The sequence below is a fragment of the Lactobacillus helveticus DSM 20075 = CGMCC 1.1877 genome, from assembly GCF_000160855.1.
Classification (GTDB): Bacteria; Bacillota; Bacilli; order Lactobacillales; family Lactobacillaceae; genus Lactobacillus; species Lactobacillus helveticus.
Genome location: NZ_GG700757.1, coordinates 10,357 through 63,342 on the forward strand (window position 1 = coordinate 10,357; position 52,986 = coordinate 63,342).

At 34.5% G+C, this 52,986-nt stretch carries 47 protein-coding genes, 1 other RNA gene and 3 pseudogenes; 14 read left to right on the plus strand and 37 right to left on the minus strand.

Annotated features, from left to right (window positions below; genetic code table 11):
• The 7 genes and pseudogenes from HMPREF0518_RS06970 to HMPREF0518_RS06995 all read right to left on the minus strand — a co-directional run.
• Positions 1–1,649, minus strand: a 1,649-nt coding sequence (locus tag HMPREF0518_RS06970) for a formate--tetrahydrofolate ligase (RefSeq protein WP_003627409.1), incomplete at its 3' end; no start/stop codon positions are given.
• The gene (locus tag HMPREF0518_RS06975) at positions 1,646–1,915 is read right to left on the minus strand and encodes a hypothetical protein (protein WP_230478117.1); all 270 of its coding nucleotides are present in this window, start codon (positions 1,913–1,915) and stop codon (positions 1,646–1,648) included. The genes HMPREF0518_RS06975 and HMPREF0518_RS06970, both read right to left, overlap by 4 nt.
• Before the next feature lie 188 nt (positions 1,916–2,103).
• A pseudogene (locus tag HMPREF0518_RS06980) lies at positions 2,104–3,228 on the minus strand (metallophosphoesterase family protein).
• 3 nt (positions 3,229–3,231) lie between these two features.
• Positions 3,232–4,356, minus strand: coding sequence for a THUMP domain-containing class I SAM-dependent RNA methyltransferase (locus HMPREF0518_RS06985; protein ID WP_003627413.1), 1,125 nt, complete (start codon positions 4,354–4,356; stop codon positions 3,232–3,234).
• A gap of 65 nt (positions 4,357–4,421) precedes the next feature.
• Positions 4,422–4,791, minus strand: an RNA gene (gene rnpB, locus HMPREF0518_RS09835) — RNase P RNA component class B.
• A 26-nt stretch (positions 4,792–4,817) separates the two neighbouring features.
• On the minus strand, positions 4,818–5,234 hold the full coding sequence (locus HMPREF0518_RS06990) for a DivIVA domain-containing protein (RefSeq protein ID WP_003627414.1): 417 nt from the start codon (positions 5,232–5,234) through the stop codon (positions 4,818–4,820).
• Between the two features lie 90 nt (positions 5,235–5,324).
• Positions 5,325–5,894: an SLOG family protein gene (locus HMPREF0518_RS06995; protein WP_003627415.1), complete on the minus strand. Its 570-nt coding sequence runs from the start codon at positions 5,892–5,894 to the stop codon at positions 5,325–5,327.
• Positions 5,895–5,957: 63 nt separating this feature from the next.
• On the opposite strand from HMPREF0518_RS06995, the gene recU reads away from it, so the two are divergent.
• Positions 5,958–6,590: a Holliday junction resolvase RecU gene (gene recU, locus HMPREF0518_RS07000; RefSeq protein WP_003628860.1), complete on the plus strand. Its 633-nt coding sequence runs from the start codon at positions 5,958–5,960 to the stop codon at positions 6,588–6,590.
• A complete protein-coding gene (locus HMPREF0518_RS07005) occupies positions 6,587–8,866 on the plus strand; it encodes a PBP1A family penicillin-binding protein (RefSeq protein ID WP_003627419.1) in 2,280 nt (759 codons plus the stop codon). The genes recU and HMPREF0518_RS07005 overlap by 4 nt, the downstream gene beginning before the upstream one ends.
• Before the next feature lie 211 nt (positions 8,867–9,077).
• On the opposite strand, the gene nth is transcribed toward HMPREF0518_RS07005, so the two are convergent.
• The 7 genes from nth to HMPREF0518_RS07040 form a co-directional block, all read right to left on the minus strand.
• Complete coding sequence (gene nth, locus HMPREF0518_RS07010; RefSeq protein ID WP_003627420.1) at positions 9,078–9,698, minus strand: endonuclease III; 621 nt, start codon at positions 9,696–9,698, stop codon at positions 9,078–9,080.
• 1 nt (position 9,699) lies between these two features.
• Complete coding sequence (locus HMPREF0518_RS07015; protein WP_003627421.1) at positions 9,700–10,344, minus strand: DnaD domain protein; 645 nt, start codon at positions 10,342–10,344, stop codon at positions 9,700–9,702.
• An 85-nt stretch (positions 10,345–10,429) separates the two neighbouring features.
• On the minus strand, positions 10,430–11,728 hold the full coding sequence (gene asnS, locus HMPREF0518_RS07020; protein WP_003627422.1) for an asparagine--tRNA ligase: 1,299 nt from the start codon (positions 11,726–11,728) through the stop codon (positions 10,430–10,432).
• A gap of 54 nt (positions 11,729–11,782) precedes the next feature.
• On the minus strand, positions 11,783–12,280 hold the full coding sequence (locus HMPREF0518_RS07025; RefSeq protein ID WP_012211951.1) for a hypothetical protein: 498 nt from the start codon (positions 12,278–12,280) through the stop codon (positions 11,783–11,785).
• On the minus strand, positions 12,280–15,069 hold the full coding sequence (locus tag HMPREF0518_RS07030) for a helicase C-terminal domain-containing protein (protein WP_003627424.1): 2,790 nt from the start codon (positions 15,067–15,069) through the stop codon (positions 12,280–12,282). Before HMPREF0518_RS07030 ends, HMPREF0518_RS07025 begins: the two co-directional genes overlap by 1 nt.
• A 17-nt stretch (positions 15,070–15,086) precedes the next feature.
• Complete coding sequence (gene addA / locus HMPREF0518_RS07035) at positions 15,087–18,701, minus strand: helicase-exonuclease AddAB subunit AddA (RefSeq protein ID WP_003627425.1); 3,615 nt, start codon at positions 18,699–18,701, stop codon at positions 15,087–15,089.
• Positions 18,702–18,703: 2 nt separating this feature from the next.
• Complete coding sequence (locus HMPREF0518_RS07040; protein ID WP_003627426.1) at positions 18,704–22,186, minus strand: PD-(D/E)XK nuclease family protein; 3,483 nt, start codon at positions 22,184–22,186, stop codon at positions 18,704–18,706.
• 80 nt (positions 22,187–22,266) lie between these two features.
• On the opposite strand from HMPREF0518_RS07040, the gene mvk reads away from it, so the two are divergent.
• From mvk to fni, 4 genes are read left to right on the plus strand one after another with little or no spacing between them, the layout of a single operon-like run.
• Complete coding sequence (mvk, locus tag HMPREF0518_RS07045; protein ID WP_003627427.1) at positions 22,267–23,175, plus strand: mevalonate kinase; 909 nt, start codon at positions 22,267–22,269, stop codon at positions 23,173–23,175.
• The gene (gene mvaD, locus HMPREF0518_RS07050) at positions 23,175–24,137 is read left to right on the plus strand and encodes a diphosphomevalonate decarboxylase (protein WP_003627429.1); all 963 of its coding nucleotides are present in this window, start codon (positions 23,175–23,177) and stop codon (positions 24,135–24,137) included. Before mvk ends, mvaD begins: the two co-directional genes overlap by 1 nt.
• A 43-nt stretch (positions 24,138–24,180) precedes the next feature.
• On the plus strand, positions 24,181–25,263 hold the full coding sequence (locus HMPREF0518_RS07055) for a phosphomevalonate kinase (protein ID WP_023192756.1): 1,083 nt from the start codon (positions 24,181–24,183) through the stop codon (positions 25,261–25,263).
• 12 nt (positions 25,264–25,275) lie between these two features.
• A complete protein-coding gene (gene fni, locus HMPREF0518_RS07060) occupies positions 25,276–26,292 on the plus strand; it encodes a type 2 isopentenyl-diphosphate Delta-isomerase (RefSeq protein WP_003627433.1) in 1,017 nt (338 codons plus the stop codon).
• A gap of 51 nt (positions 26,293–26,343) precedes the next feature.
• On the opposite strand, the gene HMPREF0518_RS07065 is transcribed toward fni, so the two are convergent.
• Genes HMPREF0518_RS07065 through HMPREF0518_RS07075 form a run of 3 tightly spaced genes read right to left on the minus strand, consistent with a single transcriptional unit; the run spans position 26,344 to position 29,426 of the window.
• Positions 26,344–27,726: an RsmB/NOP family class I SAM-dependent RNA methyltransferase gene (locus HMPREF0518_RS07065; protein WP_003627434.1), complete on the minus strand. Its 1,383-nt coding sequence runs from the start codon at positions 27,724–27,726 to the stop codon at positions 26,344–26,346.
• Positions 27,701–28,684 (minus strand): hypothetical protein, encoded by a 984-nt coding sequence (locus HMPREF0518_RS07070; RefSeq protein ID WP_003627436.1) that lies wholly within the window; start codon positions 28,682–28,684, stop codon positions 27,701–27,703. The genes HMPREF0518_RS07065 and HMPREF0518_RS07070 overlap by 26 nt, the downstream gene beginning before the upstream one ends.
• Positions 28,674–29,426 carry a hypothetical protein gene (locus HMPREF0518_RS07075; RefSeq protein WP_003627437.1) on the minus strand — a complete coding sequence of 251 codons (753 nt, stop codon included), beginning with the start codon at positions 29,424–29,426 and terminating at the stop codon, positions 28,674–28,676. Before HMPREF0518_RS07075 ends, HMPREF0518_RS07070 begins: the two co-directional genes overlap by 11 nt.
• Positions 29,427–29,511: 85 nt before the next feature.
• On the opposite strand from HMPREF0518_RS07075, the gene lepB reads away from it, so the two are divergent.
• Entirely contained in the window at positions 29,512–30,081 is a 570-nt protein-coding gene (gene lepB, locus HMPREF0518_RS07080) for a signal peptidase I (RefSeq protein WP_003627438.1), read from the plus strand.
• Between the two features lie 62 nt (positions 30,082–30,143).
• Complete coding sequence (locus HMPREF0518_RS07085; RefSeq protein ID WP_003627439.1) at positions 30,144–30,335, plus strand: LBP_cg2779 family protein; 192 nt, start codon at positions 30,144–30,146, stop codon at positions 30,333–30,335.
• Here the strand turns inward: HMPREF0518_RS07085 and HMPREF0518_RS10980 are convergent.
• From HMPREF0518_RS10980 to HMPREF0518_RS07130, 10 genes are all read right to left on the minus strand, one after another.
• On the minus strand, positions 30,332–30,991 hold the full coding sequence (locus HMPREF0518_RS10980; RefSeq protein ID WP_003627440.1) for an AAA family ATPase: 660 nt from the start codon (positions 30,989–30,991) through the stop codon (positions 30,332–30,334). The two genes, HMPREF0518_RS07085 and HMPREF0518_RS10980, sit on opposite strands and share 4 nt — an antisense overlap.
• A 153-nt stretch (positions 30,992–31,144) precedes the next feature.
• Positions 31,145–31,414 (minus strand): AAA family ATPase, encoded by a 270-nt coding sequence (locus HMPREF0518_RS10985; protein ID WP_003627441.1) that lies wholly within the window; start codon positions 31,412–31,414, stop codon positions 31,145–31,147.
• 185 nt (positions 31,415–31,599) lie between these two features.
• Complete coding sequence (locus HMPREF0518_RS07095) at positions 31,600–32,388, minus strand: hypothetical protein (RefSeq protein WP_035504737.1); 789 nt, start codon at positions 32,386–32,388, stop codon at positions 31,600–31,602.
• A 13-nt stretch (positions 32,389–32,401) separates the two neighbouring features.
• A complete protein-coding gene (locus HMPREF0518_RS07100; RefSeq protein WP_020829215.1) occupies positions 32,402–33,232 on the minus strand; it encodes a hypothetical protein in 831 nt (276 codons plus the stop codon).
• 10 nt (positions 33,233–33,242) lie between these two features.
• Entirely contained in the window at positions 33,243–34,088 is an 846-nt protein-coding gene (locus HMPREF0518_RS07105; protein ID WP_003627444.1) for a hypothetical protein, read from the minus strand.
• Positions 34,088–34,795 carry an ABC transporter ATP-binding protein gene (locus HMPREF0518_RS07110; RefSeq protein ID WP_003627445.1) on the minus strand — a complete coding sequence of 236 codons (708 nt, stop codon included), beginning with the start codon at positions 34,793–34,795 and terminating at the stop codon, positions 34,088–34,090. The genes HMPREF0518_RS07105 and HMPREF0518_RS07110 overlap by 1 nt, the downstream gene beginning before the upstream one ends.
• 1 nt (position 34,796) lies before the next feature.
• Positions 34,797–35,162, minus strand: a complete 366-nt coding sequence (locus HMPREF0518_RS07115; protein WP_003627446.1) for a GntR family transcriptional regulator — start codon at positions 35,160–35,162, stop codon at positions 34,797–34,799.
• A gap of 274 nt (positions 35,163–35,436) precedes the next feature.
• Positions 35,437–36,678 carry a peptidase T gene (pepT, locus tag HMPREF0518_RS07120; protein ID WP_003627448.1) on the minus strand — a complete coding sequence of 414 codons (1,242 nt, stop codon included), beginning with the start codon at positions 36,676–36,678 and terminating at the stop codon, positions 35,437–35,439.
• A gap of 19 nt (positions 36,679–36,697) precedes the next feature.
• Positions 36,698–37,495, minus strand: coding sequence for a Nif3-like dinuclear metal center hexameric protein (locus HMPREF0518_RS07125; protein WP_003627451.1), 798 nt, complete (start codon positions 37,493–37,495; stop codon positions 36,698–36,700).
• On the minus strand, positions 37,488–38,174 hold the full coding sequence (locus HMPREF0518_RS07130) for a tRNA (adenine(22)-N(1))-methyltransferase (RefSeq protein ID WP_023191497.1): 687 nt from the start codon (positions 38,172–38,174) through the stop codon (positions 37,488–37,490). The genes HMPREF0518_RS07125 and HMPREF0518_RS07130 overlap by 8 nt, the downstream gene beginning before the upstream one ends.
• Positions 38,175–38,273: 99 nt before the next feature.
• On the opposite strand from HMPREF0518_RS07130, the pseudogene HMPREF0518_RS07135 reads away from it, so the two are divergent.
• Together HMPREF0518_RS07135 and HMPREF0518_RS07140 are read left to right on the plus strand one after the other, a co-directional pair.
• Positions 38,274–38,674: pseudogene (locus HMPREF0518_RS07135) on the plus strand (NUDIX domain-containing protein).
• Complete coding sequence (locus HMPREF0518_RS07140) at positions 38,674–39,330, plus strand: M23 family metallopeptidase (RefSeq protein ID WP_003627455.1); 657 nt, start codon at positions 38,674–38,676, stop codon at positions 39,328–39,330. Before HMPREF0518_RS07135 ends, HMPREF0518_RS07140 begins: the two are co-directional and overlap by 1 nt.
• A 49-nt stretch (positions 39,331–39,379) precedes the next feature.
• Here the strand turns inward: HMPREF0518_RS07140 and rpoD are convergent, their stop codons facing one another.
• The 10 genes from rpoD to rpsU all read right to left on the minus strand — a co-directional run bounded on the left by rpoD (position 39,380) and on the right by rpsU (position 49,498).
• Complete coding sequence (gene rpoD / locus HMPREF0518_RS07145; RefSeq protein ID WP_003627456.1) at positions 39,380–40,492, minus strand: RNA polymerase sigma factor RpoD; 1,113 nt, start codon at positions 40,490–40,492, stop codon at positions 39,380–39,382.
• A gap of 16 nt (positions 40,493–40,508) precedes the next feature.
• Positions 40,509–42,344 (minus strand): DNA primase, encoded by a 1,836-nt coding sequence (gene dnaG, locus HMPREF0518_RS07150; protein WP_003627457.1) that lies wholly within the window; start codon positions 42,342–42,344, stop codon positions 40,509–40,511.
• Positions 42,345–42,370: 26 nt separating this feature from the next.
• On the minus strand, positions 42,371–44,434 hold the full coding sequence (gene glyS, locus HMPREF0518_RS07155; protein ID WP_003627458.1) for a glycine--tRNA ligase subunit beta: 2,064 nt from the start codon (positions 44,432–44,434) through the stop codon (positions 42,371–42,373).
• Positions 44,427–45,344, minus strand: coding sequence for a glycine--tRNA ligase subunit alpha (gene glyQ / locus HMPREF0518_RS07160; protein WP_003627460.1), 918 nt, complete (start codon positions 45,342–45,344; stop codon positions 44,427–44,429). The genes glyS and glyQ overlap by 8 nt, the downstream gene beginning before the upstream one ends.
• A gap of 253 nt (positions 45,345–45,597) precedes the next feature.
• On the minus strand, positions 45,598–46,350 hold the full coding sequence (recO, locus tag HMPREF0518_RS07165; protein ID WP_003627462.1) for a DNA repair protein RecO: 753 nt from the start codon (positions 46,348–46,350) through the stop codon (positions 45,598–45,600).
• On the minus strand, positions 46,351–47,256 hold the full coding sequence (era, locus tag HMPREF0518_RS07170) for a GTPase Era (protein ID WP_003627464.1): 906 nt from the start codon (positions 47,254–47,256) through the stop codon (positions 46,351–46,353).
• On the minus strand, positions 47,256–47,780 hold the full coding sequence (gene ybeY / locus HMPREF0518_RS07175) for an rRNA maturation RNase YbeY (RefSeq protein WP_003627466.1): 525 nt from the start codon (positions 47,778–47,780) through the stop codon (positions 47,256–47,258). The genes era and ybeY overlap by 1 nt, the downstream gene beginning before the upstream one ends.
• 2 nt (positions 47,781–47,782) lie before the next feature.
• Positions 47,783–48,742 (minus strand): PhoH family protein, encoded by a 960-nt coding sequence (locus HMPREF0518_RS07180; RefSeq protein ID WP_003627467.1) that lies wholly within the window; start codon positions 48,740–48,742, stop codon positions 47,783–47,785.
• A gap of 25 nt (positions 48,743–48,767) precedes the next feature.
• On the minus strand, positions 48,768–49,211 hold the full coding sequence (locus HMPREF0518_RS07185) for a GatB/YqeY domain-containing protein (RefSeq protein WP_023192761.1): 444 nt from the start codon (positions 49,209–49,211) through the stop codon (positions 48,768–48,770).
• Positions 49,212–49,321: 110 nt separating this feature from the next.
• Positions 49,322–49,498 (minus strand): 30S ribosomal protein S21, encoded by a 177-nt coding sequence (gene rpsU / locus HMPREF0518_RS07190; protein WP_003627469.1) that lies wholly within the window; start codon positions 49,496–49,498, stop codon positions 49,322–49,324.
• 255 nt (positions 49,499–49,753) lie between these two features.
• On the opposite strand from rpsU, the gene HMPREF0518_RS07195 reads away from it, so the two are divergent.
• The 4 genes and pseudogenes from HMPREF0518_RS07195 to HMPREF0518_RS10815 form a co-directional block, all read left to right on the plus strand.
• Positions 49,754–50,590 (plus strand): pyruvate, water dikinase regulatory protein, encoded by an 837-nt coding sequence (locus HMPREF0518_RS07195; protein ID WP_003627470.1) that lies wholly within the window; start codon positions 49,754–49,756, stop codon positions 50,588–50,590.
• Positions 50,591–50,943: 353 nt separating this feature from the next.
• Entirely contained in the window at positions 50,944–51,393 is a 450-nt protein-coding gene (locus HMPREF0518_RS07200; RefSeq protein WP_003627471.1) for a M23 family metallopeptidase, read from the plus strand.
• 200 nt (positions 51,394–51,593) lie between these two features.
• A complete protein-coding gene (locus tag HMPREF0518_RS07205) occupies positions 51,594–52,472 on the plus strand; it encodes a YitT family protein (protein WP_003627473.1) in 879 nt (292 codons plus the stop codon).
• Positions 52,473–52,621: 149 nt separating this feature from the next.
• A pseudogene (locus HMPREF0518_RS10815) lies at positions 52,622–52,986 on the plus strand (temperature-sensitive replication protein); the annotation flags it as partial.

A 52,986-nucleotide genomic window follows, 5' to 3' on the forward strand; every position in this document is an offset into this window, starting at 1 on the left:
TTATCAACATCAATATCCAAGGCTGCGGGATGCTTGGGCAAACCTGGCATATCTAATACGTGCCCTGTAGTTACAACAATAAAACGCGCACCATTTTTCAAACTAACACCCCTTACATGTAACTTAAAGTCGGTTGGAGCACCTAATTGTTTTTTGTCATCACTAAATGAATATTGGGTTTTGGCAATGATTACAGGCAGCTTTTCTTTTCCTAATTTAATTAATTCATCAATTTGTTTATTAGCTTTTTCTGTATATTTTACTCCGCTAGCATGATAAATTTTAGTAGCTACTTTTTCAATCTTGTTTTTTACATCATCATCTTCATCATATGTTGATACTATGTTGGCTTTATTTGAATTTGCTAAATCAATAACTGTTTGTGCAGCCTCGATTCCACCTTTGGAACCTTCATCATGATAAGCAACAACTTCAGCTGGAATATTTTGTTCTTCAATTAACTTTTTAAGCAAGTCAAGTTCTGCTTCAGTATCTGATGCAAATTGGTTAATTAACACAACTACTGGTACATTGTATGAACGCATATTATTCATATGACGTTCTAGATTCTTAAAACCAGCTTTTAAAGCAGTAAGATTTTCTTCATCTAAGTGTTTGGTATCTCTTAAAGCCTGATATTTAAGAGCACGAACAGTAGCTACAACAACAGCTGCATCTGGTTGTTTATCCAAATGTTTAGATACAAAGTCCATAAACTTTTGTCCGCCAAGATCACTACCAAAACCAGCTTCAGTTAAAACATAATCACTTAAATGCAATGCTAAATTAGTAGCCATAACTGAGTTGGCGCCGTGAGCAATATTTGCAAATGGACCACCATGAACTAAAGCTGGCGTATGCTCAAGTGTTTGAACCAAATTTGGTTTCAATGCATTAGAAAGTAGTGCCGCAATTGCTCCTTGGAAGCCTAATTGCTTAACGTATACTGGTTGATCATCCTTGGTATAACCTACAAGCATATCCCCAATCCGAGCTTTTAAGTCATCGATATCTGTTGCTAAACATAAAATTGCCATTAATTCATTGGCTACAGTTATAGCAAAACTCGACTTGTGTTCAATACCATTAAATTTAGAACCTTGACCAACTGTAATATTTCTCAAGGCACGATCATTAACGTCTAAACCACGCTTTAAGAGGATTCGTTCTGGATCAATGTTTAAGCTATTATCTTGATAAATATAGTTATCAACTAAAGCAGCTAACGTATCAATTGCAGCAGTTAGAGCATGCATATCACCGGTAAAGTGCAAATTAATATCTTCCATTGGGATGATTTGTGCCATACCACCACCAGTAGCACCACCTTTAAGTCCAAAGACAGGGCCCATTGATGGTTCACGCAAGGCAATCATCGTATTTTTGTGCAATTGATTATTAATAGCATCACCTAAGCCAATAGTAATAGTAGACTTGCCTTCACCAGCAGGTGTTGGTGAAATAGAAGTTACTAAAATTAATTTTCCTAATTTTTTACTTTTGGAAATACGATTGATAGCCTGCCAATTAATTTTAGCTTTATCATATCCATATGGTTCTAAATCCTCTTCTTTAAGATTAACCTTTGCGGCAATTTCTTTAATTGGTAATTCTTTAGTCTCTTGTGCAATTTCAATATCTGATTTCATCTATATTTATTCTTCTTTCTTGAAAAAACTAAAACAGAATAGCTTTGAAACTCACTCTTTAATTGATAAATTTCAAACATATGCCATTTTGCAATTAAAATTGGTTTGTTTACCTCCATTTGAGTTCGATATGGTAATTTAAGCAAGTATTTATTTTGGCTTTTTTCAAAAAATGAATACAGTAATGTATATGCTAATAAAACAATAAAAATGCATCCAACTACTATACCAGGAATACTAATTGCTTTATCTCCTTCATAACCCAAAATGAAAGCTATCAAAAGAACGATTAAAAGCCATGAGTAATAAATTACTCCAATCGTTCCTAAAAATATAAAATGCCGTTTAGATTTTAGAATTTAGATCACACCCTACATATCAATTATTCCTTTTCTTATTGTATCAAAAACCACCAAAATAAGAGAGTATGAAATAGCTCATACTCTCTTATTTATCAGTATCTTATCTTTACTTGTAAATTACTATGTGAAGTGGTGTCATACAAAATCTCTAAATACAATCTATATTCAGGATGATGCTTGATTAACACTTGGTGGGCCTGAGAAGAATGAATTTTATTCAATTCACTTTGCATCATATCTGCAGAGATACTCCCTAATTGTAAATCCTTTAAATACTTATGGAAGTGTTCTAAAGTATAATTTTCTTTTTCTTGATCAGTCAAGTATCTTGTCATATCAAAATTGCGTCTTACATATGTAATATGTCGTGAATGAACACGGACAACCCCATATCCTTGATCATTTGAACAAAAACTTGAAGTAACAACTTCAGTAGTAGGAGTTGTTTCTTGTGGGTCCATAATGTTTTGCGCATTGATATGACGAGTAAAAGCTAATTTAACATTATATCTGCTACAAAGTCTTCGCAACTCAACTGCATCATCAACTACATACCCTTTATTCACAGCAGGATTATGAGCATACAAATTATGATGCATAAATAAAATCGGACGAAGTTGATTTTTTCAGCATACTGCAATTGTTTTTCAATCCATTTAAGTTGAGATTTACCAATCATACCTCGCGTATGTGGGGCTGCAGTTGTTTCTTCTGTGCCATATATGTTGGAATCTGCCAATATTAAAAAATATTGCGGATTTAATTGCACACTATATGCTAATGAACTGTCATCCGTATTAAAAGCCTGACGATAGGATTTAGCAAAAATTGAGCGCCAAAACATTGGACTAATTTCACCAGCATAGAACTGCTTTTTACCGCGAAATTCTCTAGCCCAGCCATCAAAAATATCATGATTTCCCGGTAAGACTAAGACTTGAGTATGCTTCAAAGGCTTGAAAATTTCCGCAAACTTTTCAGCTGAAACTCTTTCTCCATTAAAAGTAATATCTCCCGTAACAATAATTGCTGCAGGCTTTTTTCTTTGTGCCATTCGCATAAACGCTGTCAAAGCAGTCTCTTGATAATACAGATCTTTACCCTGACTAGTTTTTTTGCATTTGCGAAAAAGCTTGCCCTTCATCGTGCAGGCTTTTAGCAATTAAATGTGTATCAGAAATCACCCAAAATTCAGTATTTAGATCTTCTGTAATCATTTTTTATCTTCTATTTGCCCAATATTGATAGAAATCTACTCTCAAATTACCATTAAATAATTTACGCTTTTTAGTTGCTTTAGCCCCGAAACATTTTTCAAAATTAGGATCAGCTGTTAAATAATATTGACTAAATGAATCTAATGGACGCAAAACTTCGCCCATTTGCTTATATAATTCTTCAGCGGATTCACGATCTTTGAGTCGTTTACCGTAAGGTGGATTGGCAATAATGATGCCGTTTTCCAAATCAGTGGTAAAGTCTTTAACAGCAACTTGTTTAAAGCGAATATCTTGTAAAACACCAGCATTATGAGCGTTTAATTTAGCAATTTCAAGTACCGATTGATCAATATCGCTAGCCCAAATAGGTGCATCTAATGGTTTAACTTCTGCTTTTGCTTTTTCTAATGCAATTTTATGCAAGTCGTGATTAAACCAATCAAAATTGTCAAAAGCAAATTCTCTCCATGTCCCTGGCGCAATATTTTTAGCAATCAAAGCCGCTTCAATTGCTAAAGTCCCAGAACCTGTCATTGGATCAATTAAGGGATGCGTACCATTATATGGAGTTAATTTTAATAATCCTGCCGCAAAGTTTTCCTTAAGTGGGGCGCCACCATGTTCTACTCTATAGCCTCGTTTAAAAAGACTGGCTCCAGTAGTATCCAAAGAAATTTGAGCCACATTTTTATAAATATGAACATCTAATGGATATTCACTACCAGTTTCTGGTAAGAAGCCTCGTCTATGGTATTGATCAATCATCTTATTGACAATGGCCTTTTTCACAATTGATTGAACATCGGGCTCAGAATGAAGCTTTGACTTAACTGCACGACCTTGAACGGGAAATTTAGCATCTACTGGTAATAAATCCGCCCAATTATAGTCGTAAACTTCATTAAATAGAGTGTCAAAATCAGTTGCTCTAAATTCCTTCAATAAAATTTTGATTCTATCTGCGGTTCTTAACCATAAATTAGTTTTTACAATATCTTCTTGGGTACCCTTGAAAAATACACGTCCATTTTCGACTTTAGTCTGGTAACCCATGCCCTGTAATTCTTTGTTTACGACGCTTTCAAATCCAGCGCCCATAGTTGCATAAAGTTGATATTCTTTCATTATTTCTCTTTCGTTAATAAAAATAAAAAAGAGCTGGACTTAAGCCCAACTCTGCCAATGTGAATCTCTATAAGCCACGTTCTGTTCCAGTAATCCTGGCAAAAATTACCTTTAGTAGTCATCTATCTTTATTGTCAAAGACAATAACCTGGTCTTTAGTTCATTTCCTTAGACCAAGACTCCCCCACCAAATTTGGGTTTCACGCTCGCAGGGTTTACCTCGTTCCACCAAAATCATTTCTAATTTTGCTTCGTCACTGTGGCACTTTTCAGGATAGTAATGCATGTCAAAAGATTTAGCACTTTTTCCGCCGTAAAAGTTTCAAAACTTTTCTCCAGCTTATTGAGCTGAATACGATCACTACAAGCATCGCAGCTTGTGCGTGCGTGGACTTTCCTCAGTTAGCATATAGCTAACCGCGACTACTCAAGATTCACACCGTTAACCATTATAGCAAAAATTAATGCTTTACACCATAAACATGTTGTTCAAGATTATAAACTTTTCTTTCTAAAGTTGAAATTCGTTGAATAATGGCCATGTTAGTTGAGATTTCGCCATGATTATCATCATCTTCATTGTCAAAATTAGGAACTGAAGCAGTTCTTCTATGAGGTGGAGTATAAGTCTTTACTTTATCTTCCTTCTCTGTTTCGACTGTTTTCTTTTCTTTTTGTTTTTCATCCATTAATTGACGTTGAAGCGTGCCAATTTGACCATATAAGTCTTCAATAATTTGTTGAAAATTCTCATAATCTGAGATAACTTCATCCAAATACGCATCAACTTCGTCTGGATCATAGCCTTTTACTTTACTTCTAAATTGTTTTTTCAATATGTCTTGTGCAGACAGTTTAATATCGTTTAAACTTGCCATCTTACTGACAACTCCTTTACATTCAATTTTATTTTAGCAAAAAGATGGCTCAGGTAAAACCAAGATTTTCATTTTTATAAAACTTTAAAATTATTCAGAGAAATAATTTCTCTGATGAGCCTCTTGATATTCCTCTGCTGCATCTTGCAAATCATAAAAATCGATTAAATCCAGGGGATATTCTTCAGCTTTTTGATACTTTTGAATTAAATTATAATCATATTTTGACTTGCCTGGATGTTCAGTATCATATACCATTAATGCTCGATCAGTATGCTGAAGCATAAAATTTTGATAATTGCGTAATTGAACTGGATTTTGATAAGGCAGATTTGAAGTTGAAGCAAAGAAATCAACTCGTTTTTTTAAATTAAGGAACTTAGTTTGATTGTTTTCATTCCAGCGATCAGCAAATTTCTCATACGGAATCATAATGGAAGTTCGCAGCGGATACTTTTGCCCCAATTCCAATCCTACTTCTGCTGTCCATTGTTCCACTCCTAAATTGGCTCCAGTAATAATCCAGTCTAACTGATTATTTTCAAGCAAGCCTTTAAAATAATTCTTTAAAGCATATTTAATGATAGTAATTTTGGGGTCCTTGTCACTAAACACATTTAATTCGTAGCTACGATAGCCAGTTACCCATAAACGTTGCATTAGAAGCCCCTTATATTCAAAAATTCAGTCTTTATTGCTATAATGCTAACAGGAGTAAAGTCAATGGTCAAATATCCAAGCGGCAGTTTAGTTGCATTTAGAAAACCTATTAATAAAAAAGAAAATAAAATTCGTCATACATATACACATAGAAAAGGCGTGAACTTTTCTGATCGTGGGATGACACTGGAACAACAAATTAACGAATCAAATAAATATTATTTAAATGAAGAAATTGCAGTAGTTCATAAAAAGCCTACCCCTATTCAAATCGTTAAAGTTGATTATCCTAAACGTTCTAAAGCTGTTATTCGTGAAGCTTATTTTAGACAGGCTTCCACAACTGATTATAATGGCGTTTATAAAGGATATTATCTTGATTTCGAAGCTAAGGAAACTAGAAATAAAACTAACTTTCCTTTAAAAAATTTCCATGAACACCAAATTTTTCATTTAAGTGCGTGTTTGAAGCAAAAAGGAATTTGCTTTACAATTATTAGATTCGCTAGTTTAGAACGATACTTTGTTACTCCGGCCAGCTTTGTAATTAATGCTTGGAGAGAAAAAGACAAAAGTTCTATGACTTTAAAAGAAATTGAGGACAATTCCTACGAAATTAAAAGTGGATTTCGTCCTACATTACCTTACTTAAAAGCAGTTGATAATTTTATTGCAGATAGGGAAAGAGAATTATGATAGAAGATAAAAATACTATGAGACGTGAATCACGTAGAAATTATCAAAAACGAAGGTCGACTAAGAGTCATCTAGGTATCAAAATTGTTAAATGGATCTTTCTGATAGTTTTGCTATTAGTTGTTTCGGGAATTGGATTATTTGCTTTTTATGCCAAAGATGCTCCTAATATTAGCCAAGACCAATTACAAAGTGGTGGCACATCTAGTCTATATAATAATGATGGTAAATTTTTATTATCACTTGGTTCTGAAAAACGAATTTATGTCAAAAATAAAGATATACCTCAGCTATTAAAAGACGCTGTAGTTTCTGTTGAAGATAAACGTTTTTATAAAGACAAACTTGGCGTAGATCCAATCAGAATTGTCGGTTCTATGCTTACTAATGCAAAAAGTAACAGTATTGCTGCAGGTGGATCAACCATTACTCAGCAACTGGTTAAGTTAACAGTATTTTCTACAGCAGCTTCACAGCGTACTTTAAAAAGAAAAGCCCAAGAAGCTTGGTTAGCTGTTAAGGTACAACATGAATTTAGCAAAGACCAAATTTTAGAGTTCTATATCAATAAAGTTTTCATGAATTACGGAAATTATGGTATGGGAACAGCTGCTAACTATTATTATGGCAAATCATTAAAGAAGTTGGATTTAGCTCAAATCGCTTTAATTGCAGGGATGCCTAATGCTCCTGTTGCTTATGATCCTTATCTTTATCCTCAAAAGGCTAAATATCGTCGTAACATTGTTTTAAAGACTATGCTGCAGAATGAAAAAATCACTAAGGATGAATATAATCAGGCAGTTAATGAGCCAATTACTCATGGTTTAAAAAAACGTAGAGCAGATAACGAATCAAAGATTCGCAAGATTGATGATCCATACATTAAGGAAGTCATTTCTGAGGTTAAGAATAAGGGTTTTGATCCGTATAATGATAATCTAAAAATTACTATTAATATTGATCAAAAAGCTCAAAACAAGCTCTATGAATTGGGTAATAATGGCTCTGTACCATTTACAAATAATAAAATGCAAGTTGGTGCTACAGTAATCGATCCAAATAATGGTCACGTTGTAGCCATTCTAGGTGGTCGTCACTTACCTTCAGTTCAACTCGGACTTGACCGTGCCGTTCAAACTGGACGTTCTACTGGTTCAACAATCAAGCCAGTACTTGATTACGGCCCTGCTATCCAATATTTGAATTGGTCAACTGCCAAGATGTTAGATGATAGTAAGTATGTTTACCCTGGTACTAATATTCAGCTTTATGACTGGGATAATAAATACGATGGTATGATGACTATGCGTAAAGCACTAGAGCAATCACGTAATGTTCCTGCTGTTAAAACATTAGCAGATGTTGGAGTTAAGCGTGCTTCCGCTTTTGCTCGTCGCTTAGGCGTAAATGTCCCTTCAAATTCTGGATTGTCTGTTGCTATTGGTGCAAATGCTTCTAGTTTACAAATGACTGGTGCCTACAGTGCATTTGCTACAATGGGTATCTATCACAAGCCACAATTTGTTTCTAAAATCGAAACTCCCGATGGTTTGACCAGAAATTATGATTCCAATGGCGTTCGCGTTATGAAGAAGTCAACGGCATATATGATTACTGATATGCTTAAGGGCGTTATCAAACATGGTTCAGGTACTAATGCTAAAATTCCTGATCTTTATCAGGCAGGTAAAACTGGTACTGTTAAATATTCTGATGAAGATTTGGCAAAATATCCTGGCTATAATTCAACTCCTAAAGATTCTTGGTTTGTTGGTTACACTAGATCTTATGCAATTGGTATATGGACAGGTTATGACAATTTAAAGGATGGTACTATTTCAGGTATTGGACAACAATCAGCTCAATTAATGTATAAGAGCATGATGACTTACTTAATGAGAAATAAGCCTAACCTGAATTGGCAACAACCTAAGTCAGTAATTCGTGCAAAAACTGGTGGCACTTGGCAATTATACGTTAGAGGTCATGCTCCTGCTGGTGTTAGCGACATCGTTGCTAGCTACGATGAAGATGATGAAGAAACTGATACCAATAATGATACAAACAATTCAGTTAATACAAACAACACTCAATCTTCTTCAAGTGAAACTGGCACTCCTCGTCAATCAAGTAGAGTTGAAAGATCTCAATCTAGTCAAAGTCATGAACAATCATCATCTTCAACCACCTCACATACTCAAAGTAGTAGACCAACGAGAAATGAAGATAATGAAGAACATGAACAAAGTCATGCTGATTCAGATAAAGATTAAATTTTAAGAGCAGACTAGTTTGTCAATGTCTTAACTTAATGACGTTGGTTGGTTTGCTCTTTTGTTTGTCTGCCGGAACGTAGTGAAGGCAGACTTATTTTTATATACTTTAGATTTAGTAACAACTCACTATAATTATATCGTTAATAAAAAAAGTTTATTTCTCCAAACGCTTTTGTAAGTAGAAATAAACTTTTTCGGCTCTTAATTATTAATTCAAATATGAATAAGGATCTCCCTTGGCCCTTGCTGGCATTATATATCTTCCAAAAAGAATCATAGCATGATGAGTTTTTATCCATTCATTCTTAGGCAAAATTGATTCCAATCTTTGTTCAACTTCATGTGGAGCAGCTTTTTGATTAACAATATGAAACGCCTTAGATATTCGTGATATATGCGTATCTACTGCAATTGCTGGAACTCCATAACCTTCAGCTAAAACTACACTAGCAGTTTTCTCCCCTACTCCAGGAAACGTCATCAAGGTCTTCTTATCTTCAGGAATTTTACTATCATATTTTTCAACCAAGATTTTTGCAGTAGCTTTTAAATGCTTAGCTTTTGAACGATATAATCCAATAGTTTTAATCGTACTTTCAATCTCTTCAATAGAAGCATTAGCTAAGACTTCAGGAGTAGGAAACTTTTTAATAAAATCAGGCATAACTCGATTAACCATTTTATCAGTTGTCTGTGCACTCATCATTACTGCACATAACAAATGAAAAGTATTATCCCAGTGCAATTCACCTTTGGCATTAGGATACATTGCTAAAATCCGTTTTAAAACAGTACGTGCTTCGTCATCACTTAATAAATCTTCTACCATCCTATCTGTTCCTCTTTAAAAATCTCTCAATTTCATCAACAGTTTTTAAATTATGCCGTTGCCAATTAAGCAAAACCCGATCAATATATTTCAACGAATAAGCCTGAGACAACACAGCTTCTCTCAGAGCCAATTCTATCACTTCAGGAGTATAATGATCCACACTTAGCCATTGAGCGACTTCTTCCCTTTCAATTGGGCTCAGATAGCGTCCAAATTCCACTTCAACTTTACGAGCTAGATAATTCAATGGATTATTATCCAAATCATCTGAAACGGATATCGTCTTTTTCCTCTTTTTATCCTTAATCAATACATTTTGATCTATATATTGGTCTATAGCATCATATAATTTATTCAAACTATACCTATTTCCAATTTTATCTTGACTATCCTTTACTTGCTCAATAGTTAAATAATCTCGATCAATTAATCTTTGGATAATATTACCAACATCTGCTACTGTCAAATTAGTATTAGCTGCTATTTTTTCATTTGATGGAAAGTTTTCTCCTCGTTGATTAAAAGCTTCTAATTGAATAACTAATAATAATTCTGCATCACTAATATTAAGCTTAGAATAATAAGCAATCAGTCCGTTTTGTAATGTAGTAAAGCCTAAGGCGCGATAATCATTAAATTGCAAGGCAGATTTCCTTTCAAAAATAAAAGTTGAACTATTAAATAGTCCAACTTTTGATTTGCATATTCATAATTGTTAACACAAATTATTAAGGTTGCATTCTGTTAATCAATCTTGGGAATGGAATTGCTTCACGAATATGGTCAAGGTGACATACCCAAGCAATAGTACGTTCAAAGCCCATACCAAAGCCTGAGTGAGGAACACCACCAAATTTACGTAAGTCAAGATACCATTGATAATCTTCAAGATTAAGGCCAGCATCAATAATTTGTTGCTTCAATACTTCGTAATTGCCTTCACGTTCTGATCCACCAAAGATTTCTCCATAGCCTTCTGGTGCAATAACATCAGCACATAAGTATTCCTTTGGATTATCAGGATTCTTCTTCATGTAGAAAGGCTTAATTGAAGTTGGATAGTTAACGATAAATACTGGACGATCATATTGTTCAGAAATATAACCTTCATCAGGTGCACCAAAGTCATCGCCCCACTTAAAGTCACGACCTGCATCTTGAAGCATCTTAACAGCATCATCGTATGGAAGACGAACAAAGTTACCTTCAGTGGTTGGACGAAGTTTTTCAGGATCTCTACCCAAAATCTTCAATTCGTATTCGTTCTTGTCTAATACTTGCTTAACCATGTAAGCTAAGTATCTTTCTTGAAGATCTAATGATTCATCTTGGTGCATCCAAGCCATTTCTGGTTCCATCATCCAGAATTCAGTCATATGGCGACGACCCTTTGATTCTTCAGCTCTGAAAGTTGGCCCAAAAGTAAAGATCTTACCAAATGCCATTGCTCCAGCTTCACCATACAATTGACCTGATTGTGATAAGTAAGCATCATGGTCAAAGTAATCAACATGGAATAATTGGGTAGTACCTTCTGGTGCTGAATGCATGAAAATTGGGGCATCAAACTTAATGAAGTCTTCTTTTTCAAAGAAATCTACAGTTGCTTTAAACATGGTATTTCTAATTTGCATAATAGCAAATGGCTTCTTTGATCTTAACCACAAATGACGATGATCAAGCAAGAAATCAATACCGTGTTCCTTGTTACCAATAGGGTAACCTTCATTGTTTGAAACAACCTTTAAATCAGTAATTTGAATCTCATAGCCAAAGTGAGAACGTGCATCTTCATGCACAGTACCAGTAATATAAAAACTAGATTCTTGTCTAAGTGATTTAGCAACTTCAAATACTTCATCTGTTACATCATTTTTACGAACTACACCTTGGAAGAATGCAGTACCATCACGCAATTGCAAGAAAATAATTTTTCCACTTGATCTTTTATCTGTTAACCAAACATGCATCTTAACTTCTTGATCAACATGTTTAGAAGAATCTTTAATTGAAATCAATTCTGTCATAAAATTTCCTGTCCACCTTTTTATCAATTATACAGTTCCATGATACCAAAGTTTCTATAAATTATCGACTTCTGAAATATCATTTCCATCTTTAAATTCATATATTGTATAGCCCAAATTACCATTGTGCTTTTTATAGGCTACTTCCCAAACTGCTTGGCCCTTGTACCAACCAAGATTAATATGATTAATTGTAGCATCAGAATGAGAGGATTTAAACTTATTTTTAATATATGCCTCAGAAACCCCTTTATTTGCTGGATATAAGTATGCTTTTTTAGAATTAGGCAAATAAACGAAATAATAACGTTTGCCTTTTTTACCAGTTCCAGTAATGGCGTAGCTACTAGTGCCCCTATCTAAATGATAGTAGCTTTGAATGTTCTTAATTGGTGTTTTAGTCCGAGCTATTTCCGCAATTTTTTGATTATTACCACGACTTCGAGAACCCGCATAATAGAAAATCAAAATACTAGCCACAAAAGCAATTACAATAATTCCGATTACCCATGATATAAATTTTAGTGTTTGTCTTGTATCATCTTGTATCATCATTTTTTCTTATTTTCTAATTCTTTTAGCTCTTCTTTTGTAACCTTTTTCACCTTTACAGGGATCACCTGTAAAAATGCCTTGCCATATTCTTTAGACCATAATCTAGGATCTAGAATAATATATTGTCCATGATCTTTTTCACCACGAATCAAGCGTCCCATTCCCTGTCTAAACCTAATAACAGCTCGAGGAAGACTATCTTTTTCAAAGACATTAATACCTTGATCTTCTAATTTTTTCTGTCTTAAGCGAACCTCTGGCTGATCTGGAGACTCAAAAGGCAAACGAGCAACAAATACAGTATCAATGCCACAGTCATGAAAATCGATGCCCTCCCAAAAACTATCAGCACCAATAATAATCGCTTTTTTAGCAATTACAAACCTCTTTGCAATTAGATTATTAGAACCCGATATTCCTTGAGCTAAGATCTCAAAGTCTTTTAATTCCGGAGAATTCATAATTGCCATAAATACCGTTCGAATCTTCTCCAGATTAGTCATCAATACTAAGACATGATTTTTATTTGTTAAGTCATTAATTAAAATTTGCTCAATATCTTCTTCATATGCCTCGCTGTCTGGATTAGGCATATTATTCACTGCAATTACTTGCAAATGCTTTTTAATATTAAATGTACTCTTACCTATATATTCCACTAAAGACATATTACTTAGAGCTAATTGATTAATAGCATAATCAAAATTATGGTTACTGGTTAACGTAGCACTGATAAAAGCAATATGATCAAAACGGCTATATATCTGATTAAGCACATCTTCTGCATCTAACATCAGCCAATTCAAATTGGTACTTAGAGGATCATCTGGATTAGTAACCATCAATATGAATCCATCCTGATCTAAATTTTGTGAATCCGACAATATATCTGCTAACTGATAACTCTTTTCAGAGTAATAATCTAAACGATCGATTTGTTCAGTAATTTCGCTTAGTAATGTTTCAGTATTAGTCAAAACTTGCTCTTGCTCTTGCTCTTGATAGAGTTCAAACAAAACTTGATTAGTCAACTCTCTAACTTCTTCAAGTTTTTGTTGGAATTTGCCTAATGATTGCTTAAACTGACTATTTTTATTAAATAGACCCTTGCCTTGAAAACTTAATTCTAAAGTTCCGTTAGCCAAAATTGTCTTATTAACAGCATTTTTATTTTGAGCATATAAATCTTTTTGCAAATCGTTAATACATTGAATCAATTCTAAAATCTGTGGATCAAGCTTCTTTAATAAAAAGTTGAGCTGCACATTATCATTAAATTGATTCTCCACACCGTCGTTAGAAAAATACAGCAAATTCCGCAAATAACTCAATACGCCCCATAATGCCTCAAAACGCAACGAATCATTTCGTGAACTAATAACATTTTCAGTAAAACGATGTGCTTCATCGATTACTAAATATGGATTTTGTCCCCAAATAGTATCCATATAGTGATTAGCTAAATAGGCATGGTTGGTAACTAATATATCTGCTTCTTCTTGCCGTTTACGAGCCAAATTCCAGAAATCAACGCTTGCAAAACGACTACCTACTCTTGCATCCCCCGGATGCTGAATCTGTGCAAACAACGGAGCATTATAATTGGTCAAATTCAGCTCGTCCAAATCACCGGTTTTAGTTTCTGTTAACCAAACTAAAATCTGCATCTGTAATACAAGAGTATTTTTATTTGGCGTACCTTGAAAAATTGTTTGCACAAATCCATCTAAATCCAAATAATGACTGCTTGATTTAACCACTTCTGCTGTTAAATCTAATTTAGTAACTTTTAAAAGCTGAGGTATTTCATGATCAATTATTTGCTCTTGTAATACCTTAGTAGGAGTAGCAACTACTAATTTTCTCCCCGAATAAAGCTGATACGCATATGCAAATAAATACGAAAATGTTTTACCAGTACCATTAGGTGCTTCAACTACCATAGCTCTTTTATCAGGATTATTAACAAATTTATGCAGATGATTAATTAAATCTACTTGAGCACGACGAAAATGTAGTTTTCCCTTAAACAATTTCTTCTTTTCATCATCGTTTATTGGAAAGTGAGCATTCTCTCCATGACGATCTAATTGGTCATTTTGTTTTTGCAAAATAATATTGCGGACCTGCATGTAATTTGATCCCAATGGTCTTTTTTGCTTACGCAAATTATCAGCAATTGTAGTAATTAACCACGAAGTATCTCGAATTAAACTTGATGATAGAGAACTTAACGTATTCAAAGTTGCCTGAGGCAAACTTTCTAACTTATGAATAATTTTAATCAGTAAAACAGCAGTTCCATATGCATCTGAATCAGCTTTATGAGGATTGAGATGCTTAATTTTAAGCTGAGCAGTTAAATCACTTAACTTATATGATGGCAAGGTAGGAAAAGCAATTTTTGCTAATTCTACCGTATCAATAGCCTTATTAGTCAGTGCTTCATAACCATGCTGCACTAACTCATAATTTAAAAAAGGCAAATCAAAATCAACATTATGTGCTACAAACACTGTGCCTTTTAGTATCTCTATTATTTTTGGAGCATAAACAGAAAAATCATCTTTCCCTTGTACATCTTCATTATGAATGCCAGTTAGATTAACCACAGACTGGGGAATTTCACGATGTGGGTTAATCATAAATGAATATGTCTTAACCACTTTCATATTTTTAATAATGGCACATCCAAACTGAATAATATGATGACCCTTTTCTCGCTGCGTCCCTGTAGTTTCTAAGTCAACAACAGCAAAGGTATCTTTTGCAAAAATCTTTGCCATTTTTTCCTTCTTTCTAACTACTTAACTTCAACTACTTGTTTGGCATCAAGCAGAATTAAATATTTACCAATAACTTTCTTTTCACTAAATTCATTTAATGCTTGTTCATACAAGCGAAGCTGACCAGTATATTTTTCTTTAATCAATTCAATAGATTTATCTATATTTGTTTTATTTACATGATCAGTTTTGTAATCAAACAAAATGATACCATTCTTTGCTACAAAATAACCATCAATCGTACCGTGAACCAAAATTTTTGCATCAGGATCGCTGAAATCTTTAAATAAAGTTCTAGCTGATAACAAACTAGAGAAATCTACTTCTCGTTTTAAATTAGTTGGCTCTTTCCAAAAATCTTTTGCAAAATCACCATGAACAAACCAGTCAATTTGATCTTTATTCAGACTTGAAACAATATCTGGATTTAATTTCTTTTGTTCAATCAACGTTGCTATCTCTTGATCTAAATTATCTGCACTATCATTAGTGTAATCATAATATTGCAGGATCAGGTGAGTAGCTGTACCAATCTCTGCTCCCGTAAATTTAGTTTGATACAAGAAATTAGGCTTAGTATCAATAGGCTGCAAATAACGATTAGTAGAAGTTAATAAATGAGAGTTCTCTAATTCTGCATCTATTGGATCATTAAACGCTTTTTTTATTTCAGAAACCGCCTGATAAGCCGTGGTTTCACTTGCATCCCTAAAAGGATAATTAAATTGATATAGCTTATTAACCGTTTGCGTTAACAAAGCTGATTTGCTCGTATTTTCATTTTGATTATCAGTATCTTCGTCTTTTTTGATAAATTTAGTATCTTCATCTTGATAATCAATAAACAAAATCTTTTGGCTTTGGTCAATTGATTTAGTAATATCGTTTAACTTAATCGCTACATGACGATCAAATCTTAATGAAGGTCCGATAAAACTCAAAGGACTAGTAGCTGACAATTTATTGATCAAAGGCAGTTGTCCAGCATGATTTAATTCTGTCGACCATTCTTTAACTTTTTTATTAAAGCTAGGGACATCCCCTACCAGAATCAGCTTTTGCTTTGCTCTAGTTAAGGCAACATACAGAATACGTGCTTCTTCTTCAAGCAATTGTTGTTTTTTAGTAATATTGCCCATTGCTTTAACTAGTGAGTCAACACGATAATTTTGTTCTCTTAAGGTGATCCCCATACTATCAGAATTAATAATATAGTTTCCATTTAGATCACGCATCTGATAATGATGCTGCATCCCGACATAGAAGACAATTGGAAATTCCAGTCCTTTAGAACCATGAATAGTCATCAATCTAACAGCATTACCAGCTTCTTTAGTTAACAGCGGTTGTGCTAAATCCTTTTGACTACGTCTCATTCGATCAATAAAGTTAATGAATTGATATAGCCCTTTAAAGCCCGCACTTTCATATGAAGTGGCTCTTTCATACAATGCTTCGAGATTGACTCGCCGCTGCTCACCATTAGGTAAAGCCGTCATTATCTCTAATAAATTAGTCCGTTCATATATACTCCAAATCAATTCAGAAATTCTATGAGTTGTAGCAAAACTACGCAATTCTGCCAATTGATTCAAAAAGTTTTTGCACTTTTTGCTTAATACATCATTTGTACCTACATATGAAGTAAGTGCACTATAAAAATTGCTATTTTTGCTTTTAATTCTAATTTTAGCTAATTCTTTTTCATCAAAATTAAATAGTGGTGACCGCAATACCGTTACTAATGGAATATCCTGATCGGGATTATCGATAATCTTTAAATAGTTCATCATGACGGTTAATTCAAAAGTTTGAAAGTAATTTTCTGCATCGGTAACAAACAATGGAATATCTTGTTTAGCAAATTCTTGCATAATTTCCAAGTTATCACTGCGACTTCTGGTCAAAATAGCAATATCACTGTATTCCATATCACGCATTTTCCCAGTATTACTATCAAAAATTTGAACATGCTCGTCTTCTAACTGCTTAATGCGAGCGAGTACCATTTGAATTTCAGAGAAGTCTATTTCATTCTTGCTTTTTTCATTGTTATTCTTCTTTTCATGAACAATAACTTCACTTGCTTGAGGCAATGATTTAGGATAATATTTTGCTCCAAAAATTAGCTGCCCTTCTTTTTGATAATCAATCCCACCAAAATCAGTACTTAAAATACTTTTAAACACAGCGTTAACTGTTTGGGTCACCGGCTCTGTAGAACGGAAATTGTCTGACAACAAAATCCGTTCTTCATGCTCATTCTCATCTTCCGCAAATTGATGATACTTTTGCAAAAATAAACTAGGCTCAGCTTGCCTAAAACCATAAATTGACTGCTTTACATCCCCCACCATAAAAAGAGTATTCTTCTTTTCACTCTTAATTTGCTGGATAATTCTTTCCTGCAAAGCATTAATATCCTGATACTCATCAATCAAAATTTCTTTAAATTTATTTTGATAAAAATCACGTGCCATTTGAGAACTGGATGTATCTTGACTTAAAATCTGATAAGCTAATTGCTCCATATCGCTATAATCAAGCAAATTTTCATTACGCTTCAATTGATTAAAACGTTCAATCAGTTTTATTTCTGCAGTTGAAATAGCAGTTACTATCTTTTGGCTTTCCTGCATGATTTTTATCTGCTCTTTTTCAGTTACAGCATAAAATGAAGTGAATGTATCAAATACTTGACTCTTAGCCTCATCTTTTAAAGACTGGATTTCATTATAAAACTCTAGAAGATCTTCATCCCATTTTTTAGATTTACGAAAATTAATCGTAAAAACGCAGCTTCTCAATAGCTCTCGTTGTTTATCATAATCATCATCTTCCTTAACCGCCTGTACAAAATTATTTAGGTTTTGTGCAAACAAAGTAAATGATTCTTTTACCTTAGCTAATTCCTTAGTTTCCATTATAGCTTGCGTTAAATACGAAGCTATCTTCTCCTGCAATTCTGAAAACTTAGTTGCTATATATGGCTTAATTTGCTTTTGCCAGATCTTCGATCCTATTACGCTATCCTCAATTTCATAAATCTGTGGAAGCTGTGCAAGCCATTTTTTATATTCTGGCTTCGCCATAGCAAAATTATATAAATCCAGTAATAAATCACGTGGACTATCTGCATCCCGATCACCAGCAAAATTATCATAGAAATGTCTAAAAGCCTTATCCTTGCTCGTTAACATTTCTCCTTCAATTTCTCGTAAAGCTCGCTCTTTTAATAAAGCTGCCTGCGTATCATCAGTTAAGATAGTGAAACTAGGATCCAATTCGATTGAATAATAAAACCTATGAATCACATCCAAACAAAACGCATCAATAGTGGAAATATTAGCAGTATCTATTTGATTTAACTGTTCACGTAAATATCTATAATCAACACCAGGTTTAGCCATTTCTTTAGTCAACGCTGCTTTAATTCTGGTCTTCATTTCTTCAGCAGCTGCCTTAGTAAAAGTTACAACCAACAACTCATCTACTTGAGTACCTGCTAAAATTTCCTTTAAAACGCGTTCAACTAAGACGGTTGTTTTACCACTACCTGCTGATGCGGAAACTAAAATATCATGACCTCGATCATTAATTGCTTTTTCTTGTTCTTTTGTAAATTGTGGCAAAACTAATCCTTCTTTCCTAGCTTTTCCTTAATTTTAACTAACAAATCTCTTTTACTCATATTACTAATCTCATGATACTGATTATGTCTAAGCATGGCATCAAAGAAGAAAATATCTTTAAAATCTGAATACGTTAAAGCATTCTTGTTTCTGCCATAGCGGTATGGATTTAACTTAATTTGACCCGATAAAATTTGTCTAGATGCTTCCTTGATAAGATATTCATCATACTCTAGCAATAATTGAAGCTCTTCTTCATTAAAGTTGCGGTCTGCTGGCAGTTTAAAGCCGCCTCTGGCCTTGGTTCCTACTCCAGTGTAAAGCTGAGAAGCTTGACTAGACTTGCCGTCTAAGAGTGGTTCAGCTTCTAGTAAAATTTCTGGATTATTACTAATTAGACCTGTATACATTAGCTTAGGTTTACTATCTATCGCGTTTTCACGTAAGTTTAAACTACTATCAATTAACTTATTGCTATTCAATCTTTCCAATTGTCTAGTAACTGTTTGATAAAATGCCCCTAAAAGTGAAAGCTTATCTTCTCCAGCAAAGAAACAATTATTATTAGTTAAAACGTCTAGATATGAAATCATCTGCAAAGCGATGCCATTATAAAACATCCCTAAATCAAATTTCTTGGCTGAAGATTTATAATCGATTACTTGAGCTAAAACTTGATCTTTTTCAGCAAAATTAGCTAAATCTACTCGGTCTATTTTCCCACGCAAGTTAACCTGGTGATTGCCAGGCAAATCTGGAATATCCAAACTAATGCCTTTGATCTTTTGATCTAAGCCAAAGCTCAATTCAGAATATTTAGCTCGCAGTGGCGTCTCGGCTAATGATTTGCGCCAATTTTGGGCCACCTTAGAAGTTGTGTGATCTAAACAATGGAATAAATACTGGTTAAACGGATCATTCATCAACTGAGCATATTTACTCTCATCCTTGATAACATCCCTAACTTGATTAAGCTGTTGTTCAAGTTCTACGCTGCTTAAATCAGCTAAATCAATATGCTGTTCATTTAACCGTTTAACTAAGCGATCAAATGTCTCATGGAAATAATTTCCTGCTTGAATAACATCAAATTCATTTTCAAGACGACGACGTAATTTCAACCCATAGGTCAAGAAATATTCATAAGAATTTTCATAAAAAGTTTCCAACTGCGAAACAGATGAATATAGATTTTTACCATATAATTCCGCTGCCAAATCTTCTCCAATATCTTCGGGCTGATTATCAAAATCACTCGCATCGAGTACGGCCTTTACTTTTTGTGGCAAATATTTCTGTGTGATTTTCAGTAGTTCGTCAATTGCTTCATCTGAAGTATTAGAATTTATATACGCTAAATAGCCTAAACTAGCATCAGGATTAGTGATGAAAGATAAAAGATCCTGCATTTTTTCTGGTAAATCATGTTGGCTAAATTCAGGTGCGCCATAATCTTGCAAACGTTGATAATAAATTGACGGATCTAATTTTTCATTCGATGCATTTAAGACCGGATAAGAAATATACACTCTGTCCTGTGCTAAAGCTAAAGATAATCCAAATTGATAATTTTGATCTAAATTATTTAACCGCTGATTATCTTCCAAATATGCATCCGATTCAAAACTACTTTGCAACTGATTCAAGTTTTCCGTCGTCAAAAAGCCCGGCTTTTTTTCAATTGAGGGTAAATTACCACTTGTTGCTCCAATAATGAAAACTTGTTTATAACCACTAGTTTGAACCATTCCCATTTCTGATAAGTTGACAGCATCAAGCGTTGAAGGAATCTGTGAAAAAGTAGCTTCCTTAAAGGCACTAATCAACATGTTGAAAAATTCATCTAAATCAAACTTTTCTGGGTTAATCGCAAGATAATCTTTTAACAGCTGGATCAACAAATCCCATAATTGTTCAGGTTGTTGCGCTTGCTGCAGATCACCAGCATTATTTGCAGCATCCCGCCACTGTTCTAATCGTTCCGCGATTCCATTTTTAGTTAAAAAGTCAAAGAATATGGTTAAAGCCTTTTGACTATCTTTTTCCTGCTCTAATTTGGTAAATAAATTGGTAACTTTATCTACTAAGTAACCACGTAATCGATCAATTTTTGCAACTTCTTCATCAATCTTATCTAGTCTGATGACTTCTGCACTCACAAAATCCGCAAAATGCTTTTTCCATAAATTATGGTTAATTCCGTGAGCTAAAACGAAGTTCTCTAATTCATCTACATCATGGATATACTCAGCTTCTTCTTTATACCAAGATGGAATAAGCAAATGCGTCTTTAATATAGTAAGCATGCTCTGCGTCTGAAATGGATTCTCTTTTAAATCACGCAAGTTGAATAAATTTTCAATTAACACAACTAGAGGGTGATATTTCATCTCTTGTTGCAAATCATTAAAGAAAGGAATATTATTCTGACGCAAAATAGGCGTTAAATAGGTTTCATATTCTTTCAAATCTGGCGCCAAGATCAAGAAATCCCGGTACCGATAATTATTCAAGGCAACTTGTTGATAAATCGTCCGTGCAACAAAATATGCTTCCGCATAACGAGAGTCAGCTTTAACCAGTTGTACCTGCTTTAATTCATCTACTTTAGAAACAGTTTCCGTCCAAAGGCTATTTAAAATTTCGCGGGGAGTAGGTTCAGAAGGAATTGGAAATTCACTTGCTACATAATCCATGTCTCTTTCTTGTAAAAATGAGACTAATCGGCGAATTGTTTGTTGAATTACATAATCATAGTCCCCTGCTTCTGCTTTAGGATTGATGTTTCCTAATCTAGTTTTAAAAGCCAACGTTACATTTTTAGCTTTTCTCATCAGAATTTGAATGGTTAACATTTCCTGCAAAGAAAAATGAGAAAAATCACAGAAATAAAAGCTAGCATTTTTTAATTCAGAATTTTTAGCTAAAATATCGTTCAATTGTACCTGAACTTCATTTTTAGTTGAAAATTTGCCCGCTATTTCTTCAATAAAGGCATCATAAATAATCCGCAAATCATGAATTTTGCTTTTAGTTTCTTGATCCAGATTTGTTTCGTCTATATTATCCAAGTCTAAGTTGCCATCATATACTTGCAAAATCGTATTATAAAGCTGGCGCACCATACCTGAATTGCTTTGCTCAAAGATAATCAGTTCATCTTGCTTTTGCTCAATAATATGAGTTAGCAACATTGCGCTGGCCGCATCGTCTAACTGCGTAGGCAACCCTTGTTCCGCATCTTTTAAGAAAAACCATGCAAGACGGGAAAAAGATAATACATGCAGATTTTTTACTGCTGTTTCAGTTTGCTTTTTGCTAGACGCAAGTTTATTAATCGCCCTAACTTCTGTGGTAAACTTAATATGATTAGGAACGATGATAAAAGTTTCATTTTCTGGATGCTGTTGATAATTTTCAATTGCTGTGGCCAGAATTTTTTCTTGTAATGGGTCAGTTTGTCGTCCTGTTAGAATTTTGATCATTTGTTCGCACTTCCTTGTTTATTATTTTATCATAGCAAGGTCAATATCTTTTATTAAATCTATTTTAAGGATGATTAAAAATGAAAACTAGTTTTTTAGCTCATGGAAAAGTAATTATTATTGGTGAACATTCCGTTGTCTACGGCTATGATGCTTTAGCAATGCCTATTAAAGCTTTGCATATTAAAACTACCGTGGAAAACAATCCCGAGATGTGGATGGACACTGCACGCTATCATGGCTCTTTTTTTGACACTCCGAGCGAATACGACGGGCTTAAGTACGTTGTTAAAACTATGCAGAAAAAAGCAAACAATAACGAGCCATTGAAGATTACATATACAGGAGAGATTCCTATGGAACGAGGATTTGGCTCTAGTGCCGCAGTCGCATTAGGTACCACAAAGGCATTAAATCAATTCTTTTCCTTAAATATGTCTGAATCTGAAATCATGGCAGTTACCAATCATGCGGAAATGATTAATCATGGCAAAGCTTCAGGTTTAGATGCTGCTACTGTTAATTCCGACTACTTGGTATTTTTCAATAAAAAAATGGGGCCTAAAGTTCTACAAGCTAAATTAGGAGCTACTCTGTTCATTATGGATACTGGAGAATTAGGCAATACTAAAAAAGCCGTTGCTCAGGTAAGTCAGCTCTTAAGTGAATCAGAACAAGCAAAAACTAATATGAAACGACTAGGAGAATTAGCTGACCTAACAAAAAAGGCTTGGATCAATCATGATGTTAAAACTGTAGGCAATATTTTTAATGAAGCACAAAAGATTTTACATTCATTCAATATTTCAACCACTAAGATTGACCAATTACAAAAAATCGCCCTAGATAATGGTGCCTTAGGTTTTAAACTGTCTGGTGGTGGTTTAGGCGGAATTACAATCGCTCTATGCGAAAGTCAAGAAATCGCCGAAAATATTGCGGATAAATGTCAAGATCTAATTAGTAACTACTGGGTGGAGAAGATTTAATGTCAAAAATTGTACGTGCACATACAAATATCGCTTTAATTAAATATTGGGGTAAGGCAAATGCTGAATTAAGACTCCCTTTAATGTCAAGTCTATCAATGACGCTAGATGCTTTTTATACTGATACTTCAGTTGAGAAAACAAACGATGAGAATGCCTTTTATTTAAATGGACAAAAGCAAGATTCTAAACAAAGCCAGCGAGTTTTTTCATATTTAACTAAATTGCAAAATAAATTTGGTTATCATGACAACTTAATCGTTAAATCTGTTAATCATGTTCCAACCTCGGCTGGGCTCGCCTCATCTAGCTCAGCTTTTGCAGCATTGGCAGCCGCTTTTTGCCAATACTATAATATCCAAGTTGACAAAAAAGAATTATCACGTTTAGCACGAATCGGTTCTGGTTCAGCATGTCGCTCTATTTTTGGTGGATTTTCGGTTTGGCAAAAAGGAGATTCTGATGCAAGTTCTTACGCATATGCTTTAGATGAACATCCTCAAATGGATTTACATCTTTTGGCTGTAGAACTAAACACTAATCAAAAGAAAATCTCTTCTACAAGCGGGATGAAAGAGGCACAATCTTCTCCTTTCTTTAACCCTTGGCTTGAGCGCAATGAAACAGAACTTAATCAAATGATAGCAGCCATTAAAAACGATGACTTTACAGCATTAGGTGAATTAGCAGAATTAAATGCCAATGAAATGCATGCCATCAACTTAACTGCTCAACCAGAGTTTACATATTTTGAACCCAACACGATTCGTGCCATTAAATTAGTTGAAGACCTTCGCAAAGAAGGAATTGAATGCTACTATACTATAGATGCTGGTCCAAATATTAAAATTCTTTGTCGGTTAAGAAATAGCAAAGAAATCATTGAACGCTTTAAGTCAGTATTTAATAATGTTAATATAGTGATTGCAAATTTTGGTCCTGGTATTACCTACTTGGATTAATCATTGTAATAGAAAGTTAATTAGATTCGAGGATTTAATTCTTTTGATAACAGAAAAAGCACCCGGAAAATTATACATCGCTGGAGAATACGCCGTTTTGGAACAAAATTGTCCTGCTGTTTTAGTTGCCGTAAACCAATTTGTACGTGTTTCAATTACTAAAAGCAATACTTCTACTGGTTTGATTCACTCCAAACAATATTCACAAGATTCTATTCATTGGGTCCGTCAAGGCTCTAAAATGGTAATTGATAACCGTGATAACCCATTTGAATATATTTTATCTGCAATTTCTTATACAGAACAATACTGCATTGAACAAAATATCAAGATGAAAGTCTATGATCTGCATGTTAACTCAGATCTAGATTCTGCTGATGGTAAAAAATATGGTTTAGGTTCAAGCGCAGCTGTTACTGTAGCCACCGTTAAGGCTATTTTGCATTTCTACGGTGTAAAAATGAGCAATGAATTAGTATATAAATTATCTGCAATTTCCCACTATTCAGTCCAAGGCAATGGTTCCGCTGGTGATATTGCAGCTAGCGTTTATGGAGGCTGGTTAGCTTACCAAACCTTTGATAAGAAATGGCTACAATATGAATTAGCTAATAAAACCTTATCAGACGTAGTAAATGAAGCTTGGCCAGGACTTAAGATCGAATTGTTAACTCCACCTCACGACATGAAATTAATGATCGGTTGGAGTCAAAAGCCAGCATCAACCTCACGTTTAGTTGATGAAACAAACGCTAATAAAGCAGCTTTAAATACCGAATACAAAAACTTTTTAGCTGCCTCTAGCGAATGTGTCTTAAAGATGATTGTCGGTTTTGAAGCAAAAAATATTGCTCTTATAAAAAAGCAAATTCGCGTTAATCGTCATTTATTACAACATTTTGCTAAAATTAACCAAATTGCCATTGAAATTCCACGTCTAACTCAACTAATCAAAATCGCTGAAGACTTTGGTGGTGCTGCTAAAACCTCTGGCGCTGGTAATGGCGATTGCGGAATTGTAATCACTGACGCAGATACCGATGTTGATGCCTTAGAAAATGAATGGCGTCGAAATGGCATTTTGCCTTTGAACTTTAGAGTTCACCAAATTAGCCTTGCTCACTAATTGGAGAAAAATATGTCAATTAGATCTGAAAGAAAAGAAGAACATCTGAAATTAGCTCAGATGTTTTTTAATAAAGAAAAATATAATAGCTTTGATCAAATGCACCTGTTGCGCCCCGCTCTGCCTGAGAGTATGGTTGATCAATCTGTTTTGGCAACAGAAATGTTTAATAAAAGCGTTTCTGCTCCTTTTTTTATCAATGCAATGACAGGTGGATCAAAACAGTCTTTAATAGTTAATCAGGCTCTAGGAAAGATCGCGCACCAAGAAAAAATTGCTCTAGCACTTGGTTCTGCTAGCATTTTAGCTAAAGAAAAGGATCAGTTAGAAAGCTTTTATGCGGCTCGTGATGAAGATCCAAATGGTGTCTTAATTGTCAATGTTAATCCAGAAACGCCTATTAATGCGATTAAACAAACGATAAAAGAACTACAAGCTGATGCATTACAAATTCACCTTAATACGGTGCAAGAAATCGCAATGCCTGAAGGTGATCGAAACTTTATTTGGCTCGATCAAATCAAGAATATTCTCGATCAAATCACTATTCCTGTAATCATTAAGGAAGTAGGATTTGGACTTGATCAAAATAGTATTCATCTGCTTAAAGAAAATGGCATTAAATTCTTTGATGTTGCAGGTAGTGGCGGCACAAACTTCGCTCAAATCGAAAATGCACGGAATGATCACGATGTATCGTATCTTGAAGATATTGGTTTGCCCACTGTTATTTCGGCTTTGATGGCACAAAAAGAAAGTGTCAATTTCATTGTTTCAGGTGGTGTACGCAATCCGTTAGACATTTTAAAAGGATTATCTTTAGGTGGACAATTTGTTGGTATTTCTAATGTATTCTTGCAGGAATTCAACAAGAATAGTTTTGAGGGGCTTCAAACCTTAATCAGCAATTGGAAAGATGAATTAGCTGCTTTGATTGCGATATATGGTAAACACGACTTAGCATCCCTACCTAAAATAAAAAAATACTACGACCTGCCACTAAAAAATCAAATAGATCAATTAATTTAATATCAGAAATAGCACTAGACGATCTAGTGCTATTTCTTTACATAATTTTTATTATTTTCTAAGTCCCTTAGGATAGAAATTCTTCAAAATTCCATTACCTGTGATTTTACCAAAACTAAATATCAAATTCTGGTAACTAACTAGTAAAAAACCACGCAAATCACTTTGAACCTTAATCGTTTCTCCGTGTAAGTACTTTTGATAGTCATCCAAAGTTGCCAAATCTACTACACGTGTCTGCTTCAATTGACCCAATACCTCTGCTAATTGGTGTCCTGGTTCAAATCTCTTTTTCTTTAAAATTCCTAACTCTATCCCATTATTAACAATATGCAGTTTAGTTTTTTCAGACAAAACAATTGCAGGAATAAAGACATGATCATTTCTAACCATTGCTTTCTTAGACCAGTCGCTCAAACTATCAGGCAAATTGAATTGATTAATTACATTGCCTACTAGTTCCTGCTGACTTTTAGTTAAACGCAATGGGTTCTTTTTTTGCTTTTTCTTTTTACTCTTCTTGGTTACAGTTTCCGCATTGCCACCATTTTTCTGTAATACTGCTGCGAACTGACCTTCACCCACTCCATCTTGTGGCCAAAATCTAATAGTTTTGGTTAATTCTGGATTATTATCACTCCATTCAGGATGACCTAAACTGATTTTCTCGTCCTTAATTTCGGTATCTAAAATACTAAAACCATGTTCATTAACTAACCAGCTAACAATTTGTTCATCTTCTTCAGGAGCGAATGTGCAAGTCGAATAGATTAATCTCCCATTTGGCTTGAGCATCTTAACTGCTTCATTCAAGATATCTTTTTGTCTTCTTTGGCATGTCAAAACATAATCTTGTGACCAGTAGTCAATTGCTTCTGGGTTCTTTCTGAACATTCCTTCCCCGCTGCATGGGGCATCAACTAAAATTACGTCAAAGAAATCATAAAATACTGGTGAAAGTTTTTCTGGACTTTCATTAGTAATCAAAGCATTACCTATTCCCCAACGTTCAACATTTTCTCGTAATGCTTTGGCTCTAGTGCCAGAGATTTCATTTGCAACTAAAAGGCCTTCATTTTCTAACTGTTCTCCTAATTTAGTCGTTTTCCCACCAGGAGCAGCACACAAGTCTAACACTTTATCTCCAGGCTTTACACCACTCAACGCGGCAGGAAACATTGCAGCAGGATCTTGTGAATAAACATAACCACTTACCCATTCAGGATCTTCCCCACTAATTTCACCATAATATGCATCCCTAAGATCAGGAATTGCTTCATTTAAACTATAAGCTATCTTCACTGGATTTTTTAATGTATTAATTCTAATGGCTTTTTTACTCTCTTCATTCATTGCGGCGAAAAGTTCCGTTGCCTCTTCATCGCCTAATAATTTTTGATATTTTTCTTTAAATTCTACGGGTAGTTTTAACAACTTTTTTGTCCTTTCTCATCAAGTGATACAACATAATACAAAATGCTATTACATTCATTAACCACGCAATAAGCAAAGCAATACTCAAACTACTATATGCTGAATAAAATGCATGCCATCTTAAAAAGACATATGCTAGAAACGCACAGACGCCCTCTACCATCAAAGTACGCGCACTACGGTTAATTACCCAATTGCGTAACAAATCGCCACGAAGATAGGTTAATCTAGCTTGTCGCTTCATTAAAATTGCAAGTACCACGTTGCTTAAAATTCCAATTATCACACATGCCACTAGCATTAATATATTAGGCAATACTGATAAGCGATCACGATGATGTTCTTGTACAAATGAAGGAATGTGAAGTTTGGCATGATAATGCTTAGCTATTTTATTAATTACATAGGGAGTACTATCAATTACAATTCTATAATTTCTTAATTGATCTTGCGCTGTAAGCTGGTCTACTCCCGTACTTAAATAATATTTATCCATCTCAACTTGTGGATAATTTTTGAATGTACCAATTACAGAATAATAGTTTCGACCTAAAACCACATATTTATTATTTTGCACTTCTAAAACATTAATTTTAGCAGTAGGTCCCAATACCGCAAACGAAACTTTGCCTTTAAAATCATCGGGTGAAAAATAGCGCCCAGTTTCAGTTGGTAAACTTTTGACCATATGGTTAGTCCAAACTAGGACCTGCTTTTTTTCATAATTACTATCAAAATGCAGCTGAATCTGATGATGCGCATAATTCTTATTCAAATACCGCAAAAATGAACTAATACTCTCGTCACTATCCGTTCTAAAGTAACGAGTATTATTAGTTAATCCATGGGCTTCCAACACTTCATCTGCATAATCGGACTGAATGTTGGAAATCATAGCACCTATTCCTAAAAACATGATTAAGGGTACTAAAAGTAAAAAAATCCTTTTAAAATTCATTATCTATCTCAAATATCCGTTCATCAATAAAATCAAAGCTTTGAAAAGAATCATTAATTGCTTTCAAAGCGGCTGTTTGTTTAAACCAATTATTTTGCCAAAATTCTGGTGAATTGGTTGCTCCATCTTCTTCACCAATAAAAATAAAATGTTTTGCATTACTGCATTTACGCCAGGTATCAATTGCTGCAATATCACTTTTGCCAAAATTCGGCGACCAAGAACAAATAATCAAATCTACATCGGAATAATGCTTAATTGCTTCAGTTGCCTCTAAATTGATAACTGGATGAAATGGCTCAGCTCCTGTCGATGAAGTTTTAGCCCACTCCAAAGAATCTGTACTTATCGTCTGAACTCCAACATTTTCCAAAGCTTTTGACCAATAAGCATTACCTGCCATAATTTCCAAAGCAGTATCAATATGCAGTCTATTCTTTATCAAATGTGCAGTTTTCAAATTGGGTACTGACCAAACACCATATTTTAAAGATAAGTATTGCCGAAAATTATTAAATAAATTATTAATATCAGTTAATTTTCTTTTTTGATTATTACCAATCTCTTCTAAAATATCTTCAAATTGGTCTGGCAAAAGTCCTAATTTGGCTGGTGCTTCTATTAAAGGTTCACCTTTAGCAACCTGATGATCAATTTGTTTTATTTCTTCTACTTGACTATGCACTGTCGAATGATTAATTTCATCATCTAACATAGTTAATTTATGTAAAAAATTCGTCATATCTTCCTACCTTACCTAACGATTTTACCATTCAAATCCTTAGAAATCAGTTATAATAAAAATAGCAAATAAAAGGAGATTGTTTATGGGAGAAAAAACTAAGAAGAAAAATGAAGACGAAGAAAGCATAGGTCATTTTGTTCTCGACATAATCATTATGTTTGCGATTTTGATGGGGATTTACTATTTTGTATTTAGCTTTTTCCTTTCAAATGAAACAGTTTCTGGCCCCTCAATGCAGCCAACATTTGAAAATGGTGACCGTTTAATTGCTGTTCGTCATTTTACGCCTAAGCGCAATGATATTGTTATTTTAAAAGCACCTGATCAAAAAGGTGCTTTATATATTAAACGTATAATTGGTACACCTGGTGATATGGTTACCTCAAAAAATGATAAGCTTTATATAAATGGCAAGCAAGTTGCAGAACCATATTTAAACAATAAATATGAAAAACAGGCTCATCGTTTAGGAGAATTATATACTAACAATTTTACGTTAAAAGAAAAAGTGCCTAAAAATCACTATTTCGTAATGGGTGACCACAGAGATGTTTCTAAGGATTCACGCTACTTTGGCTTTGTAAAACGAAGTGCATTGATTGGAAGAGTTGTCTTCCGCTATTGGACATTTACTCAATGGAAAACATTTTAATTATTTAAAAGTTTTATTTTATATATAATTTGATTAGAATTAAAGTGTAAGGAGAGATTATTATGAATGAGCAACAAGAAGAATTATCTAACGCAATTATCGATTTTCAAGTTAAACATCATGTCAATGACACAGATTTAGCATTTGCTAGTCACCTATCTGTAGAAAAGGTGCACGCAATGAAAACTGGTGACGGGGAATTCACTAACGAAGAAATTAATCAACTTTATGACTACATGTCTGCTAATGCTTAATTAGTTAATTTATCAGGACTATCTTGAGCATATTGATAATCTTTACCGTAATGCAAATCCTTCATCAATTTAGTCGGCGCATTCCTAATCTGCAATGGAACAGGAAGATTACCTGTCTTCTTAATCAATTTCTTTGCCTTTTCTTGTGCTACATAAACTGAATTAGATTTTGGCGTACAAGCTAGGTAAATCACACATTCAGTTAAATGAACTCCGAACTCTGGCAAACCAATGTATTTGCATGTCTGAAAAGTATTGATTGCGATATTCAAGCTATTGGTATCAGCTAAACCTACATCTTCACTAGCAAAGCGAATTAATCTTCTTGACATATATAAGGGATCTTCGCCGCCTTCGATCATGCGGTTAACCCCCCAATAAACTGCAGCATCTACATCACTACTACGCATCGATTTATGCAGGGCTGAAATCAAATTATAGTGTTCTTCACCGTGTTTGTCATAGAGTAGAGATTTAACGTTAATTAATTGCTTTAACACCTCATCATCAATAACAACATCTTTACCTGATTTTTTACCATTTAAAACCGCAATCTCAAGAGTATTTAGACTACTGCGCGCATCCCCATTACCAAAGATTGCAATCTGCTTTAACGCTTCATCGGATACTTTAACGTTTAAATTCAGGAAAACCATTGGGATTCTTTAATGTTCTTTTTAGTAATAAAACAATATCATCAACTTTTAAAGAATGAAGTACAAATACCTTATCCCTGCTCAAAAGAGCTGAGTTTACTTCAAAAGATGGATTCTCAGTAGTAGCTCCAATCAGGGTAATGCTACCCTGCTCTACAAATGGTAAAAAGGCATCTTGTTGTGCTTTATTAAAACGGTGATTTCATCAATAAAGACAATGGTTTTTTCACCAAACTGGCGATTCTGCTCTGCTTCTTCCATAATCTTACGAATATCTTTGATTGAAGAAGTAACTGCACTAAAAGTAATGAAATGTGCCTTAGTTCTTTTAGCGATAATTTCTGCCAAAGTAGTTTTGCCTGTTCCAGGTGGTCCCCATAGAATCAGTGATGGTACACGATCCTTTTCAATTAGATCGCGCAAAATCTTGCCATGACCAATTAAATTTCCTTATCCTACAAAATCATCTAAATTTTGCGGACGAACACGGTCTGCTAATGGAGTATTTTCATTTTGATTTGCTAGAGAAAACAATGATTCTTCTTTCATAACTTTACCTCAAAATCATTATAACAAGAAAAAACAGCCATCTTAATGATGACTGCTTTTTAATAATTTGCGATTTTAGGTTCAACAAAACTGTGAACGAACCAGAGATCAATGCTTCCAAATACAAGATTAACAACTAACAATAATATATCATCTAACCAGATCGGATCTACTGATCCCTTTTTAGCATCAATAAAGGATTGCAAGTGAGACATTATAATCAAGCCAAAATAGACAGCAACAATGACTAACATTGCAATTACTAATAATCTAATCCATAAAGTACTCTTGAATGGCAAATAATTCGTAATCAATTTTGAAGTAAAATTAGTAAAACTAACAAAGAAATAAATGAACAAAATAATCATTACAATAAAGAACCAATGAAATAAAACATTATCCCAAGGATCGTATTGTGCACTCCAAAGTTTAAAATCTCTATAGATATGAACTAAGCTTTCTGCACCATATGAAGGTAGCAATAAAAATGCATTGATAATTTGTTGTAAAAAGAAAAATACACCACATGCAACTAAACTACTAAAAATATTAGCTAAGTAAATTTTTCTTTCATCTGCTACAATTAAATGCCAAGTTTGACTCGTATTAATCTTTTCATTTTGCCAACAAGCAATCGCACAAAAAGCAATATCAATATAAATAGTTAGCCACATATAACTATCTTGCCAATATTTTGCTATACCAACATGAGCATAATAATCATCTGGCATAATTATTTTAAAAAAAGTCATAAAGACGACTGTAAAAATGTTAATCACTAATATTAAATAAACATATCGCTGTTTTTGTGACCACATTTGTTTAAACAAACTCCAAAAATTAGTCAAATTTCTCACTTTCCTATCTTATCTTGGGTTCAACAAATTTCTCAATCAAGAATGAATTAATAGCACCCAAGATTATTGATCCAGCGAAGAATTCAATAATTGCCATTGGTAAAGTATCAACACTATACCCATTGGAATTCTTCATCAAATGACGCATATAAGCAGCAGTCAACTGATCATTAATCTTAAAAGCAATAGTTACCCCGATAATTACTAAGATGGCCATCACGAATATTTTTATAACAGTAGAATTCTTACCTGGTAGTTGATCGGTAATAGTTCTAGTTAAAAGATCAGCAAAACTGACGAAACAAAAGATAATTAAGACCAAGCCAATTAGATAAAGTAGCATCTCAATTACTCCCATAACATCAGGCCAAGACCATGAAAAACCAACTTTTTTATTCATTGTCGAAAAACTAAGGCCATAACTCATACAATCAAAAATAAGTACAATAATGCCAAGTACTACTTGGATTACAAAAATGTAAGCACATTGAACCATACTAGTAAGAATATTGATCCACCATAATTTGATATCGGAAACTGGTATTAAATGCCAAGTCTGACTTAAATTGATCTTTTCGTTTTGCCAGCAAAGTAATCCAAGAAAAACTAGATCACCAATTGCAGTAGTTATAATTCCTACAGCAAAAATTATGTCACAAAACTTGGGATGCGAATTTTGGGCAAACACCAGAAAACCTTTAGCAAAATTGTTGCTAGTGATTAGATCCATCAAGAACATAAAAATGACTGCAAAGGTCTGCACCAATAATACTAAATGAGCATAACGACGCTTTTGAACAAACATCTGCTTAAATAAAGCTGAAAAACTAGTCATAAGCGCCTCCTTAATTTTGCTTTGCTTCGACAAACTTGTTTAAGAGCAAAATATCAATCAAGGTTACCACCACATCAAAGAGTAAAAATGCTACTAATGTACCACTCATTTGTAAATCATTATTGCCATCAGCTAGGAATGGAATAAAATTACCAATTGCTCCAAAAACAACTGTAGTTGCTTTGCTTAATAACCAAATAATTGCAAGGATGATTACTACTCGAACGATAAACATAATAAATTTACTTGAACCGTTAGGTAAAAATTCCATAATGCTGCGGCTGCTTAAGTTAATTAGACTAACAATTGCATACCAGGCATAACCAAGCAATATTACTAGAACTAATGCTCCAAGAAGTCCCCACCAATCTTGGGTACCAAGTTGCTGACTACGACTAAAGAAATCTGCCAAATTTTTCCTAACTTCATTAACCGTTAAGACTGGCAAACAAGTAACTGCCACTGTGATACCTTCTAAAATCATTAACCATAGATAAGAAATAAATGCTGTACCAAAGTTGCTAAGCAGAAATTTAGTATCGCTAATTGGAATTAGTCGCCAAGTTTGACTACGGTTAATCTTTTCATTTTTGATGGATGAAATGATCCAGTAGACAAAATTAGCAAAAAACGAGGTAATAAACATCATGACGCCAAAAATAAGTAAGTAAGAAATCAAATGATTAGTTACTTCATGGTGTCCATTAATTACCATCACATTTGGATCGCCCTTCATGGAGATAATCATCCAAACTGAAAAACATAAGCTAGCAAATGCTTGAATCAGGTAAATTAAATAAACTGTCCTACTTTTTTCTTGAAACATTCTATTGAACAAAGTATTGAAACTAGTCATTATTCATCATCCTCATCTGCATAAAAACTTTCATAATACTCTTCGATAGTCTCATGATTTTGACGAATATCATCAGCAGATTTATGTTCTAGAATTGTATGATCTTTCACAATTACTACTTCATCAAGTAGCGACGAAATTTCATTAACAAAGTGATCAGAAATTAAAATTGTAGCTTTCTCATCTTTCCACAGAATGATTGAATTAATAATCTTTTTACGAGCCATAGCATCAATTCCGCCAAATGGCTCATCAAGCAAATACAAATCAGCTTTACGAGCAAAGGTTAACGCAATGATTAATTTTTCTCTCATTCCTCGTGACAATTGACTGAGCTTCATATCATTATCTAATTTCATAAATTTGCGCAATTCATCAAATTCGTTCTCATCAAAGTCTTGAAAAATAGTTGCGTAGAATTTAACTACATCTTTAATTTTGGTGGAGTCACTAAATCCTGTTAGGCCATCTGTAAAGGACAATTTAGCCTTTCTGGCAGCTTCTTTAGTTGTCCCCTCAAGATTGACTTCACCTTTATAATTCTTGGCTACACCGGCTATAATACGCATTAAAGTCGTCTTACCAGCTCCATTTTCTCCTAATAAGGCAACTATCTTACCCGACGATAAATTTAAATTAGCATCTTTTAAAATAGTCTTTTGATTTTTTCTGTAAGTTAAATCCTTAACCGTTAACAAATCGTTCATCTTACCCCTCGCATTTCTTTAGGTATTTTTCCAAAATCGTAATTAAATTTTCTTTTTTAACACCTAATTTCTCCATATTCTGGACAAATTCATCTAATTCATTATCGATCAGCGTTTGCTTAGTTTTAGCTAATAATTCCGTATCTTCAGTAACAAAATTACCCTCGCCTCGCTTAGTATAAAGAATGCCTTGATCATTCATCTGCTGCAAAGCGCGTTGAACTGTATTAACATTAACGGTCAATTCAAGTGCTAATTTCCTAACAGATGGGATCTTTTCCCCTGCTTTCATCTTGCCCAAAGCTATTTGACGATATAAATATTGTTCAATCTGAAGATAAATAGGAATATTATCTTTAAATTCCATTTACTCACCTTCTGTTTTTAGCTGTATTACATATCTATTACACTAATAATATAACGATATTTTAATTCTTTTGCAAGCATTAAATTTGTTTCACACTTTTTTAAATAAACAAAAAATAGCTTATACTTCTTAATATTTAAGAACTTATAAGCTATTAATATTAGCAGTGAATTATTTTCATAAGATAAATTTGAAAATAAATTATTGATTTATCAGCTAATTCACCTTAATTAAAAATATATATTTTTTAACACAAAAGGTCAAAAAAGTTTCACTACTTAGCTCTTTCAGCATTTAATTCTGCCATTTTAATCATGACATCTACTGTCTTATACATTGATTCAAGCACAGTATATTCGTAACGACCATGCATGTTTTCTTCACCGGCAAAGATATTAGGACATGGCAAGCCCATATAAGTTAATTGTGAACCATCTGTACCACCACGAACTGGATCTTCATTAATTTCTAAACCTTCAGCCTTATATGCATCCCTAGCCAAATCAACGATATCCATGTGTTTCTTCAATTCATCAGCCATATTGTAATATTGATCGTTCATTTGAAGCTTGATGCGTTCGGTACCAAATTCATCGTTCATCTTTTTAACGATTGACTTAACCAAGTTCTTGCGTTCTTCAAGTCCATCACGTTCAAAGTCACGAATAATATAAGCTAAATGTGCGTGATCGACAGTACCATCAAAACTCAATAAGTGGAAAAAGCCTTCACGACCATCAGTATGTTCTGGACGATCATGTTCTGGCAATTGATTATGAAAATCAATTCCGACCTGGACAGCATTAATCATTTGACCTTTAGCAACAGCTGGGTGAACATTAACGCCTTGAATATCAAGAGTGAATTGCGCAGCTGAAAATGTACCCCAGTCGAGCTTACCAGGTGCTTCGCCATCGACAGTAAAAGCAAAATCAGCACCAAAGTCCTTAACATCAAAGTGTTCTGCACCGGTACCAATTTCTTCATCAGGAGTAAATGCTAAACGAATCTTGCCATGCTTAACTTCTGGATGATTCATCAAATATTCCGCAAAAGTCATCAATTCAGAAATACCGCACTTGTCATCCCCACCAAGCAAAGTATCACCAGATGCGGTAATAATAGTTTGGCCTTTATATTTTCTTAAATTAGGGAAAACTTCTGGATCAAGATAAAATTCAGAATCACCTAATTGAATCTTGCTTTCACCATCATAATTCTCATGAATTTGCGGCTTAACATTTTCCGAATTAAAATCGGCTGTATCACTATGTGCTAAAAAGCCCATTACTGGTACATCATAATCAACGTTAGAAGGAATTTCAGCAATTACACTACCAGCCTTTTGGTTGTAATGAATGTCACTTAAACCTAATTCCTCTAGATCCTTCATAATGACATTCTTTTGGAAATTTTCTTCTCTTTCAGTTGAAGGAAAACGATCTGAATTTTCATCTGAACGTGAATTAACTTTAACGTATTTTAAAAATCTTGGTAATAAATTTGGGTATTCCATTATTAACAACCTCCTAGTATTAGAACAAATCTTGGAATGGATTGGTTGATACTTCAGATAGTTCTACGCCAACATTCCAATTATTCTCTTGGTTCCATTTCTTCAAACGATCATATACCTTATACTTAAACAATTTTTCAGTATAATGACCTGGATCAACTACAGTTAAACCTGAAGAAATCATATCATGACCAACATGATAATAAACATCCCCTGTGATAAAGGCATCTAGATGATCATCTAAAGCTCTGGTCCAATACTTGCCACCATCACCACAAATAAAGCCAACAGTAGAAATCTTTTTATTATTATCAGCTGTAATCAGTCTTGCCATCTTAATGCCCATCTTTTCTTTGACATAATAGGCAAAATCATAAGCTGTCATGGTTTCAGGTAATCTACCTTTTCTTCCCATAGCGATGCCATCATCATCTAGACAAAATGGTTCAACATCTTTTAGACCTAATTCTTCGGCTTGCCAATCAGCAGACCCATCTTGAGCTTTATCAGAATTAGTATGAATTGAATATACCGTAATCCCATTTTTAATGATGTTGCCATACATCGCATTTTGAGCATCTGCAAAATCAAGATTACGAGCAGGTCTAAACATTACTGGGTGATGACTAACAATGAAGTTTACGCCCTTTTCTACAGCTTCTTCTACAACTTGAGGACGAACATCTAAGGTCGTCATAACCTTAGTTACGTCTGCTTCCATTGACCCAATTTGCATCCCTACAGGATCACCCTTGGAAGCTATATCTTTAGGGAAATCTTCTCTTAAACGATTCACAATGTCTTTTACTTTAGTCATGATTAATCTCCTCTTCTATCAATTTAATATGATGATTAACCTCATTAATACGATCTTCGTCTTTCTTTTTAGCCTTATTTAAGTTTTGCAATAATTTTTGGTTATATGTCAATTGTCCTTCCCATTTTTGATAAAAAACAGGATTTTTTTCTTGCAAAATAAATGGGCCAAAAAAGATTTCTTTTTCACTTAAATCATGTTTAGTATCCGTCAACTTAGCCTTAATCAATTCGTAAGTATGTCCAGCTTCTGCGATAAGCTTTTCGTCCATAATTTGATAATTATGCATCATTAACCAATTACGAACACCGGCTTCACCAATATTAGGTTCTAACACTAAAGTATCAAATTGATATTCTTTGCTCCAAGCAGCATCAAGAATATCAACCATCAATTTACCACCCATACCAGCTACTACCACTGTATCAATTTGATCCTGATGAGTAACAGTCTCTAGCCCATTACCCAATCTAGTTTCAATCTTTGCACTCAATCCGGCTTCTGCAATATCAGTCTTGGCATTTTCTAACGGACCAGCTGCAACATCACTGGCTATTGCAAAATCAATTTTGCCATTTTTCACTAATTCAATTGGCAAATAAGCATGATCAGTTCCAATATCAGCAACACGGCTACCGGAATCTACCATTTTTGCCAAAGTATTTAATCTTAAGTTCATTTTATCCTCCATCAGAGCATGTTTAATCAAATTTTAGCATATTTAGTAGTTCAATTTAGCTACTATTTGCTATAATCGTCAGAAGAAAGTGGTTTTTTTATGAGTAAAACTGAAACCGTAACATTGACTAATATGTGTATGATTAAGAATAAAAATAAAATTCTAGTTCTTAATCGAATAGATCCCGTTTGGCCGGAACTGACATTTCCTGGAGGTCACGTCGAAGCACATGAATCTTTTAATGACTCGGTTATCCGTGAAGTTAAAGAAGAAACAGGATTAGATATTGTGCATCCAAAGCTAGTCGGAGTTAAGCAATTTATGACCATAACCAACAACGCTATTTGGTATTCTTTTATGTAGCAAATGAATTTTCAGGCACATTAAAGGAATCCGACGAAGGGACACTAGCTTATAATTTTGATCATGATTTGCCTGTCTTTTTTGATTCAAGTATTAGTGAACATATGCTTGATGGAAAGCGAGATGAACTCTTTTAATGAAAAAGATAGAAAGTAAATTGTTGCTTTGGATTGCCCTAATTGCAATTCTAATCTTTGCTTCTGTACCACTATGGCACATCAATTTGAATACTGCTCGGCCACAAACACATGTGGTCAAAAAGAAGCATAAAAAAGTAGTTCATAAAGTTACTTGGGGTTATCCTTTTAAAAAGCTATACGAAAAAAAGATCAAATTTAAATCAGGCCAAAAATTCGGTGAGACTGATGTCATTCGTCGTTATTACCCAACTAAAAGTTACTTTCACGACGGATATGACTTTGGATTCAGTGAAGTTGGGCATTCAACGGTATATGCGGTTCATGCCGGAACGGTCCATAAAGTAAAATATACCCCAGGACTTGGATTATATGTTTGGGTTATTTCCAAAGATGGATATGTAGAGATCTATCAGGAAGGATTTTTAAGTATTACGGATATTTATGTTAAAAAAGGCCAAAAAATTAAACTTGGGCAAAAGATTGGTCGTTTAACAGGATCGCATATCCACTTAGGTATTACCAAAACCGATAAAGATTACATCGATAAACATGGTGTTCCTTGCCACTATTACTGGAAAGATAATGGCACATGGCTCAATCCTATGAAAATCATTGAGGATGATATCGCTAAAGGAAAAGCCAGTAAATCCTAAAAAAAGGACGTTAAGCTTCTGCTTAACGTCCTTTTTAAATACTATAATGTTAATCCATGAAATCACGCAATTGATTAGAGCGACTTGGATGACGCAATTTGCGTAAAGCCTTAGCTTCGATCTGACGAATACGTTCACGAGTAACGCCAAATACCTTACCAACTTCTTCCAATGTACGTGTACGTCCATCATCAAGACCAAAACGTAAACGCAAAACATTTTCTTCACGATCAGTTAAAGTCTCAAGTACTTGCTCAAGCTGTTCCTTAAGCATTTCATAAGAAGCATGTTGTTCTGGACTAGTTGCATCCTTATCTTCAATGAAATCACCTAAGTGTGAATCATCCTCTTCACCAATAGGCGTTTCAAGAGAAACTGGCTCTTGTGCAATTTTAAGAATATCACGAACCTTATTAGTAGGCATATTCATTTCAGCACCAATTTCTTCAGGAGTTGGTTCACGTCCCAAATCTTGGAGTAATTGACGTTGGATTCTAATCAACTTGTTAATTGTTTCAACCATGTGAACTGGAATTCTAATTGTACGAGCTTGATCAGCGATCGCACGCGTAATAGCCTGTCTAATCCACCAAGTAGCGTAAGTAGAAAACTTAAATCCAAGACAATAATCAAACTTATCTACGGCCTTCATCAGACCCATATTACCTTCTTGAATTAAATCAAGAAATGACATTCCACGACCTACATAACGCTTAGCAATAGAAACTACCAAACGAAGGTTAGCTTCAGCCAACTCTTGCTTTGCTTCCTCGTCGCCTTCTTCAATTCTTTTGGCAAGTGCAATTTCTTGATCAGCAGTAATAAGAGGCACACGTCCGATTTCCTTTAAGTACATCCGCACTGGATCATTCATACGAACGCTGGATGGTGCAGACATATCCTTCAATTCGGCCCTTTCAACGTCTTTTTGCTTCTTTAAGGCTAATTTTGATGGATCCCCATTCTCATCTACGATACTAATACCATTATCTTCAAATTCTTGTACTAGTTGATCAACAGCCTTACCCTGCAAATTATATGGCTTAATCAGACGAGCAGTGAAATCTTTTTCTGTAATTGGCTTGTCTTTTTTAACGTCCTTAACGACTTTCTTAACCATCTTGTCTAAAGATAGTTTTTGTGTAGTTTCTTTTTCTGCCACTAAAAAGCCTCCTTAACTAACCTAAGATTCTCTTCAACTCAATAATTTTTTGAGTAACTTCTATTGTTTTCTTAACATCTTCTCTGCGCTTAGCATCCTGCAATTGATTCTGAAGCTCATTCAGCTGGGAATAAATGCTGCGCTTTTGAAGTGCAAATACGTGCTCATTAATTTCTTGAATTGTAAAATCCTTCGGCATATGTGCTAGTTCAGCATCTACTATTATACCTTGAAGTTGCTCAGGAATAAAATCTAAAAAACTATCAATTTGTGGATTATCATGCGTTGCGGCAAACTTTAACCATAACTGAGATAAAGTTTCATAATCTTGATCAGGAAAATGAAACTTCCCTTCTTGTAAATACTGCTGGGCGTTAGCCGAATGAATAAATAAATATAGTAAGCGTGATTGACTAGGGTGTTTTTGAACCTCAGTTTGCTGAACAGGCAATGTCTCAACAGATGAAGTAGGCTCACCCAAATTTAAACTGTTTGACTGATCAGTATAATAATCACGATTACGGGTTCGAGTATGACTGCGAGCACGATTATTTTTTCGACGTTCACGAGCTAAATTAGCTTTTAAAGAGTTAAGTGATACACCAGCTGATCTAGATAATTTTTCCAGATACATATCTTGTTCAACTGGATTTTTAACATGACTAATCTCTTTAACTGCTTCATCTAAATACGTGATTTTTTCACGGTCATTATCTAAATTATATTTCTGAGCTAATCTTTTAAGGAAAAAGTCTGTAGGTGTCAATGCACCTTTTACTTCTCCTTGATATTTCTCAGCACCGTATTTTCTTACATATTCATCAGGATCTAATTTTTCTGGTAAGACAACAATCCCTAAATTAAAATCGCCATCTTTACTAAACATTCGAGCAGCACGTTCTTCAGCATGAACTCCCGGATCATCCCCATCATAGTTGACAATAATATTAGGAGTTACTCGACGCAGCATATAAACTTGATCATCGGTTAAACTAGTTCCCATAGAAGCAACACCGGACTTGATTCCTGCTTTATAAGCAGCAATTACATCCATATAACCTTCATACAAAACTAGATGTCCTTCACTACGCGCCGCTTTTTTAGCTTCCGCAAAATGAAATAAAACTTTGGATTTAGTAAAAACTGCGGTTTCTGGACTATTCATATATTTTGCTTCAGTCTTATCATTTGAAATCCTACGTCCAGAAAATCCAATGGAATGACCATTTTCATCTTCTAATGGAAATATGAGTCGATCACGAAAACGATCAAATAGTCTTCCATCTTGGCTTTGTACAAACAATCCACTTTGTGCTAAATCATCATCTTTATACCCTTTGCTTCTTAAATAAGTTATTAAGACATTATCCTCTTTAGGGGCATAACCTATTTTAAAATGTTCAAGAGTATTAGAGTCCAATTGGCGTTTTTTAGCATATTGCATCCCTCGCTCACCTGCTTTAGTGGTTAACAGTACGCGATGATAGAAGTCTTCTGCATCTTTATTAATACGCATAATTGGACTTAGTTTTGTTCCACCACTCGTATTATAACCAGCTGGCATTGCAATATGGGCGAATTCAGCAACTCGTTGAACACTTTCAGGAAAAGTCAGGTTGTCTTTATACATTAAAAATTTAAAAACATTACCACCCTTCCCACAGCCAAAACACTTAAAAAATTGTTTTTCTTCATTTACTGTGAAAGATGGCGTTTTTTCCTGATGAAAAGGGCAAAGACCAATATAGTCTTTGCCTTTCTTTTCAAGTGAGACGTATTGGCTGATCACATCCACAATATTAACGTTACTGCGAACTTCCGCAATAAAATCTTCTGGAATTCGTCCAGCCATATGAATCACCTTTTCTATCTTATTTTTTATTTAATAACCAACTTGCTCAAATCACCTAAGCGATCAGCTAATTCACTAACAGCATATAATTGTGCTAAACGATTATTCTTAACATTTTCATCTTTATCCATAATCATGTTAGCTTCGAAGTATTGATCGATTACTGGTTGTAAGTGAACAAAGCCTTGGTACAAGTCAGCTAAGCTTTCAATATTTTGTAAGTTTTGAACACGAGCATAAAGTTCTGTTTCACTATTGTCAACAAATAAACTTTCATCAACATCAACTTTACCGTTGAACTTAGCTTTCTTCAAAATATTGTTAATTCTAGTTAAACTTTCTACTACTGGCTTAAATTCTTCATCATCATGGTGAGGTTGCAATACATTAGCAGCAGCTAAAATTTGACTTGGATCTTGTTGACTTGAAGCAAGAACTGCATCAACAATATCATACTTAAACTTATTCTTTTGTAAGTATTGCTTTACACGATCACGAATAAAGTCTGCAATTTCTTGTTCAGAATCACCCTTAGGAAGTTTAGCTGGAGTTACGCCGCCAAGCATATTAATGATTTCTGGTAATACTTCATTAAATGGAAGTGACCATTTTTCATTAAGCAAAATTCTAACAATACCATAAGCATAACGACGAAGAGCATATGGGTCATTAGATGAAGTAGGAATCATGCCAGCACCAAAGAATGTAATAATAGTATCGATCTTATCGGCAACTGACAATAATGAACCTACTGTAGTTTCTGGTAATGGACCTTCCGCTGTGGCAGGCATGTAGTGTTCCTTAATAGCAACTGAAACTTCTTCATCTTCACCAGCAAGACGAGCATAATGCATCCCCATCACACCTTGAAGTTCCGCAAATTCACCTACCATTTGCGTTACTAAGTCAAACTTGTAAAGTTCGCTGGCACGATCAAAATCAGTAACTACATTTTCAGGTAAGTCCCAACGCTTTGCAAGGTAATCACCAATCATGCGAACACGTTGTATCTTTTCAGCCATAGAACCAATCTTATCATGGAATGAAACATTCTTAAGAGGATCAACAAAGTGGCTAAGTGGATACTTACGGTCTTCATCATAGAAGAATTGAGCATCGTCTAGACGAGCAACCAATACCTTTTCATTACCAGAGATAATATTGTCGAGGTAATCCTTATTACCGTTACGAACAGCGATAAAGTGGTTAATCAACTTGCCATTTTCATCGTAAACTTCAAAGTATCTTTGATTATCCTTCATTGAAGTAATCAAAACTTCATCAGGAATGTTTAAGTACTTTTCATCGAATGAACCAGCAAAAACTGTTGGATATTCAACAAGGTAAGTAACTTCTTCAAGCAAGTCACGATCAGGTTTAATTTGCCAATGATTCTTCTTAACCAATTCGTTCATTTGGTTAACAATCATATCTTTACGTTCTTCGGCGTTAGCAATTACGTATTGATCCTTCAATGCGTCTTCATAGTCATCTGCGTTAGCTAAAACAACTGAATCACCTAAGAAACGGTGGCCTTGAGTTTTGCGTCCTGCAGTAATATCTAAAATTTTAACAGGAATTACATCGCTACCAAATAATGATACAAGCCAGTGAATTGGACGTACAAACTCAAAATCATTTGAATCCCAGCGCATCTTAGTTGGGAAAGTCATGGCTTTGATAATATCGCTCATGCCAAGCAAAATGTCGCTAGCTTTTTTACCTTCTTTTTGGACATGAACATAAGCATATTCAGTACCCTTAAGTTCTTCAAAGTAAATATCATCAGTAGTCATACCTTGACCGCGAGCAAATCCTTGCGCAGCCTTAGTCCAATTACCATCAGCATCTTGAGTAATCTTCTTTGCAGGTCCTTTTTTAACCTCATCAATATCATCTTGCTTTTCAGCTAAGTCTTCAACAAGAATGGTCAAACGACGAGGAGTTGAAAAAGTCTTGATATCTTTGAACTTTAAGCCATTTTCTTTCAAAAATTTTCTTGTTCTGTCAGCTAATTGCTTAACGCTGCGTGGCACAACGTGAGCTGGTATTTCTTCAGTACCAATTTCAAATAAATAATCTTTAGCCATTTTCTACCCCCGCTTTCTTATCTTCTGCACTCTTAAGCAATGGGAAGCCACGTTTTTCACGTTCTTCAACAAACTTAACAGCGACTTCATGAGCTAAGTTTCTAATTCTTGATAAGTAACCAGCACGTTCAGTTACTGAAACAGCACCACGTGCATCAAGCAAGTTGAAAGTATGTGAACACTTCAAAATGTAATCATATGCCGGGTGTACAAGGTTTTGACTAAGTAAACGCTTAGCAGTTGATTCATAAATATCAAAGAATTTAAGAAGTTGTTTTTGATCTGATTCTTCAAAAGCATATTTAGAATGTTCATATTCTGGTTGCTTAAAGATATCACGATAAAGTACGCCATCGCCCCATTCAAGGTCAAAGACATTATTAACATCTTGAATGTATGATGCAAGTCTTTCAACACCATAAGTAATTTCACTCATAGTTGGCTTAACATCTAATTCACCAACAACTTGGAAGTAAGTAAATTGGCTGACTTCCATACCGTCAAGCCATACTTCCCAACCAACACCGGCACAACCCATGGATGGGTTAGCCCAGTTATCTTCAACGAAACGAATATCGTGTTCCAAAGGATCAATACCTAAAACCTTCAAACTATCTAAGTAGTATTGTTGAATATCCTTAGGAGCTGGCTTAATAACAACTTGGAATTGGTGGTGTTGGAATAACCGGTTAGGGTTTTCACCATAACGACCATCTGCAGGTCTTCTAGAAGGCTCTACATAACAAGCTGCCCATGGTTCTGGACCAACTGCACGAAGAAAAGTGTAAGGACTCATTGTACCTGCACCCTTTTCAACATCATATGAAGGCATAATCATACAACCTTTGGAGGACCAGAATTGTTCCAGCTTAAAGATCATATTTTGAATGTTTAATTTCTTATCTGCCATTTTCCTTAATTCTCCTCCTGCGCTAAGCCATAAAAAAAGCCTATGCAAAATTTTGCATAGGGACGAAATATTATCGCGGTTCCACCCTAATTCAGGAAGTATTCTTCCTGCACTTAATTGAATATGACTAGAGGTGCCTTTTCCTAATATGTCCTTTCACCTACCGACACTCGCTAAATTAGTACTTTTTAAAATCCTCATCATTGTCAAATACGTATTTATTTTAACACATGAATTAGGTTAAAACCAGACTTTAAAACAGCTTTATTTCATCTAAAAACTTTTTGGTTTTTAGATTTAAATCGATTGTTTCTCTATAAATACGATCAATTGCTTTGCGAGTTGCTTTTTTAGTTTCACTATTTAATTCAATATTTCCTAAGCGCTCAATAGGTAAAAGAGCAATTGTACGTAATACTGCAGTCTGTTTAGGAGTTAAATGCAACCGACTATTTATCTTTGCAAAATGATTGCTGCAAACAATGCCACCTAATTTAATTGAGTAGTCGAATACTCCTCTTTCTTTACCGCAAATAACGCAATGTCGTAATTCAGGTTCAACCCCAAATGCACTCAACATTTTCATCTGTACTATTTGGGTGATCATTTCATTATCTACACCAGCATCAATCTTTTTCAGAGCAAAAACCGCTAAGTCATAATATTTACCAAGAGGTTGATACTCAACAAAAGCGTGATCAATTAAGTCAAAAATAAAAGAAGTGTAAGCATTCTTCGTCAAGTCACGGTATAAACCGTCAAATTGCTTCACTTCTTTATAAGTACGCAGATTGCTTAAACCATGACCGCTAGTATAAATGACATAAGTACCCATTGAGAAATTCAATGTTGCTGCACTCAATTGTGATTTAGGTCTTAATGCCCCTTTCACAATCAAAGTGATAATACCATCTTGTTTAGTCATAATCTTAGCTAACAAATCTGCTTCTTTATATTTTTGCCTTTTGAAAATGATGCCCTGAACTTCTTTCAGTTCACGTGCCATCTAACTGAGCTCCTTCTTATCATACCCAATTTGTTTCAAAAAGCTTGGATCTGAGCGCCAATTGTGTTGAACCTTAACCCAAAGGCGCAAGTTTACTTTTTCGCCAAGTAAATGCTCTATTTCTTTACGTGAGTTAACACCGATCTGTTTCAGCATTTTACCACCTTTACCGATAATAATGCCTTTTTGACCATCTTTCTCCACATAAATAGTAGCTTCTATTAATAACTTGCCATTTTGATGCTTATTCATTTGGTCAACTGCAACTGCAGTAGCGTGTGGCACTTCTTGGGAAGTGAGTCGCAGAATTTGTTCACGAATAAGCTCAGCCACAACAAAATATTCTGGGCGATCTGTGATCTGATCAGCACCATAGTATTGTGGACCTTCTGGCAAATATTTATTAATTGTATTAAGCAAATCTTCAATACCAATACCTTGAGTAGCAGAAATCGGTAGTATTTCTTTAAAGCCTTCAAGTTTATGGTATGAATCCATAATTGGCAAAAGTTTATTAGGATGAATTTGATCAACCTTATTAATTACTAAAAATACGGGTACTTTAACTTCTTTTAACAAGTTAGCAATATATTGATCGCCTTTACCAATTTCCTCAGGTTCAACCATGAATAAAACTAAGTCAACATCATTTAAACTAGACAAACTAGCTTTATCCATGTAATCGTCAAGCTTTGAATGAGGCTTAAAAATACCTGGCGTATCAACAAATACAACTTGCATTTTATCTGAAGTATAAATACCTGAGATACGATTACGCGTTGTTTGTGGCTTGTTTGATGTGATCGCTACTTTTTGACCTACCAAATAGTTCATTAAAGTTGATTTACCTACATTTGGTCGACCAAGTAAAGCAACAAAGCCAGATTTAAATTCTTTTTCTTCCATTATTTACCTCTGCCTTCATCTAATTGATCAGGATATAATGGCAAGCCACATTCTTCTAATACCTTGCCTTGAATGCCAAACATTTCTTTAGCTTCATCAGGTTTAATATGGTCATAGCCATTTAAATGTAAAAATCCATGAACTACAGTATAACCAAATTCTCGATCAAATCCTGTTCCATATTCCTTACTGTGACGCTTTATCACGCTAGGACACATAAATAAGTCCCCAATATCTTCTTGAAAATCTGGATCATCTTCAAATGCTGATAAATCAATTGCATCCTCACCATCTTGTATTGCAAAAGAAATAACATCAGTTGGACGATCTTTATCACGATATTTCAAATTAATCTCATGACTACGGTCTTCATCGACAAAGTTAATACTCATTTCTAAGTTATTATCTTTACCAATCTCTTTTTTAGCTAAAAGCAATAACTTCATAATCCAGTCTCGCCAGTCGCGATTCTTATCGTCTAAAAATCCGACTTCATCATGATATGTAACATCAATTGGATCCATTTTTAATTTTTAATGCCCTCTTTTTCATAAGCAGTAATAATTTTGGCAACTACAGGATGTCGAACAACATCATTTGCAGAGAAATTAATGAACTTAACTTGGTCGATATTCTTTAAAATATGCTTAGCATCAATTAAACCGCTATGCTGTCGTCCCGGTAAATCGACCTGAGTCATATCTCCATTTACGACCATCTTAGAGTTAAATCCAAGACGAGTTAAGAACATTTTCATCTGGGCATCTGTAGTATTTTGGGCTTCATCAAGAATTACAAAAGCATCGTCAAGAGTACGTCCACGCATATAAGCAAGTGGAGCAACCTCAATTACGCCACGTTCCATCAAACGGTCAGTCGTATTAGTTCCAAGAATAGCGTACAAAGAATCATAAATTGGTCTCAAGTAGGGATCAACTTTTTCTTTTAAATCTCCTGGCAAAAAACCTAACGATTCACCAGCTTCTACAGCCGGTCTAGTCAAAATTATGCGGGAAACTTCACCCTTTTTAAAGGCAGCAATTGCACAGACAACAGCCAAAAATGTCTTACCTGTTCCGGCTGGTCCTATTCCAAAAACAACATCAGATTTATTAATGGCCTCTACATAACGCTTTTGCCCCATATTCTTGACTCTAATCGGTCTGCCTTTAGCCTCCCGAATTAAAACCTTTTTATACAGATCTGCAAAGTACTCAGTTGTACCCTTATCGGCCATCTTCATCGCACTCACAGTGTCGGGCGCACCAACGTTAACGCCGGTATTCACAACATTGTCTAATGCTTTCAAAACAGCAATAGCTTTTTTCACATTTGCCTCATCATCTCCAGTAATAATAATCTCATTACCAGTATCTGAAATAGACAAATTATAACCTTCTGAAAGAAGCTTTAGATTTCCATCATTAACTCCAACTAATTTTTGAATGTCTTCTACCTTTTGAGGTATAAAAGTTGTTTGAGCCAAAAAGACCCACTCCTTCTTGTTACTACTAATTCAGCTGATCACGAACTGTTTGTGAAGCAACCTTACCATCAGCGCGTCCCTTAATTTTTGGCATTAAAGCCTTCATGACTTTGCCAAAATCAGACTTGCCTTTAGCACCAACTTCATCAATCGTTTCCTTAACAACGGATTCAAGTTCTTCCCTGCTCATTTGCTTAGGCATGTACTTTTCAACTACGGCTAATTCTTTCTTAGTTTCTTCAACTAATTCAGCACGTTTAGCCTTAGTGAATTCTTCGATTGATTCTTCTCTTTGCTTTTTCTCACGATTAAGAACCGTTAATTCTTCATCTGGAGTTAGATCATGTCCCAACTTGATTTTTTCATTCATCAAAGCAGATTTAATCATCCGGACAGTATTAAGCGTAGTCTTATCATGATTTTTCATAGCTGTTTTCATATCAGCCATGATCTTATCTGATAAACTCAATATGCATCCTTCTTTCTATTAAAAACCCAATAGTATTATAACAAACTATGCGCATAACTAAAATGAAAGTATAAAAAAACTCACCCATTCCCGGGTGAGTTTTCAGTATATTAATAATGTCTACGATTGCGTGCAGCTTCAGACTTTAACTTTCTACGAACACTTGGTTTTTCGTAGAATTCGCGTTTGCGGTATTCTTGTAAGGTACCACTTCTTGAAACGGAACGCTTGAAACGACGAAGAGCATCATCAATAGACTCGTTTTCGTGAACGATTGTCTTAGCCATGTGTGATCCCTCCTTCCATTTCTTGGCGTTACGCCATATATTTATTTAAATTATACCAAACTAATTTTGCGGGTCAATACATTCTTATAATATTTTTATAAAATCCATATTATTTTAAGCCCTTACATTTTGTTAGCATTGTTTTACTAAGTTTAAATATACTTTTTCTCCAATTATCCAATATCAACTTAACGAATTTTCTTGTTAATCCGCTTTCATTAATAGTATAATTATTGCAGAAAGAGGTGCTATTATATGGCAGAAACAAAAGACCAAAATGAAGTAAACATCATCATTATTTCAGATGCAGCTGGTGACACTGCCTTTAGTAATGCTACAGCCGCTGCTGCTGAATTTCCAAAGGCCCAAATTAATTATCGTCGTTATCCATTTATTACTAATAAGGATAAACTTGATGAAGTCTTGGAGGAGATTGAAAAATATCCTAATTTAGTGATTATTTATAGTTTGGTAAAAGATGAGATGCAAATGCCTGTAATTAAATTTGCACGGGAGCACAATATCCAATGCGTTGATATTTTTTCACCGGTAGTAGAAGCAATCAAACAAACTACTCATATGACTCCTGATCAAAAGATCGGTGCTCAACACAGCTTAAATCAAAAATACTTTGATAGAATTTCTGCAATGGAATTTGCTGTTATGTATGATGATGGTAAGGATCCAAAAGGTTTCTTGGAAGCTGACGTAGTTTTACTTGGTGTATCACGTACTTCAAAGACTCCACTCTCCTTATTCTTAGCTAACAAGAATTTAAAAGTTGCTAACTTGCCTTTGGTTCCAGAAACTCATATTCCAAAGGAAATCTACGAAATTGATCCTAAGAAGATTATAGGTTTAACTAATGACCCATCAGTTTTAAACGAAATTAGACGTCAAAGAATGATTGCCTATGGTTTAAACCCTGATACTGCTTACTCTAACATGGATTCAATTAACAAAGAATTGGAATCAGCTCAAGCACTTTACAAGAAGCTTGGTTGCTATGTAATCAATGTTGCCCACCGTTCAATTGAAGAAACAGCTGCCCTTATTTTGGAGCACTTGGGCATTGACGACTATGCAAAGTAACAAATTAACTAAATAATTAAAAATCACTCTTGAATTTATTTTTCAAAGTGATTTTTTGATTATTAGTTTTAGAAAGAATTTTGTAACTATCTTGTAAAACAAATGCGCTACATTATAGATAATATTATTATAGAGAGGATGAAGAAATCAGGCACAGCCTGAAATACGCTATAGATGAGATTTCGTAAAACAATTATTACTTTATTGGGGACAGTTTTAATATTGCAAATGTAGTATCAGCAGACACAACGGAGGATTCTTCTCTTGCTGTCACTACAGAAAATGTTAAAGAAAAGAAGACATATAAATGGTGCTATCCATTTAAAGCTTGTAAAAAACACGGCGTGCGTCCAATGTTCAAGGCCCAAACTTTTGGTATGACAGATTATTTGCGTTCTTCTAATCCGCCTTCTTATTTCCACGACGGCTGGGACTTTGGTTATTCTGAAGTTGGTCGTTCTACTGTTTATGCTATTCATGCAGGTACAGTTAAAAAAGTCGCTTACGACAGCGGTTTAGGATGTTTTATTTGGTTTGTCAGTCCTGATAAATATGTTGAAGTTTATCAAGAAGGATTTACCAAGAAGAAAGATATTTACGTAAAAACTGGTCAAAAGATTAAAGCTGATCAAAAGACCGGTAAAATGACCGGCTCTCATTTACATTTAGGATTAATTAAGACGACCAAAGATTATATTAATAAACATGGTTTCCCATGCAAAAACTGGAATGTTGATAACGGCACTTGGCTTAATTCGATTAATGTAATTAAAAAATATTATAATAGCAAAAAAGTTATTTAACATAATTTAAGATATCGAAAGCAAAATTTCTATACTAAGCAAATAAAAATTTCTAGTATAGGAATTTTTGATTGGTCATTAATACAAGTTTTGTTAAACTTAGTATGTTATTCATTAATAAATAATTTCGTTGCTCAAGCGTTGCACATTTTTTACAAAATTTCTGCATTAACTTTTGTAGCAACTAAAAAGGACAATAAATGGATCAATTAGATAAATTTAACCGACGCTATAATTTTCTTTCAAAATTATCTGCCGCCTTCTTTTATTCAATTGCTATTGCTATCGCGTTAAATTTTTTCTGGACACCCGGACATATGTACTCATCCGGTATCACAGGATTCGCCCAGTTAATTAACACCGTTAGTGAACGTTATCTTCCCTTTACGCTAACGACATCGTTTATGTACTTTATATTGAACTTCCCTTTGTTTATTCTGGCTTGGTTCAAAATTGGTCATAAATTCACATTTTTCACTATCGTTGCTGTTGTTCTGGGTTCGTTCATGATGCATTGGATTCAACCATGGCAAATTCGTCTAGACCCGCTCGTTTGTGCCATCTTTGGTGCTTCAATTAACGGTATCGGCACAGGTTTGGCGTTAAAAAATGGTATTTCAACTGGCGGTTTAGATATTATCGGCATTGTTATTAGACAAAAAACCGGTATCAGCTACGGTAAATTTAATATTTTTATTAATCTGATTATTATTGCCGCTGCTGGTTGCATGTTTGGTTGGACACGTGCTTTATATTCTGCATTAACTATCTTTATCAATGGTAGAGTAATTGACGCAGTTTATACACAACACCAAAAGATGCAGGTAATAATTGTTACTCAGCATCCCCAGCACATTATTGATGGCATTCAAAACCGAATGCACCGCGGTATTACTATTTTGCATGATGCCGAAGGTGCTTACAGCCATATTGAAAAGACTGTTTTGATCACTATCATCGATCGTTACGATATGTATGACATTCGTCAGATCGTTCAAAAAGCAGATCCCTATGCATTCATGAGTGTAGGCGAAGTTGAGAAGGTCTATGGCTGTTTCAAGGAACAGGAAATTGTTTAGGTATAAATTTGTTAATAAGCTTCTATTGGTTATATTTCACCAATAGAAGCTTATTTTTATTTGTTCAATTTTTTTAAAATTTTGCTCCTTTTCTGCTCCTCCATTTAATTAAAGTTTATAATCTAACTTAGATAGAAAGGCGGTTTTTGATGAGCTCATATTATCAATTAGTTTGGCGAGAAAATGAATTAGACTCATATTCTACTGATAAACTTAACTTCATTTTCAATATTATTAATCGTCCCTTCCCTGTTAGTTACAGGTAGTTATATCCTAGTCGAATTGAGTGGCAAAAAGCTGTTAAAAAACACGAAGATTTAATTAAAAGAGTTAAAAATATTATTCTGAAACGCAGCGATGCTCATACTGTTCGGGCAGCTTGGCTCAATCAGCATAATAAACAAGCAGAGGTGGCACCAAATGGCTATACAATTGAACAGTTAGCTAATAAGTTGCCACACATGGCAAATCAACTAGGTGCTTTTATGGAAATTGAAAACATTGAAATAAAATA

What these genes read in the sequence shown, in the direction of transcription:
- HMPREF0518_RS06985 (WP_003627413.1), bottom strand. Translation starts at nt 4,356, where the DNA reads ATGAAAGAATATCAACTTTATGCAACTATGGGCGCTGGATTTGAAAGC.
- HMPREF0518_RS06990 (WP_003627414.1), bottom strand. Translation starts at nt 5,234, where the DNA reads ATGGCAAGTTTAAACGATATTAAACTGTCTGCACAAGACATATTGAAA.
- HMPREF0518_RS06995 (WP_003627415.1), bottom strand. Translation starts at nt 5,894, where the DNA reads ATGCAACGTTTATGGGTAACTGGCTATCGTAGCTACGAATTAAATGTG.
- recU (WP_003628860.1), top strand. Translation starts at nt 5,958, where the DNA reads ATGGTCAAATATCCAAGCGGCAGTTTAGTTGCATTTAGAAAACCTATT.
- HMPREF0518_RS07005 (WP_003627419.1), top strand. Translation starts at nt 6,587, where the DNA reads ATGATAGAAGATAAAAATACTATGAGACGTGAATCACGTAGAAATTAT.
- nth (WP_003627420.1), bottom strand. Translation starts at nt 9,698, where the DNA reads ATGGTAGAAGATTTATTAAGTGATGACGAAGCACGTACTGTTTTAAAA.
- asnS (WP_003627422.1), bottom strand. Translation starts at nt 11,728, where the DNA reads ATGACAGAATTGATTTCAATTAAAGATTCTTCTAAACATGTTGATCAA.
- HMPREF0518_RS07025 (WP_012211951.1), bottom strand. Translation starts at nt 12,280, where the DNA reads ATGATACAAGATGATACAAGACAAACACTAAAATTTATATCATGGGTA.
- HMPREF0518_RS07030 (WP_003627424.1), bottom strand. Translation starts at nt 15,069, where the DNA reads ATGGCAAAGATTTTTGCAAAAGATACCTTTGCTGTTGTTGACTTAGAA.
- HMPREF0518_RS07040 (WP_003627426.1), bottom strand. Translation starts at nt 22,186, where the DNA reads ATGATCAAAATTCTAACAGGACGACAAACTGACCCATTACAAGAAAAA.
- mvk (WP_003627427.1), top strand. Translation starts at nt 22,267, where the DNA reads ATGAAAACTAGTTTTTTAGCTCATGGAAAAGTAATTATTATTGGTGAA.
- mvaD (WP_003627429.1), top strand. Translation starts at nt 23,175, where the DNA reads ATGTCAAAAATTGTACGTGCACATACAAATATCGCTTTAATTAAATAT.
- fni (WP_003627433.1), top strand. Translation starts at nt 25,276, where the DNA reads ATGTCAATTAGATCTGAAAGAAAAGAAGAACATCTGAAATTAGCTCAG.
- HMPREF0518_RS07070 (WP_003627436.1), bottom strand. Translation starts at nt 28,684, where the DNA reads ATGAATTTTAAAAGGATTTTTTTACTTTTAGTACCCTTAATCATGTTT.
- HMPREF0518_RS07075 (WP_003627437.1), bottom strand. Translation starts at nt 29,426, where the DNA reads ATGACGAATTTTTTACATAAATTAACTATGTTAGATGATGAAATTAAT.
- lepB (WP_003627438.1), top strand. Translation starts at nt 29,512, where the DNA reads ATGGGAGAAAAAACTAAGAAGAAAAATGAAGACGAAGAAAGCATAGGT.
- HMPREF0518_RS07085 (WP_003627439.1), top strand. Translation starts at nt 30,144, where the DNA reads ATGAATGAGCAACAAGAAGAATTATCTAACGCAATTATCGATTTTCAA.
- HMPREF0518_RS10980 (WP_003627440.1), bottom strand. Translation starts at nt 30,991, where the DNA reads ATGGTTTTCCTGAATTTAAACGTTAAAGTATCCGATGAAGCGTTAAAG.
- HMPREF0518_RS07100 (WP_020829215.1), bottom strand. Translation starts at nt 33,232, where the DNA reads ATGACTAGTTTTTCAGCTTTATTTAAGCAGATGTTTGTTCAAAAGCGT.
- HMPREF0518_RS07105 (WP_003627444.1), bottom strand. Translation starts at nt 34,088, where the DNA reads ATGACTAGTTTCAATACTTTGTTCAATAGAATGTTTCAAGAAAAAAGT.
- HMPREF0518_RS07110 (WP_003627445.1), bottom strand. Translation starts at nt 34,795, where the DNA reads ATGAACGATTTGTTAACGGTTAAGGATTTAACTTACAGAAAAAATCAA.
- HMPREF0518_RS07115 (WP_003627446.1), bottom strand. Translation starts at nt 35,162, where the DNA reads ATGGAATTTAAAGATAATATTCCTATTTATCTTCAGATTGAACAATAT.
- pepT (WP_003627448.1), bottom strand. Translation starts at nt 36,678, where the DNA reads ATGGAATACCCAAATTTATTACCAAGATTTTTAAAATACGTTAAAGTT.
- HMPREF0518_RS07125 (WP_003627451.1), bottom strand. Translation starts at nt 37,495, where the DNA reads ATGACTAAAGTAAAAGACATTGTGAATCGTTTAAGAGAAGATTTCCCT.
- HMPREF0518_RS07130 (WP_023191497.1), bottom strand. Translation starts at nt 38,174, where the DNA reads ATGAACTTAAGATTAAATACTTTGGCAAAAATGGTAGATTCCGGTAGC.
- HMPREF0518_RS07140 (WP_003627455.1), top strand. Translation starts at nt 38,674, where the DNA reads ATGAAAAAGATAGAAAGTAAATTGTTGCTTTGGATTGCCCTAATTGCA.
- dnaG (WP_003627457.1), bottom strand. Translation starts at nt 42,344, where the DNA reads ATGGCTGGACGAATTCCAGAAGATTTTATTGCGGAAGTTCGCAGTAAC.
- glyS (WP_003627458.1), bottom strand. Translation starts at nt 44,434, where the DNA reads ATGGCTAAAGATTATTTATTTGAAATTGGTACTGAAGAAATACCAGCT.
- glyQ (WP_003627460.1), bottom strand. Translation starts at nt 45,344, where the DNA reads ATGGCAGATAAGAAATTAAACATTCAAAATATGATCTTTAAGCTGGAA.
- recO (WP_003627462.1), bottom strand. Translation starts at nt 46,350, where the DNA reads ATGGCACGTGAACTGAAAGAAGTTCAGGGCATCATTTTCAAAAGGCAA.
- era (WP_003627464.1), bottom strand. Translation starts at nt 47,256, where the DNA reads ATGGAAGAAAAAGAATTTAAATCTGGCTTTGTTGCTTTACTTGGTCGA.
- ybeY (WP_003627466.1), bottom strand. Translation starts at nt 47,780, where the DNA reads ATGGATCCAATTGATGTTACATATCATGATGAAGTCGGATTTTTAGAC.
- rpsU (WP_003627469.1), bottom strand. Translation starts at nt 49,498, where the DNA reads ATGGCTAAGACAATCGTTCACGAAAACGAGTCTATTGATGATGCTCTT.
- HMPREF0518_RS07195 (WP_003627470.1), top strand. Translation starts at nt 49,754, where the DNA reads ATGGCAGAAACAAAAGACCAAAATGAAGTAAACATCATCATTATTTCA.
- HMPREF0518_RS07200 (WP_003627471.1), top strand. Translation starts at nt 50,944, where the DNA reads ATGTTCAAGGCCCAAACTTTTGGTATGACAGATTATTTGCGTTCTTCT.
- HMPREF0518_RS07205 (WP_003627473.1), top strand. Translation starts at nt 51,594, where the DNA reads ATGGATCAATTAGATAAATTTAACCGACGCTATAATTTTCTTTCAAAA.